This is a genomic window from Thermostichus sp. MS-CIW-38 (genome assembly GCF_054058415.1).
This window is the reverse complement of record NZ_JBSSAH010000010.1, coordinates 1-55,666: the sequence shown is the minus strand read 5'-3', so window position 1 is coordinate 55,666 and position 55,666 is coordinate 1. Positions and strand designations below refer to the sequence as shown.

Annotated in this window: 51 protein-coding genes and 1 tRNA gene (1 of these 52 cut by a window edge); 29 read left to right on the top strand and 23 right to left on the bottom strand. The window is 57.7% G+C overall.

Annotated elements, in window-relative coordinates; all coding sequences use genetic code 11:
* Nucleotides 1-1,153, top strand: partial view of an RNA-guided endonuclease InsQ/TnpB family protein gene (locus ACVWXZ_RS05690; RefSeq protein ID WP_457482270.1) — the 3' portion only. 65 nt of this gene lie to the left of the window's left edge; the window shows 1,153 of its 1,218 coding nt (coding positions 66-1,218); the start codon falls outside the window, past its left edge; it ends in the stop codon at nt 1,151-1,153.
* Nucleotides 1,154-1,494: 341 nt separating this feature from the next.
* Complete coding sequence (locus tag ACVWXZ_RS05685) at nt 1,495-2,214, top strand: response regulator transcription factor (RefSeq protein ID WP_011433617.1); 720 nt, start codon at nt 1,495-1,497, stop codon at nt 2,212-2,214.
* A 56-nt stretch (nt 2,215-2,270) separates the two neighbouring features.
* On the opposite strand, the gene ACVWXZ_RS05680 is transcribed toward ACVWXZ_RS05685, so the two are convergent.
* Nucleotides 2,271-3,107, bottom strand: a complete 837-nt coding sequence (locus tag ACVWXZ_RS05680; RefSeq protein WP_187147284.1) for an ABC transporter ATP-binding protein — start codon at nt 3,105-3,107, stop codon at nt 2,271-2,273.
* 455 nt (nt 3,108-3,562) lie between these two features.
* On the opposite strand from ACVWXZ_RS05680, the gene ACVWXZ_RS05675 reads away from it, so the two are divergent.
* The 3 genes from ACVWXZ_RS05675 (at nt 3,563) to ACVWXZ_RS05665 (ending at nt 5,891) form a co-directional block, all read left to right on the top strand.
* Entirely contained in the window at nt 3,563-3,841 is a 279-nt protein-coding gene (locus ACVWXZ_RS05675; protein WP_457482269.1) for a hypothetical protein, read from the top strand.
* 60 nt (nt 3,842-3,901) lie between these two features.
* Nucleotides 3,902-5,527 (top strand): TM0106 family RecB-like putative nuclease, encoded by a 1,626-nt coding sequence (locus tag ACVWXZ_RS05670; protein WP_457482268.1) that lies wholly within the window; start codon nt 3,902-3,904, stop codon nt 5,525-5,527.
* A 130-nt stretch (nt 5,528-5,657) separates the two neighbouring features.
* Nucleotides 5,658-5,891 (top strand): hypothetical protein, encoded by a 234-nt coding sequence (locus ACVWXZ_RS05665; RefSeq protein WP_457387631.1) that lies wholly within the window; start codon nt 5,658-5,660, stop codon nt 5,889-5,891.
* Nucleotides 5,892-5,909: 18 nt separating this feature from the next.
* On the opposite strand, the gene ACVWXZ_RS05660 is transcribed toward ACVWXZ_RS05665, so the two are convergent.
* The 4 genes from ACVWXZ_RS05660 to ACVWXZ_RS05645 all read right to left on the bottom strand — a co-directional run bounded on the left by ACVWXZ_RS05660 (nt 5,910) and on the right by ACVWXZ_RS05645 (nt 8,279).
* Nucleotides 5,910-7,103, bottom strand: a complete 1,194-nt coding sequence (locus ACVWXZ_RS05660; RefSeq protein ID WP_457482267.1) for an RNA-guided endonuclease InsQ/TnpB family protein — start codon at nt 7,101-7,103, stop codon at nt 5,910-5,912.
* A 247-nt stretch (nt 7,104-7,350) separates the two neighbouring features.
* Nucleotides 7,351-7,424 (bottom strand) — tRNA-Pro (locus tag ACVWXZ_RS05655).
* Nucleotides 7,425-7,522: 98 nt separating this feature from the next.
* Nucleotides 7,523-7,936, bottom strand: coding sequence for an NfeD family protein (locus ACVWXZ_RS05650; RefSeq protein ID WP_414346738.1), 414 nt, complete (start codon nt 7,934-7,936; stop codon nt 7,523-7,525).
* A gap of 103 nt (nt 7,937-8,039) precedes the next feature.
* Nucleotides 8,040-8,279: a hypothetical protein gene (locus tag ACVWXZ_RS05645; RefSeq protein ID WP_011433611.1), complete on the bottom strand. Its 240-nt coding sequence runs from the start codon at nt 8,277-8,279 to the stop codon at nt 8,040-8,042.
* A gap of 140 nt (nt 8,280-8,419) precedes the next feature.
* Between ACVWXZ_RS05645 and ACVWXZ_RS05640 the strand changes: the two genes are divergently transcribed.
* Entirely contained in the window at nt 8,420-8,614 is a 195-nt protein-coding gene (locus tag ACVWXZ_RS05640; RefSeq protein ID WP_457403921.1) for a hypothetical protein, read from the top strand.
* On the opposite strand, the gene ACVWXZ_RS05635 is transcribed toward ACVWXZ_RS05640, so the two are convergent.
* From ACVWXZ_RS05635 to ACVWXZ_RS05625, 3 genes are all read right to left on the bottom strand, one after another.
* Nucleotides 8,590-9,672, bottom strand: coding sequence for an SAM-dependent methyltransferase (locus ACVWXZ_RS05635; protein ID WP_457403922.1), 1,083 nt, complete (start codon nt 9,670-9,672; stop codon nt 8,590-8,592). The genes ACVWXZ_RS05640 and ACVWXZ_RS05635 overlap by 25 nt on opposite strands.
* Nucleotides 9,669-10,271: a 3-isopropylmalate dehydratase small subunit gene (gene leuD / locus ACVWXZ_RS05630; protein ID WP_457403924.1), complete on the bottom strand. Its 603-nt coding sequence runs from the start codon at nt 10,269-10,271 to the stop codon at nt 9,669-9,671. The genes ACVWXZ_RS05635 and leuD overlap by 4 nt, the downstream gene beginning before the upstream one ends.
* A 107-nt stretch (nt 10,272-10,378) precedes the next feature.
* Nucleotides 10,379-10,705, bottom strand: a complete 327-nt coding sequence (locus ACVWXZ_RS05625) for a phasin family protein (protein WP_011433607.1) — start codon at nt 10,703-10,705, stop codon at nt 10,379-10,381.
* A 42-nt stretch (nt 10,706-10,747) separates the two neighbouring features.
* Between ACVWXZ_RS05625 and ACVWXZ_RS05620 the strand changes: the two genes are divergently transcribed.
* Entirely contained in the window at nt 10,748-11,095 is a 348-nt protein-coding gene (locus ACVWXZ_RS05620) for a hypothetical protein (protein ID WP_457403925.1), read from the top strand.
* Nucleotides 11,092-11,568 carry an urease accessory protein UreE gene (locus ACVWXZ_RS05615; protein ID WP_457403927.1) on the top strand — a complete coding sequence of 159 codons (477 nt, stop codon included), beginning with the start codon at nt 11,092-11,094 and terminating at the stop codon, nt 11,566-11,568. The genes ACVWXZ_RS05620 and ACVWXZ_RS05615 overlap by 4 nt, the downstream gene beginning before the upstream one ends.
* 43 nt (nt 11,569-11,611) lie before the next feature.
* On the opposite strand, the gene ACVWXZ_RS05610 is transcribed toward ACVWXZ_RS05615, so the two are convergent.
* The gene (locus tag ACVWXZ_RS05610) at nt 11,612-12,316 is read right to left on the bottom strand and encodes a Uma2 family endonuclease (protein WP_041436634.1); all 705 of its coding nucleotides are present in this window, start codon (nt 12,314-12,316) and stop codon (nt 11,612-11,614) included.
* 177 nt (nt 12,317-12,493) lie between these two features.
* A complete protein-coding gene (locus ACVWXZ_RS05605) occupies nt 12,494-14,422 on the bottom strand; it encodes a S9 family peptidase (protein WP_457482266.1) in 1,929 nt (642 codons plus the stop codon).
* 383 nt (nt 14,423-14,805) lie between these two features.
* Between ACVWXZ_RS05605 and urtA the strand changes: the two genes are divergently transcribed.
* The 6 genes from urtA to mnmH all read left to right on the top strand — a co-directional run bounded on the left by urtA (nt 14,806) and on the right by mnmH (nt 21,584).
* On the top strand, nt 14,806-16,080 hold the full coding sequence (urtA, locus tag ACVWXZ_RS05600; protein WP_457403929.1) for an urea ABC transporter substrate-binding protein: 1,275 nt from the start codon (nt 14,806-14,808) through the stop codon (nt 16,078-16,080).
* A gap of 104 nt (nt 16,081-16,184) precedes the next feature.
* A complete protein-coding gene (gene urtB / locus ACVWXZ_RS05595) occupies nt 16,185-17,342 on the top strand; it encodes an urea ABC transporter permease subunit UrtB (protein ID WP_457403930.1) in 1,158 nt (385 codons plus the stop codon).
* A 3-nt stretch (nt 17,343-17,345) separates the two neighbouring features.
* Nucleotides 17,346-18,554, top strand: coding sequence for an urea ABC transporter permease subunit UrtC (gene urtC / locus ACVWXZ_RS05590; protein WP_457403931.1), 1,209 nt, complete (start codon nt 17,346-17,348; stop codon nt 18,552-18,554).
* 179 nt (nt 18,555-18,733) lie between these two features.
* On the top strand, nt 18,734-19,501 hold the full coding sequence (gene urtD / locus ACVWXZ_RS05585) for an urea ABC transporter ATP-binding protein UrtD (protein WP_457403932.1): 768 nt from the start codon (nt 18,734-18,736) through the stop codon (nt 19,499-19,501).
* 34 nt (nt 19,502-19,535) lie between these two features.
* On the top strand, nt 19,536-20,300 hold the full coding sequence (gene urtE / locus ACVWXZ_RS05580; RefSeq protein ID WP_011433598.1) for an urea ABC transporter ATP-binding subunit UrtE: 765 nt from the start codon (nt 19,536-19,538) through the stop codon (nt 20,298-20,300).
* Between the two features lie 219 nt (nt 20,301-20,519).
* Nucleotides 20,520-21,584 (top strand): tRNA 2-selenouridine(34) synthase MnmH, encoded by a 1,065-nt coding sequence (gene mnmH, locus ACVWXZ_RS05575; protein ID WP_099887403.1) that lies wholly within the window; start codon nt 20,520-20,522, stop codon nt 21,582-21,584.
* Here the strand turns inward: mnmH and ACVWXZ_RS05570 are convergent.
* The 3 genes from ACVWXZ_RS05570 to ACVWXZ_RS05560 all read right to left on the bottom strand — a co-directional run bounded on the left by ACVWXZ_RS05570 (nt 21,577) and on the right by ACVWXZ_RS05560 (nt 24,613).
* A complete protein-coding gene (locus tag ACVWXZ_RS05570; RefSeq protein ID WP_457482265.1) occupies nt 21,577-22,380 on the bottom strand; it encodes a M55 family metallopeptidase in 804 nt (267 codons plus the stop codon). The genes mnmH and ACVWXZ_RS05570 overlap by 8 nt on opposite strands.
* A gap of 192 nt (nt 22,381-22,572) precedes the next feature.
* Nucleotides 22,573-23,607, bottom strand: coding sequence for an adenosine deaminase (locus ACVWXZ_RS05565; RefSeq protein WP_457482264.1), 1,035 nt, complete (start codon nt 23,605-23,607; stop codon nt 22,573-22,575).
* Nucleotides 23,608-23,734: 127 nt separating this feature from the next.
* On the bottom strand, nt 23,735-24,613 hold the full coding sequence (locus ACVWXZ_RS05560; protein ID WP_414406558.1) for an isoaspartyl peptidase/L-asparaginase: 879 nt from the start codon (nt 24,611-24,613) through the stop codon (nt 23,735-23,737).
* 235 nt (nt 24,614-24,848) lie between these two features.
* On the opposite strand from ACVWXZ_RS05560, the gene ACVWXZ_RS05555 reads away from it, so the two are divergent.
* Nucleotides 24,849-26,453 (top strand): NAD(P)H-quinone oxidoreductase subunit 4, encoded by a 1,605-nt coding sequence (locus ACVWXZ_RS05555; protein ID WP_414357523.1) that lies wholly within the window; start codon nt 24,849-24,851, stop codon nt 26,451-26,453.
* 51 nt (nt 26,454-26,504) lie between these two features.
* On the opposite strand, the gene ACVWXZ_RS05550 is transcribed toward ACVWXZ_RS05555, so the two are convergent.
* Both ACVWXZ_RS05550 and ACVWXZ_RS05545 read right to left on the bottom strand, forming a co-directional pair.
* Nucleotides 26,505-27,101 (bottom strand): Uma2 family endonuclease, encoded by a 597-nt coding sequence (locus ACVWXZ_RS05550; protein ID WP_457482263.1) that lies wholly within the window; start codon nt 27,099-27,101, stop codon nt 26,505-26,507.
* Between the two features lie 65 nt (nt 27,102-27,166).
* Nucleotides 27,167-27,913, bottom strand: coding sequence for a rhomboid family intramembrane serine protease (locus ACVWXZ_RS05545; protein WP_414331644.1), 747 nt, complete (start codon nt 27,911-27,913; stop codon nt 27,167-27,169).
* Between the two features lie 193 nt (nt 27,914-28,106).
* On the opposite strand from ACVWXZ_RS05545, the gene ACVWXZ_RS05540 reads away from it, so the two are divergent.
* Both ACVWXZ_RS05540 and ACVWXZ_RS05535 read left to right on the top strand, forming a co-directional pair.
* Complete coding sequence (locus ACVWXZ_RS05540) at nt 28,107-28,781, top strand: response regulator transcription factor (RefSeq protein WP_011433588.1); 675 nt, start codon at nt 28,107-28,109, stop codon at nt 28,779-28,781.
* Between the two features lie 88 nt (nt 28,782-28,869).
* Entirely contained in the window at nt 28,870-29,814 is a 945-nt protein-coding gene (locus tag ACVWXZ_RS05535) for a hypothetical protein (RefSeq protein ID WP_457482262.1), read from the top strand.
* Between the two features lie 172 nt (nt 29,815-29,986).
* Here ACVWXZ_RS05535 and psb35 read toward each other — a convergent pair whose 3' ends face one another.
* Nucleotides 29,987-30,295, bottom strand: a complete 309-nt coding sequence (gene psb35, locus ACVWXZ_RS05530) for a photosystem II assembly protein Psb35 (RefSeq protein WP_414331646.1) — start codon at nt 30,293-30,295, stop codon at nt 29,987-29,989.
* A gap of 137 nt (nt 30,296-30,432) precedes the next feature.
* Nucleotides 30,433-30,651, bottom strand: a complete 219-nt coding sequence (locus ACVWXZ_RS05525) for a hypothetical protein (RefSeq protein ID WP_011433585.1) — start codon at nt 30,649-30,651, stop codon at nt 30,433-30,435.
* Nucleotides 30,652-30,835: 184 nt separating this feature from the next.
* On the opposite strand from ACVWXZ_RS05525, the gene ACVWXZ_RS05520 reads away from it, so the two are divergent.
* The 4 genes from ACVWXZ_RS05520 to radC are packed head-to-tail and all read left to right on the top strand — an operon-like array spanning nt 30,836 to nt 35,672.
* Nucleotides 30,836-32,113: a cysteine desulfurase gene (locus ACVWXZ_RS05520; RefSeq protein WP_457482261.1), complete on the top strand. Its 1,278-nt coding sequence runs from the start codon at nt 30,836-30,838 to the stop codon at nt 32,111-32,113.
* A gap of 38 nt (nt 32,114-32,151) precedes the next feature.
* Complete coding sequence (locus tag ACVWXZ_RS05515; protein WP_457482260.1) at nt 32,152-33,213, top strand: CIA30 family protein; 1,062 nt, start codon at nt 32,152-32,154, stop codon at nt 33,211-33,213.
* The gene (locus ACVWXZ_RS05510) at nt 33,206-34,933 is read left to right on the top strand and encodes an ArnT family glycosyltransferase (RefSeq protein ID WP_457403939.1); all 1,728 of its coding nucleotides are present in this window, start codon (nt 33,206-33,208) and stop codon (nt 34,931-34,933) included. The genes ACVWXZ_RS05515 and ACVWXZ_RS05510 overlap by 8 nt, the downstream gene beginning before the upstream one ends.
* Nucleotides 34,934-34,940: 7 nt before the next feature.
* Nucleotides 34,941-35,672, top strand: coding sequence for a RadC family protein (radC, locus tag ACVWXZ_RS05505; RefSeq protein ID WP_414355461.1), 732 nt, complete (start codon nt 34,941-34,943; stop codon nt 35,670-35,672).
* 102 nt (nt 35,673-35,774) lie between these two features.
* Here radC and fmt read toward each other — a convergent pair whose 3' ends face one another.
* Together fmt and ACVWXZ_RS05495 are read right to left on the bottom strand one after the other, a co-directional pair.
* Nucleotides 35,775-36,743 carry a methionyl-tRNA formyltransferase gene (gene fmt, locus ACVWXZ_RS05500; protein WP_457482259.1) on the bottom strand — a complete coding sequence of 323 codons (969 nt, stop codon included), beginning with the start codon at nt 36,741-36,743 and terminating at the stop codon, nt 35,775-35,777.
* An 80-nt stretch (nt 36,744-36,823) separates the two neighbouring features.
* Nucleotides 36,824-37,552 carry a hypothetical protein gene (locus ACVWXZ_RS05495; protein WP_457482258.1) on the bottom strand — a complete coding sequence of 243 codons (729 nt, stop codon included), beginning with the start codon at nt 37,550-37,552 and terminating at the stop codon, nt 36,824-36,826.
* A 176-nt stretch (nt 37,553-37,728) separates the two neighbouring features.
* Between ACVWXZ_RS05495 and ACVWXZ_RS05490 the strand changes: the two genes are divergently transcribed.
* On the top strand, nt 37,729-38,922 hold the full coding sequence (locus ACVWXZ_RS05490) for an RNA-guided endonuclease InsQ/TnpB family protein (RefSeq protein WP_457482257.1): 1,194 nt from the start codon (nt 37,729-37,731) through the stop codon (nt 38,920-38,922).
* Nucleotides 38,923-38,984: 62 nt separating this feature from the next.
* Here the strand turns inward: ACVWXZ_RS05490 and ACVWXZ_RS05485 are convergent, their stop codons facing one another.
* Nucleotides 38,985-40,709, bottom strand: coding sequence for an electron transfer flavoprotein (locus ACVWXZ_RS05485; RefSeq protein ID WP_457482256.1), 1,725 nt, complete (start codon nt 40,707-40,709; stop codon nt 38,985-38,987).
* A 110-nt stretch (nt 40,710-40,819) separates the two neighbouring features.
* On the opposite strand from ACVWXZ_RS05485, the gene ACVWXZ_RS05480 reads away from it, so the two are divergent.
* The 3 genes from ACVWXZ_RS05480 (at nt 40,820) to ACVWXZ_RS05470 (ending at nt 45,947) form a co-directional block, all read left to right on the top strand.
* Nucleotides 40,820-41,953, top strand: a complete 1,134-nt coding sequence (locus ACVWXZ_RS05480) for an anhydro-N-acetylmuramic acid kinase (protein WP_457482255.1) — start codon at nt 40,820-40,822, stop codon at nt 41,951-41,953.
* A 181-nt stretch (nt 41,954-42,134) separates the two neighbouring features.
* Entirely contained in the window at nt 42,135-43,583 is a 1,449-nt protein-coding gene (locus tag ACVWXZ_RS05475) for a DUF2079 domain-containing protein (RefSeq protein WP_457482254.1), read from the top strand.
* 315 nt (nt 43,584-43,898) lie between these two features.
* Nucleotides 43,899-45,947: a PhoX family protein gene (locus ACVWXZ_RS05470; protein WP_457403949.1), complete on the top strand. Its 2,049-nt coding sequence runs from the start codon at nt 43,899-43,901 to the stop codon at nt 45,945-45,947.
* Between the two features lie 114 nt (nt 45,948-46,061).
* On the opposite strand, the gene ilvD is transcribed toward ACVWXZ_RS05470, so the two are convergent.
* Nucleotides 46,062-47,759 (bottom strand): dihydroxy-acid dehydratase, encoded by a 1,698-nt coding sequence (ilvD, locus tag ACVWXZ_RS05465; protein ID WP_457482253.1) that lies wholly within the window; start codon nt 47,757-47,759, stop codon nt 46,062-46,064.
* Nucleotides 47,760-48,132: 373 nt separating this feature from the next.
* On the opposite strand from ilvD, the gene fbp reads away from it, so the two are divergent.
* The 3 genes from fbp to ACVWXZ_RS05450 all read left to right on the top strand — a co-directional run bounded on the left by fbp (nt 48,133) and on the right by ACVWXZ_RS05450 (nt 51,827).
* Nucleotides 48,133-49,131 carry a class 1 fructose-bisphosphatase gene (fbp, locus tag ACVWXZ_RS05460; protein ID WP_457482272.1) on the top strand — a complete coding sequence of 333 codons (999 nt, stop codon included), beginning with the start codon at nt 48,133-48,135 and terminating at the stop codon, nt 49,129-49,131.
* A 37-nt stretch (nt 49,132-49,168) separates the two neighbouring features.
* A complete protein-coding gene (gene zwf / locus ACVWXZ_RS05455) occupies nt 49,169-50,722 on the top strand; it encodes a glucose-6-phosphate dehydrogenase (RefSeq protein WP_414408986.1) in 1,554 nt (517 codons plus the stop codon).
* A gap of 193 nt (nt 50,723-50,915) precedes the next feature.
* A complete protein-coding gene (locus tag ACVWXZ_RS05450; RefSeq protein ID WP_041436622.1) occupies nt 50,916-51,827 on the top strand; it encodes a tetratricopeptide repeat protein in 912 nt (303 codons plus the stop codon).
* Between the two features lie 13 nt (nt 51,828-51,840).
* On the opposite strand, the gene dxs is transcribed toward ACVWXZ_RS05450, so the two are convergent.
* Nucleotides 51,841-53,787: a 1-deoxy-D-xylulose-5-phosphate synthase gene (gene dxs, locus ACVWXZ_RS05445; protein WP_011433570.1), complete on the bottom strand. Its 1,947-nt coding sequence runs from the start codon at nt 53,785-53,787 to the stop codon at nt 51,841-51,843.
* Nucleotides 53,788-54,030: 243 nt separating this feature from the next.
* On the opposite strand from dxs, the gene cysK reads away from it, so the two are divergent.
* Entirely contained in the window at nt 54,031-54,987 is a 957-nt protein-coding gene (gene cysK, locus ACVWXZ_RS05440; protein ID WP_011433569.1) for a cysteine synthase A, read from the top strand.
* Nucleotides 54,988-55,366: 379 nt separating this feature from the next.
* On the opposite strand, the gene ACVWXZ_RS05435 is transcribed toward cysK, so the two are convergent.
* Nucleotides 55,367-55,666: glycosyltransferase family 9 protein (locus tag ACVWXZ_RS05435; protein WP_457439513.1), on the bottom strand; the 300-nt coding region annotated here is incomplete at its 5' end.

Below are 55,666 nucleotides of genomic sequence, written 5' to 3'. Positions count from 1 at the left end.
TGCGACAATGGATGCCTTTGTGCAGGCGTTGAACTGGGTCAACCAAAACACACCAGAAAAAGTAGTCAACGCAGTCAAACTCCAGTCCCTTTGCTATTACCAGATTCGCGCTCGGTTTGGCTTGTCCAGTAACTTGGCAAGGACTACGTCCCGCTTACGCGACCAGCAGGTCTGCAGACGGCTGGCCGGTGCCCGTAGAGTTGCCCGACAGAAAAACCGTCCGGTCAAAGCGTTCAAGAGAGGCTTTGCGACCTACGATGCCCGTATCTTTTCGTTTCGCGAGAAAGACTGGACGGTGTCGCTGACCACCGTTGGGGGTCGAGAGCGCTTTGAGCTGGCGATTGGCCGCTACCAGAGAGAACGGCTGGCGGGCTCCAATCCCAAATCTGCCACTCTGGTCAAGCGCAAAGACGGTTCCTACTCTATTCAGATCTGTGTGGAAGCGGAGCCATCCCCACCGCAACGCACGGATAGAGTGCTGGGCGTGGATTTGGGAAGGACGGATATTGCTCATACGTCAGAAGGGGATAACTGGAATGGACAGCAGTTGAACCGAATCCGAGACCACTACTCCAAGCTGAGGGCGGTACTTCAACGCAAAGCCAGTAAGGGCACCCGCAGTTCGCGGCGCAGATGCAGAGAACTGTTGCAACGGCTGTCTGGCAAGGAGAGGCGCTTTCAGGCGTGGGTCAATCATCGCATCTCCAAAGCTATTGTCTCTAGGGCAAAGGCGACAAACAGCGCTCTTGCTCTGGAAGACTTGACAGGGATTCGGGAAAGGGTCAATCAACAGCCACGCAGCAAAGCTGAGCGCCGCAGAACCAATAACTGGGCGTTCTACCAGCTTAGGATGTTCGTGGTCTACAAGGCTGCCATTGCCGGAGTACCTGTGGTGCTGGTTCCGCCTGCCTACACGTCGCAGACCTGCCACCGGTGTTTGCACATCCATCCCGACCCTGCGCAATCCTACCGCAATGGGAAGCAGTTTAAGTGTGGGCACTGTGGATGGGAAGGGGATGCGGACTGGAATGGAGCCAACATGATTGCTAAACTTGGGGCTGCCGTAAACCAGCCTAGAGGTCCGTGGTTGGCTTGCCAACTGCAGGGCTACCGAAAGCCCGCCCTGTACTGCGAAGTAGTCAGGGTCGGGTAGTTTACTAAGATAATGCCCAAGATTCTCGGATAAGCCTCCGTTGATTTACGCACAGGAGGGCGGCCTCGGCAAGGATAAACTCCCCGCGCGACCCCACACGTAAAGACTTGAAATAAGATTTAGGTGTTCAATAACTCATGAATCACCTGCGTTTGTTGCCCTTTCCAGCCGAGGTTGGGGTCAAGCCTGCCCTGTTGATAAGGCTCTTTTTCCCCTCCCACCTGGCGAGCTGAGGGCCTATTGCCTCTATGTGATGGTTGCCTATGGACTGCCGAAGGGATCCCCACACCCCAACGCCCTGCAACCTTGTCTCCTGCTGACTTCGAGAGTGCCAAGCTGCCATGTCACGCATCCTCATCATCGATGATGATCCCAGCATTTGTGCTCTACTGCAGCGGTACTTGCAGCGCCAGGGGTATTCGGTTGAGGTGGCGATGACGGGGGCCGAGGGCTTACAGCAGTTGCGCGCTTTTCAGCCGGCCTTGGTGATTTTGGATCTGAACTTGCCGGATGTGAGCGGCTACGATCTCTGCCAGCAAATGCAAAAAGAGACCGGCGTGTACGTGTTGATGTTGACCAGCCGCGTCAGCCCTGCTGATAAGTTGCACGGATTCCAGTTGGGGGCAGATGACTACCTGACCAAGCCCTTCAGCCTGCCGGAGTTACAGGCGCGAGTGCAAGCCATTCTGCGGCGGCAACGCATGAAGACCGAAGTTGCCAGCGCACCGGTCTTGACCTTTGCCTCTTTGGTAATCGACCCGGAAACCCGAGCAGTCATCCGCGAGCAGCGCCTGATCAACTTAACAGCACTGGAGTTCGATTTGCTCTATGCTATGGCTCGACATCCGGGGCGGGTTTGGCGACGGGCTGAGCTGATTCAAGAGGTGTGGGATTTTAACCACGAGGGAGATGAACGGGTGGTCGATGTCCACATCGGCCAAATTCGCAAGAAACTAGAGACTGATACCAGCCAACCGGAGTTGATCCGCACCGTGCGTGGAGTTGGCTACAAGTTTGAGCCCCCCGCTCCGAAGGAGGGATGGGGAGAGGAAAAACCTTAACCCCCAAATAACTCTCCCCTCTTCACGTTGGGAGAGGGGCCAGGGGTGAGGGCCCGTTAATCCAAGCGGCGGCCTGTCAAACGCACAAAAATGTCTTCTAAGTTGGCCGGGCGCACCATGAGGCCGGTTTTGTCAGGTTCAGCTTCCAACTGCCGCTGAGCTTCCGCCAAGCTGGGGAAAAAGGTGTACTCCACCTCCCGGCCAGGACAGGATCGCACCAGCAGGGCCTCTCCATACTTGGCCCGCAGTTGCTCGGTGCTGCCCAACTCGATTAACCTTCCCCCATCCATGATGCCGATGCGGTCGCACAGCTCTTCTGCCTCCTCCATGTAGTGGGTGGTAATCAGCAAGGTCATGCCCTGCCGATTGAGATCCCGCAAGATCTCCCACAACAGCCGCCGCGCCTGGGGATCCAACCCGACGGTGGGCTCGTCCAAAAACAAAATCTGGGGGCGATGCAGTAACGCCCTGGCCACCTGCAAGCGTCGTTTCATTCCCCCTGAGAGGGTTTTCACTTTGTCTTGCCGGCGATCCGCCAGCCGCACATACTCCAGCCATTCATCGATGCGCCGTTGCCGCTCTGGGTTGGGGATGTGGTGCATACGCCCGTGGAACTCCAGGTTTTCCCAAACGGTCAGCTCTGCCTCTAGGGTGATAGGCTGCAGAACTACGCCAATTTGCTGCCGCACCGCCACCGGATCCCGCACCACGTCATACCCCCCCACCCGGATGGATCCCTGGCTGGGTCGGGTAAGGCTAGTAAGCATGCGGATGGTGGTGGATTTGCCGGCGCCGTTGGGCCCCAACAGGGCAAACACTTCCCCCTGGGGGATCTGCAGGCTCAAATCTTGAACGGCAACCTGCTGCCCAAAGCGCTTCCACACCCCCTGCATTTCCACTGCCGCCGTCTTGGTTTGGGGCAAGGTTGGGGCCGTCGAAAGAGCTGTCACAGTCCGCTCCGGTAAAGTGTAAAGAAATCTTTATTCTCCAGCATACGCCAGCCGTGTCAGCAAGCTGCAGGTCTTATCAGGGATCCCTGCCCTTGGCAGCAGTTTATGCTATCCCTTCAAGTCTTCCGTGGCTGTGATCTCGTTCCCTGTGGTTTTTCTCCAAGCTCTGCAAAATAGTATACATTGCGCCTGAAGGGTGAGTTACGTCCGCAGGGCAGGGCGTGATCGTACAGCAGATAGGGGAAGTCGCACTAAATAGCTAGTGCTGTATCTGTACGTATGGGTAACAATAAAGACACAAGCTTGAGCGGGCTGACTGTTCGGCTTGGGGCTTTTTCTTGGTGAAGTGACTTCCCTTCAGCGCCCACCGATAACCTCTACTAGCCAATGTAAGGAAAATGCAGAGCAAAGACCGATTCGACCAAATTGACTTCCGGCTGGATCGCCTGGTTGGGGCTGTGTTGACCCTGGCCGAGACCGTCAGCTTCGTCAAGGATGACCTAACCCATTTGAAAGCTGTTGTTCAACAACAGGTGCTGATATCCCAGGAGCAGAGCACTTGGCTGGGAGAGTTAAAGGCAATATGTCAACAGCAAGCCGATACAGCTCGTCGCCAATCTGAGACGATTGAGCGGATCATCGCCCATCTCCTGCCCGCTCAGGATCCCAAGTCTTGAAGGATCAGAGGGCAACCTGGGGGCGTGCCACAATGGCAGCAGAGCTGAGGTTTTCCACCGTTGGAGTGCCAGGTTGCAGCAGCAGGACAGGGTTCTGTTGAGGCTGAGGAGCTGCTTGCTTTCTTTCGTTGCCGACGCTTGCCTTACCTGGATCGCTTTGGCCCTCAAGAGGCCAAGCTGCCGCCGGACAACCTGCTGGAGCAATGGCGGCGGGATCGCCAAGCCCTGGCAGCCGCTGTGTTTGAGCGATTCCCCGGAGAACGGGTTGCGCCGGGCAATGAAGCTCTCTTGGCAGCCATGGCCGACGGGGCGGAGCGGATCTACGGCGGACGGATTGCCGCAGAGCTGTTTTGGCAACCGCAGGAAGATCTCAACTGTACTGCTGAGGCAGAGCTGTTGCAGCTTGCTTCTGAACCTGTCCCTCACTCCTCCTCTCCAAGGGATCCCATCCCTGCCCCAGAAGACTGCGAGATGGTGCCCGCTCTTGCGTTGCCGCCTGAAGCTGTTCCAGAGGGACGTTCAGTTTGGGTGAGCAGCTCCCTGGATCTGCTGATTCGGGATCCCGCTCTCGTTGGCAGAAGTCGCCACGCCGCCCGATCCTCTTACTTGCCGGTTCATATTCGTATCGGCAAACGCCCCAAACCGGAATACGAATTGTTGCTGGCTTTGCAGGCAGAGTTGCTCGGATCCCTGCAGGGAAACGTTCCCAAGCGGGGCATTTTGATCCTGAAAGATGGGAAGTGGCACCCCGTCCACCTGAGCCGCCGACGAGCACAGGTGCGGCAATTGCTGCAGGAGTATCTGCACTCCCTCAGCCAGCCGGAACCACCGCAGGTGTTCATGGCCCGCAGCCGCTGTCATCTTTGCCACTGGCGGGAGCATTGTCGGCAGTTGAACGCCACCGCCCAACCCCTCAGCCTGCTACCGGGCGTAACGGGATCCCGCTATCCCCTTTTGCAAGAGGCGGGGATCCACTCGATTGAAGCCCTGGCCAACGCTCAGTTGGATAGGTTGCAAGCCATTCCCAAGTTGGGATCCGGCGTGGCCCTGCAACTGCAGCTTCAAGCCCGCGCCACCCTCAGCCGGCAGCCCCTCTGGATTCAATCCCCCCCGCAAACCCTGCCCACCACACCTGTAGAGCTGTACTTCGATATCGAGGCGGATCCCCGCCACAACGTCGCCTATCTGCTGGGCCTGCTGGTGGTGGAGCAAGCCGAGGGGAAAAAGGTTGCGAGCTATCACAGTTGCCTGGCCGCCGAGCCGCGGGAAGAAAGGCAAGCTTGGGAGCAATTCTTGCAACTGGCACAACGCTATCCTGACGCTCCCATCTACCACTTTCACGGCTTTGAAGTGCAGACCTGCCGACGGCTGGGGGAGCAATACCGCACGGATCCCCGACAGCTGCGGCAGTTGTTGCAGCGCTTTGTGGATTTACAGGCCTGGGTGCAACGCTCGGTGGTGTTACCGATTGAGAGCTATTCCCTGAAAAACATCGCCCGCTGGTTGGGGTTTCAATGGCGTCTGCCGGATGCCAATGGCGCCCAGTCCATTTACTGGTATAGCCAATGGCTGGAAACTCGGGAGCGCAGATATTTGGAGCACTCGCTTATCTACAACGAGGATGACTGCCGGGCTACCCACCGCCTAAAAGACTGGCTGTCCCAAGGAGTCCTCCATGCCGAATGATGCGAATAAATTGACAAAGACGGCCTATCCCCAGCCGCAAATGCCGCAGCTTGCGCCGCCAGTCTTGTGGCCAGTTGCTGAGGTTTCGTTTAGAATCAGGCAGGACTGTTTAGTTTATCAGGGGAATCCCATGCTGTTGAAATCTCATGAATCTCCTCGCCATCAGGGCAGAAACCGTCGCGGTCGTGGGGGATCGGCACGCAAGCGCCAACTGGACAAACGGAACCGCGCCTTGATGCAACGATTACGACAACGAGAGCAAGCTCTCAACTCTCGATCTTCTCGGCGGGGGCAGGTTAACCCTGCCTTTTTTGTGCTTGCTTCTCCTTGGCCTGGCTACGGGGGATCCCGCTTGGCTGCGTAAACTACCCGGCTCCGACCGCTAAGCGGTACGGAGCGGGCTTTCAGTAGCCCTGAGCCTGCTCTGCTCTACCAGAGAACAAAACAGGCCCGAACCTCTAGGCTGGTTTACGGCAGCCCCCAAGAGCGCAATCACATTCGCACCATTCAAATCCGCATCCCCTTCCCATCCACAGTGCCCACACTTGAACGACTTACCACTGCGGTAGGATTGCGCAGGATCGGGATGGATGTGCAAACACCGGTGGCAGGTCTGCGACGTGTAGGCAGGCGGCACAAGAATCAGAGAAACCCCTGCAACCCTCGCCTTGTATTCCAGAAATTGACGTAGTTGGTAGAACGCCCAACTGTTGGCCCTGCGCCGCTCGGCTTTGCTGCGGGGTTGTTGATTGACTCTTTTCCGGATCCCTGTCAGGTCTTCCAGGGCGATAGCGCTGTTGGTAGCTTTTGCCCTAGAGACAATAGCTTTGGAGATGCGATGATTGACCCACGTTTGAAAGCGTCTCTCCTTGCCAGACAGCCGTTGCAGCAGTTGACGGCATCTGCGCCGCGAACTGCGTGTGCCCTTACTGGCTTTACGTTGGAGTGTCGCCCTCAGCTTGGAGTAGTGGTCTCGGATTCGGTTCAACTGCTGTCCATTCCAGTTATCACCCTCTGACGTATGGGCAATATCTGTCCTTCCCAAGTCCACCCCCAGCACTCTACCCGTGCGTTGCGGTGGGGATGGCTCCGCTTCCACACAGATCTGAATAGAGTAGGAGCCGTCTTTACGCTTGACCAGAGTGGCAGATTTGGGATTGGAGCCCGCCAGCCGTTCTCTCTGGTAGCGGCCAATCGCCAGCTCAAAGCGCTCCCGACCCTCCACCGTGGTCAGCGACACCGTCCAGTCTTTCTCGCGGAACGAAAAGATACGAGCGTCGTAGGTAGCGAAGTCTCCTTTGAACGCTTTGACGGGGCGGTTTTTCTGTTGGGCAACTTTACGGGCGCCGGCCAGCCGCCTGCAGACCTGCTGAGCCAAGTTACTGGACAAGCCGAACCGGGCACGGATTTCGCGGTAGCACAGAGACTGGAGCTTAACGGCGTTGGCGACTTTCTCCGGCGTGTTCTGGTTGACCCAATTCAAGGCTTGGCCAAAAGCCTCCAAAGTCGCGTCCAATTTGGCGGCCTGCGACGGGGACACCTTGAGCTTGCAGGATACGGTCAGGACTTGGGTCATGGTTCTATCATAACTTCCGCATTCCTCCCGGCACTGACCCTACGGGTACAGTGCGGGGCTCCTGCGATTTCTAGCTGATCCGCCCATTTCTTTCATGGCATCGAAGAATCGAAGAGTTTGCTTCTTGCGCCTTCAAGACAAAGACTGCACCCCTGCCGATAGATGCGGGTTTTGGCTGCGGGGCTCTGGATAGGTGGGAAACTCTCGGTCAATAGCGTAAACGGCTCAATTCCCGTCGCAGTCAGGATCGGGATGACAGGATTTGAACCTGCGGCCCTCTGCTCCCAAAGCAGATGCGCTACCAAGCTGCGCTACATCCCGGCTTAGCTTTTGTGATTATGCCAGATCCCCGCCTCTGATGCACACCCAAGCAGGGATCCCTCGCTCAAGGCAACAAGGGAAACAAACATTTGTCCAGGTCAGGACTTGAGCATCTTGGCCGGCATGACAATGAGGGTATTCCCCTGTCGCTCCACCACGTAGAGCTCCTGCCCGGCTTGGATTTCCAGGTTGGGAATGCTGCACTTGGCGTTCCAGGTGGAACCCAGATAAGAAACCCGCCCCCGTTCGCCTGGGGGAATGGGGGTGATTGCCCGCGCCTCGCGAGATTCCTCTACCTGAACCGATCCATGGGGCACCAGACGGCGGCTGAGGATAATCAACACCACCGATGCCCCAATCCAGCTGGCAAATTGTACCCAGATCGGCAGCCCCAAATAAGCCAAAAGCCCCGCCAAGAGCGCCGCCAGCCCCACCGAGCCGGCAACCAATTCTGGCAAAAACAATTCGGCAGAAATGAGGACTAACCCAATGATGATCCAAGGCCAAACCATAGAATCCAGGGATCCCACCTAACTCAGTATGGCTCAAAAGTATGGCTCAAAACCCCTGGATCCTCAGCAGGGATCCCTTGTCCTTAGGGAGACTGGTTGGGGCCTACCCGCCCAAGCGGTAGTTCTCCAAAAACTGCAGGGGATCCATCTCCTCCTGAGGGGAGCTTTTGGGCAGGTTCTTGGATTCGGCAATCCGCATCAAGGTCTCCCAGTCGGTGCTCATGACAAAGGCCACGGCTTGGCGAGCCGCCTCTCGGTGGGGGCAGTCCTCTCCCAAGACACAGCCATCTCGACAGAGGGTGGCGCAATCGTGCGCAGTGCTCCTGGGATCCGGGCCAGCCATGATGTCTTCCTCTCGGTGGGTTTCACGTTTTCTTTAGGATACCTGAAGAGAATCTTGCGCTTGCAGGAGATTTTGGGCAGCGCGGGTAGCTTAGATGAGGAAATGAGGCGACAAGACCTGTTCAAGCGCAGAGGAGCCTTATGGAGTTTTCGCAATTGCAAGCGCTGGTGGATCGAGCGCTGGAAGACAAAAAGCTCACCCGCACAGAGGTGGATCAAATCGTCAACGCCATCCGGGCCGACGGCAAAATCTCCCCCGAAGAGATAGGCTTGCTGGAGTCCATTCGCGAAATGGTGCTCCGTCGGGAGATTCAGGTGGTGGAAACGGCAGATTGAGGGGCAGGGATCCCCTGTTGCAAGTAGAGGGTGACTTCGCTGCGATTGTGAAACAGGTGGCGGGCTCTCACCAGGGGGAAGGCACTACCCAAAATCTCCAGACTTTGCCGCAGCACCCGCAGGCGGTGTTGGTGGGGTAGCTTCAGGGTCATCACAGCTCTCCCCTGTGGCTCCAGATGGGGAGCAAAAGCCACCATCAGGTGGGCGGAAGCCGGGCCATCCATGCGCATGTCGTTGAGGATCAGGTGAAACCGGCCTGGGCCACGGGCCAAGTAGGCTTGGGCGCTGAGGCGATGGTGGCAGATCCCCGGATCTTGGCTGAGGCGCTCGTCCAAGTCCGCCGGATCCACTGCCGTGACCTGCTGGCCATATAGGCGCAAAATGCGCGACCATCCCCCCGGTGCTGCCCCCAGATCCAGAGCCTGTCCCCCCGGCACCAAGGGAATCTGAAACACCTGGATGGCCTCCAGCAGCTTAAACTCGGAGCGGCTGATCTGCTCTGGATCCCGCCGAAAGCGATGGATCCCACCGGCCCAGTTGGAGAGGTTCTGGGCAGCCAAGGATAGGCCCAGCCAAGCGCGAATGCCCATCGGTTGAGCCAGGATCACCACCGAGATTACCTGCTGTGGGTCTTTGACCTCCAGGGGGGATCCCACCGCTGCCATCACCTGTTCGGCCAGGGTTTCATTGACCTGGAAGGGCTTGAGAGCCGGCTCTCCAAACAGGCGCGTCTGAACCGAAAAGCTGAGGGCGGGGTCAATGGCTGCCAACATTTCCCCATCAAGGCGCAATTCAACTAAGGATCCCTCGGCCAGCCGCCGTTCTTGGTGAATGGGGCAGATGTGGCGTAAAAAAATGGGCGGGTCAGCTTGCCAAGCCTCAGCCAGGTCAGCAAATGAGCGTTGGCTGCATACCCACACCAAGCCAGGTGCTTCCTTTAGCCGCTGCACGGCAGCCTCTGGATCCGCAGCTTCTATCTCCCGGATCGCCAAATCCAGAAAATCTGGGTCAGCACTGCCCAGCCATGTATGGGTATCAGGGGGGAGAGGATTGCTCAACGGGCTCGCTGCCAACGCAGGTAGGGTAAAGAAGCGGCTACTTGCTGAATCTGGGCTTGGGCGGCCAGCAGTTGTCCTGTGGCGTCCCAGGTGCCCTGCACCAGCATTTGCCAGGCTCCCTGGGGGATCTCCACAGCAGCGGTATTTGCCTCCCAGCGCACCTGTTTGTTGGGCAGATCCAGCGTCAACTGGAGCTGGGGATCCTCGGCCACCGCCTTCTGCAGAGCTTGAATCACAGCCGGGGGTGCCGTGACACAAGGGATCCCTAGGGCCAAGCAGTTGCCGAAGAAAATCTCGGCAAAGCTTTCACCGATGAGAGCGCGGATCCCCCATTTGGCCAGCGCTTGGGGGGCATGCTCCCGGCTGGAGCCACAGCCAAAATTGGCATTGACCACGAGGATCTGGGCTCCCTGGTACTGAGGCTGATCGAAGGGGTGTTGGCCGGGATCCTGGGCGCGGTCGTCGGCAAACACGTGCTGGCCCAAGCCGTCGAAGGTGACGCACTTCAAAAAGCGGGCCGGGATAATCCGATCGGTGTCGATGTCGTTGCCCAGCAGGGGGATCCCTCGGCCTGTGATGGTCAAAACTTCGCTTGGCATGGGAACTTGATGAATTCTCCCAGAGAGGACTTCAGGGTATCGCAACGTTCGGCAAAACCCTGCCCAACGGCAAAGGAAAGCCGGCAAAAGGGGAAGGCTCAGCTCGGCTACCGGCGGTAAACCTGATTCTCCAAATTGCGCACCTGCCGCTCCAGCCGATCCAGCCGCCCCCGCAGCTCGTCCATTTCCGATTGGCGGGGCACGCCCAGATCCTGCAGGACGTTGCGCACCTGCCGCTGAACGTAGGATTCAAAGTTACTCTGCTCGGCCTTCACCTGGTTGAGCAGGTTGTTGATGACATTGGATGCCTCTTCTGGGTTGAGCTGCCCCTTCTGCACCAAGTCGTCGGCAGCCTTTCTCAACTGTTCTGCCAGCAGAGTGGTTGTGCCCACGCCCATTAGCAAGAGCTGACGTAAGATACTGTTGTTGTCCAATGCTGCCCTCCAGAGGACACTTCGCGAACGGTACGGGCCTCCATGACTACCCATTTTCCTCAGTTTGCCCTCAACTTCGCAACCGGCTCGGCCAGTTTCTCCCTTTCGCCAGAGGTGGCACAACAATGGCACAAGGCCCTGCAAATCCTCTTGGAGCGGCTCAAGGTTCGCTCGGGCAGCTCCCGGCAGCAGCCTCAGGATCCGGTTGAGTTTCATCATTCTGCTGCCGACTTCTCTTTGGAGATGTTCTGCAACCCCAACATCTGGGCTGGCCCCCACGCAGCCAAGGTCTTGGTTACTGTGAAAACGGAAGGGCTGCGCTTTTCCACTGAGGTGGAGTTCTCTCGCCTTCAAGAAGACCTCAGCCAGTATCTGGAGTCCCTAACATGAGCGAAGATGCCCATGCTGCGGGAGAGGAGCCCGCGGCCATTACGGTGACGCAACTGCTGGACGAGCCGCCAGAGGGGATCCCCGGCCAATTGGAAGTGGTTGCCCTCACTTGGCACGACCGCCAGCGATCCCGGCAACGGCTGGTGAGCGATCGGGGCACCGAGATCCAGTTGATGCTGCCTCGGGGCACCCATCTTCACGATGGGGATCTGCTCTATGCGGATGCGCAGCGACACATTCGGGTCAGAGCCCAACCCGAACCGGTGCTCTTGATTCAACCTGAAAACCCCATCCAGATGGGCCAGGTGATTCATCAACTGGGCAATTGGCACCGCCCGGCCCACGTTTCCCTCCAAGGACAGATCCTGGCGCTGGCCGATGATCCCCTGCAGGACTGGCTGGCCCACATGGGGATCCCGTTTCGGTTGGAGATGGCTGTCTTCGAGCCCAACCTGTTGGCCCACAGCCATTAACCTGAGCCTTTGCGAGCGCAAACCCGTCCCTCCGACTCATGGCCTAGGCTCCAGCCTCTGCTTCTCGGGTTGCCAACCGCGCTGCAAACTCTCGGTGTTCCTCCGACTCAATTCCCCTTTGCAGCACACCCAACACCTGCTGCATGTTGCCCGTCAGCAGCGCGTCCACGGCTAACCACAACCCCGGAAACACCCGACTGTACAAAACGCCCAACTCATTGGGCTGTTGCTGCACGTACTCTCCATTCTGGAAGACATACCAGCGAAAGGCTTGCTCTTGGGTTAGCCAGACCAGATATTCCCGCACGCCGTTGCGCCGGTAGGCCCGCAGCTTATCATGCAGGTCGTAGGAAGCTGTGCTGGCGGCAATCTCCACAATCAGCTCCGGTGCACCCTCAATGTAGTCATCCTCGCTAATGCGGGACTGTCCCCCACAAGATTCGTGCATCCGCAATATGGCATCTGGCTGCGGCTCATTGTCCAAGTCCAGGCGAACGGTTGGATTGCCCGCCGACTCAACCCCCGGCGTTGCTGCTTCATAAACTCCCAGCCAGGCCATGATGTGGCTGTGTGGTCTGCCATGTCGGCGATATCTGAGGGGAGATGCCACGTAAACAATTCCCTCAATCAGCTCGGCTTTTTTGAGCTGAGGCATGGCTTGATAGCGCCGTTCAAACTCATCGCGGGTGAGACGATCGCCGCTTTCTAAGATGGGCAGTTCACGGAAGGAAGGGCTACTGACGCTCATGACCAGCTCTCTTACCAGCAGTCGCGACAGTGTTGCGGAGCAATATCGATGACTCCATCCGGGTTGGCTGGTAAGTCCATCATAGAGGGGCTGCTCTGTCGCGACAGCGTTGTGGAGCAACAATGGGCCATAGATGGGACGGGATCCCTTTCTATTCGACCCATTGAGCAGTCATCATCAGGTGTCCAAGTTCTCGATCCGAACCGGCTCAAGAGGTTCTGCCAGCGGAAACCCCAACACCTGGGCATAAAAGTAAAGCTCTGCCTCCAAAGCCCGTTTGATGTTGGCCGCCTGGCGAAAGCCGTGTTGCTCTCCCTCGAAGGGCACATAGGCCACTGGGATCCCTTTGGCCCGTAGGGCTGCCACCATCCTCTCCGCCTGATTGGGGGGCACGATGGCGTCTTCCAACCCTTGGAAGAAGATAACCGGACAATTGAGGCCCTCCAGGTGATGAATGGGGGAACGCTCCCGGTAGAGATCCCGTCGCTCTGGGTAGGGGCCAATAAGGCTGTCCAAGTAGCGAGACTCGAACTTGTGGGTCTCCTGGGCCAGGGCTTCCAGATCGCTCACCCCGTAGTAGCTGGCACCTGCTCGGAAGACCCTGTGGAAGGTCAAGGCCGCCAACGTGGTATAGCCGCCAGCGCTGCCCCCTTGAATGAGCAGCCGTTCCCCATCCACCTTGCCCTGTTCTGCCAAAAATTGAGCTCCGGCAATGCAATCTTCCACATCCACCAGGCCCCACCGGCCTTTGAGGGCATCCCGATAGGCCCGTCCGTAGCCGCTGCTGCCCCGGTAGTTCACATCCAAAACGGCAATCCCCCGACTGGTCCAGTATTGGATCCCTAGGTTGAGCACCGCTGCCGTCGCTCCGGTGGGCCCGCCGTGGCTTTTCACCAGCAGGGGTGGCTTTTCGCCAGCAGGGGCAACAAAGTCTCGGTTTTTGGGGGGATAGAAGAAGGCGTAGGCCACTTCCTTGCCGCCACCGGTGGGAAAAACAATGGGCTCTGGGATCGACAGATAGTCGGGATCCACCGCCACGCTGCTGGAACGGGCCACCACCTCCACTTGGCTGGAGGGTAAGTCTAGGCAGACCAAGGCAGTGGCTTCCGTCGGGGATCCGACCAGGAAAGCGGCTTTTTCCCCACTTACCTGCAGATTGTGGATCTCGGTGTAGGGCAAAGGGATCTCTTCCTGTTGCCCCGACTGGGGATCCAGGTAGGCCAAATGGCACAGACCCCCCTGTTGGTAGCAGGCCAGAATGCGCCCATCCCCAGCAAAGCCGTAGGTGCTCAGGCCAAACACCCACTGCGGCTCTCCAAACTCCGCTTCCATAGGGCAGAGGGGAATGGGGCCCTGGGGATCCCAGCGATAGAGGTTCCACCAGCCGCTGCAATCGGAAACAAAGTAGAGATCCCCCTCCGGTGACCACTGGGGCTGGAAGATCGACTCGGCAGGGCCACCGGCCAGCTTTTGAGGTTCTCCCAAGCTGCCGTCAGGGTTCACCTCAGACCGCCACAGCTCTGTGCCGTCCCAGGGCATTTGGGGGTGATCCCAGGTCAGCCATACCAAGGTCTGGCCGTCTGGACTGAGGCGCGGGCTGGCGTAGAAGTCGTGCCCAGAAGCCAAAATCTGCTGGGATCCGCTTTCCAAGTCAATCGAGACAAGGCTGTTTTCCGGCTCTCCCTGGCGGCTGTGATCTTCCCGCACACAGAGGATGCGTCCACGCGCCCGATCCACCACCCCGTCGGCGTAGCGATAGGGGCCTGCTTCCGTCAGGGGCTGGGGATCCGAACCCGGCAGCAGGCGGTAGAGCCGTTGGTCAGCGAAGTTGCAAAAATACACTACCCCTGCCGACACCCAATAAGCTCCACCCCCATACTCATGCACCCGTGTCCGCACATTGAAAGGTGCCGGTGTCAGCTCCACCAGGATCCCGTCGGCAGAGCGCCGCATCAACACATTGCGCCCTTTTTCTTGCGGGCGGCCCTCCGTCCAGTAGAGATCCCCCTGATCCCAAACCATCTGTCCCAAGCGCAGGGATCCCGTCACCACCAGGTCAGCGGTAATCGGGGATCGCCAAGATCCATAGCCGGCCTGTTGCACCATAAGCTATTAACTCTCAACTAATTCTCGACCCCAGAACCCCTATTATGCCGGCAGCAAGGGATCCCTGCCTCTGCCTACAGCCTGTGGGGAAAGGGCTCGGATTCTGGGAAAAGGTATCCCGCGATACAATTCTCTCCGGGCTGAATGGGTTTGATGGAACACGTTAAGGCAACAGGGATGCACAACGCTTTCTCGACTGCAGGATTAGCCTTTCCCCTGTTGACGTTGGGAAGGCATTCGGTGAAAGCCTCAGCCGACTGCAGTTGGGCAAATTTAACACATGGGCGAGGTGATGAGCTAGGTGCTTCCCCCCGTTGGCCGGGCTGCTGCAACAACTGGACTTCTTAATACCCTTTGCACTCACTTCGTTTCGGAGATCACCGATGGCTCTATCATTTAATCGTCGTCAAGTGCTGAAAATGGGCGCTCTGGCCGGAGCCGGGGCTGCCCTGGGGCCGCAGATCTGGGTGAAGCGGTCTGTGCCCGCCTACGCCCAGGGAGAGACCATTCGCGTTGGCATTTTGCACTCCCTCAGCGGCACCATGGCCATTTCGGAAACCAGCGTGGTGGATGCGGAAAAGCTGGCTATCAAAGAGATCAATGCCGCCGGTGGGGTTTTGGGCAAGCAGATCGAGCCGATTATCGAGGACGGGGCTTCCGATTGGCCAACCTTTGCCGAGAAAGCCACCAAATTGATCGATGTGGACAAGGTGGCAACGGTGTTTGGATGCTGGACTTCGGCCAGTCGCAAAGCCGTGTTGCCGGTGTTTGAATCCAAGCAGCACCTGCTCTGGTATCCCGTGCAGTACGAAGGACAAGAGTGCTCCAAAAACATCTTCTACACCGGCGCTGCCCCCAACCAGCAGATCGAGCCTTCCGTGGAATGGCTGCTCAACAATAAAGGTAAAGAGTTCTTCCTGGTGGGATCCGACTATGTGTTCCCCCGCACGGCCAACACCATCATCAAGGCCCAGTTGGAAGCCCTGGGGGGCAAAGTGGTGGGTGAAGACTATCTGCCTTTGGGCAACACAGAAGTTACCCCCATCATCAGCAAGATCCGGGCCGCTCTTCCCAATGGCGGTGTGATCTACAACAGCTTGAACGGCGACAGCAACGTGGCCTTTTTCAAACAACTGGAAGGGGCAGGGCTGGGGCCAGATCGTTATCCTTCCATGTCCGTCAGCATTGCCGAAGAAGAGGTGCAGGCCATTGGCCCCGAATTTTTGGAAGGGCACTTCGCCGCCTGGAACTACTTTATGACGGTGGATACGCCTGCCAACAAGAAGTTTGTGGAGGCTTTCAAGGCAGAATACGGCCAAAACCGCGTCACCAACGACCCGATGGAAGCCGCCTACATCATGGTTTACATCTGGAAGCAGGCAGTGGAAAAAGCGGGAACAGTGGAAATCGACGCCGTGCGGCAGGCAGCCTATGGCCAGACCTTTGATGCCCCAGAAGGCTTGGTAACCATGAACACCAATCACCACCTGACCAAGTATGTGCGGATCGGCCAGGTGCGCTCTGACGGTTTGTTTGATGTCATCTTTTCTACGGATGCCGTGGAGCCGCAGCCCTGGAACCAGTTTGTGGCAGAGACCAAGGGCTTTGCCTGCGATTGGTCAGATCCGGCCAAGGGCGGTCGCTACAAAGTCAGCTAGTCCTGGCCAGGGCTGGGATCCCTTGCCGTTTGGATAGGGTCGGGGATCCCGCCTAGATGCTCGGTTAGCCTCCCTAGTTTAGTTGGAAGGAGGATCCCCTGCCGATGACCTTGCTCTTGGATAGCTTGTTTAACGGCCTTAGCATCGGCACCGTCTTGCTGATAGCCGCTCTGGGCTTAGCCATTGTTTTCGGCCTCATGGGGGTCATCAACATGGCCCATGGGGAGCTGATGATGTTGGGGGCCTACACCACTTTTGTGGTTCAAAATGCCTTTCGTCCCCTAGGGGATCCCTGGCGGGATCTGTATATCTTCCCGGCTTTGGTGGCAGCCTTTGCCGTCACTGCTCTGGTAGGGCTGGCCTTGGAGCGGGGGGTGATCCGCTTTTTGTATGGCCGACCCTTGGAGACCCTTTTGGCCACCTGGGGCGTGAGCCTGATCCTGCAGCAGTTTGTGCGCAGCGTCAATTGGGTGCTGGCTTTCCGCTTGGGGGCCTTCGCGGTGCTCTTTTTTGGCGGCTGGTGGCTCTTGGCCAGGCGAACGGATTGGCCGCGCCTCAAAGGGTGGACACTGGCGCTGCTGTTGGTGCTCTCCACGGCCATTGCATCGGTGGGGGGGCGGGTGCTGGCGCAAACCTGTGCTTTGGCGGTTACCCAGCCTTGGTTCGGCGCCCAGAACAAAGACGTGACGGCTCCCCGGTGGCTGGGGGGTGGGATCCCGGTGGGCAGCCTGTTTTTGCCCAATACCCGCCTGTTTATCATCGCCCTCACTGTCTTCTGCATCCTAGGGCTGTACTTCTTCTTGCAGCGCACCCGCTGGGGGCTGCGCATCCGGGCGGTTACCCAGAATCGGGCCATGAGTGCCTGTGTAGGGATCCCCACGCAAAAGGTGGATGCCCTTACCTTTGCCATCGGTTCGGGTCTGGCGGGAGTAGCCGGCGTGGCGGTCAGCCTGCTGGGATCCGTGGGGCCGAACACCGGCCAGAACTACATCGTGGATACCTTTATGGTGGTCGTCGTGGGGGGTGTTGGTAAGCTCTTAGGCAGTATTGTGGCGGCGCTTGGGATCGGGATTGCCAACTTTGTCATCGGTTCCGGGACGCTGGCTTTGATTTTTCCCAACGTGCCCATCCTGACCGATACCCTCAACTTTTTTGCCACCACGAGCATGGCCAAGGTGATGGTCTTTGCTTTGATCGTGGCCTTTTTGCAGGTGCGACCTCGGGGCCTTTTCCCCGAAAAAGGTCGTATGGTGGATGCCTAGGGAATGATCTCGCTTGGCGAAAACTCTAGGACCAGACTCTCCATCTTCTACTCCCTCACAAAGCCCATGAAACTGGTTCATTCCCCCCGTGCTGATCATGAAGTGGCTGCTCCCGCCGCGGGTGGGGATCCCAATTCTTCTCGCAAGCTTCTGTGGGAGGCCGGGATCCTCATCGTTTTGGTGCTGGCCTTGATCTTTGTGGCCCCAACTGTGCTGTCTGGCTTTCGGCTCAACTTGTTGGGGCGGTTTCTGGCCCTCAGCATTGTAGCTTTGGGGATCGACCTCATCTGGGGCTATACCGGCATGCTCAGCCTGGGGCATGGGGTGTTCTTCGCCTTGGGGGGCTACGCTCTGGGGATGCACCTGAAATTGCAATTGCCGGAAGGTCAGATACCGGAGTTTTTCAGCCTCTATGGGGTAACGGAATTGCCCTGGTTTTGGTACCCCTTTTATTCGTTTCCGTTCACGGTTGTTGCTGTTGTCTTGATCCCGGCTTTGGTGGCAGCAGCCCTGGGATATTTGGTGGTGAGAAATCGCATTCGAGGGGTTTATTTCTCCATTCTAACTCAGGCCATCACGATTATTTTCTTTAACTTCTTCAACGGCCAACAGCGCTTAATTAATGGCACCAACGGCCTGACCAACTTCCAGACTTTGTTTGGCCTGGATGTCAACTCGTCCGAGATGCGCTTCGCTGTCTATGTCACTACAGTTCTGGCGGTGGTTTTGGCTTACCTTCTCTGTCGTTGGCTGACCAGCGGCCTATTCGGTCGGATCCTGGTAGCCATTCGAGATGACGAGCCGCGGGTTCGTTTTTCCGGCTACGATCCCACCGGCTTTAAAGTTCTGGTGTTTGCCGTGTCTGCTGCCCTGGCGGGTGTTGCCGGAGCTTTGTTTACCTTGCAAACTGGGATCATCTCTCCCAATGCGATGGCCGTTCCCTTTTCCATTGAGATGGTAATCTGGGTGGCGGTGGGCGGTCGGGCCAGTTTGGTGGGGGCGGTGCTGGGGGCTCTGTTGGTTAACTTTGCCAAGAGCTTGCTGAGCGAAAATTTTCCCGAAATTTGGTTGTTTTTCCAAGGGGGATTGTTCCTGCTGGTGGTGCTGGTGTTGCCGGATGGACTGGTGGGTTGGGTGCGCACCCAAGGCAGGCAGCTTTGGGTCACTGTCCAGCTTTGGCGCAGGCGCTTGGCAGATACTTCCCCAGCTTAAATCTGGCTTTCTGTCGATGTGCATCATACGCAAGGTGCAAGTTCAGAGTAAAAGGATCCCAGATCTGATGGGTAAGCCAGCGATGCCAAGTGTCCTCTCTTATTTATTTGATGGGTTGAGTTTGATGGGTTGAGAACCCTGTTCGCCCTCTGCCCTTTCCGTTCTTGGATGTGATCCCCATGCTTACTGCAGCTCCCACCGCCACCCGACAAATTTTACAAACCCAGGATCTCACCGTCAGCTTCGACGGCTTTAAGGCTTTAGATGGGTTGAACTTCTCTCTGGAGGAAGGGGAGCTGCGGGTGGTCATCGGTCCCAATGGGGCGGGTAAGACTACATTTCTCGATGTGCTGACGGGCAAGGTTAAGCCCACCCGAGGATGGGTGCTGTTCAAAGGAAAGGATCTGGCCAAGCTCAAGGAACACGAGATCTCGATTTTGGGTGTTGGGCGCAAGTTTCAGACGCCGCGGGTCTATCAAAACTTGAGCGTGCGAGAAAACTTGGAGCTATCCCTCAACCCTGACAAAAGGGTTTTTTCCACCCTATTGGGCAAAAAGCATCTGCGAGAAAAAACGGATGCTCTTTTGGAAACCATTGGCCTCAGCCGTAAGGATCGGGTTCCGGCAGGGCTGCTTTCCCACGGAGAAAAGCAATGGCTGGAGATCGGCATGGTGATTGCTCAAGATCCGGATTTGCTGCTGCTGGATGAATGCGTGGCCGGGATGACGGACAAAGAAACAGAAGCTACAGGAGAGTTAATTCAATCCTTAGCCCAAAGCCACACCATTTTGGTGATCGAACATGACATGGTGTTTGTACGACAAATTGCCCGCAAGGTTACCGTTTTACACCAAGGCTCGGTGCTGTGCGAAGGTACCTTTGAGGATGTGAAAAACGACCCGCGAGTGATTGAGGTCTATCTCGGATCCCACAAGGGGAAAAACTAAGCAAAGAGGCTATAGTTCTGTATCTAATCGACTCATGCGCAGGCCTATGAATACGGAAAACGCGACCGCAACACAAAACTTATCCCGAGATGGATCCGGGCCTCTCCTGGAGGTCTCCAACTTGAGGGTTTACTATGGTCAGAGTTTAATTGTGAAGGATCTCTCTTTTAAGATCTTTCCCGGCCAAGCGGTTTGCCTTCTGGGCCGCAATGGTATGGGCAAAACCACCACACTTAAAGCCCTGATGGGACTTCTGAAAGACTGCACAGGCAAAATTGCTTTTGAGGGCCGTCCTATCAACCATTACCCTCCCAATTGGCGAGCCCGCGCCGGTATTGGCTATGTACCCCAAGGTCGAGAGATATTTCCCCGCCTAACGGTTGAGGAAAACCTGCTGGTGGGGCTAGAAGCGGCACCGGACAGAGAACGGATCATACCTGAGTTTGTCTATGACCTATTCCCAATTCTGCGTTCTTTTCTTAAACGGCTGGGTGGGGATTTGAGCGGTGGGCAGCAGCAGCAACTGGCCATCGCCAGGGCTTTGGTGGCAGAGCCCAAACTTTTGCTCCTGGATGAGCCTACAGAAGGGATCCAACCCTCCATCATCATCGAGATTGAAGAAGCCATCACCCGTATTCAAAAGGAGCGGGGCGTTTCGGTGTTGCTGGTGGAGCAGTATTTTGAGTTTGCCCAAAGTCTGGCCGATTACTTTTATCTTATGGAAAATGGATCCCTTATCATGGAGGGGCCGACTGACCAAATGGACGAAGAAAAAGTCCGAGCTCACCTTTCTATCTGAGGTGGCACCTGGAGAGCCTGAAAACCTCTATAACTTTTTTGAGAGCGGCAAATGGCATCCTGCATGTTCCAGAGACCTTGCCTAAACTTTTGGAAAAGCGAGAAGTCCACCTGCGAGGGGATAGGCTAGGGTTAGCCCTGGGCTTCCTTGAGCAGCAGCGTTGGCTAAGCTAGAAACTGTTCAAGATTGCGCTAGCTTGCCATTTCCATCCACAGGTTTGTGTCTCCTCCGATTCACTTCACTGCAGAGCCCTGGCTGCACACCTACAGCGAAATTATCGATGTGCGCTCTCCGGCAGAGTTCGCAGAGGATCATTGGCCGGGAGCCATCAACTTGCCTGTACTCTACGATACAGAACGGGCGGAGGTGGGCACGCTCTACAAGCAGGTGGATCCCTTTACAGCCCGCAAACGAGGGGCAAGCTTGGTGGCCCAGAACATCAGTCGCCACTTGCAAACCCATTTTGCCGATAAAGATCGCGATTACCGGCCCCTAATCTACTGCTGGCGGGGAGGGCAGCGCTCTGCCAGCTTGGCATTGGTGTTGTCCCAGGTGGGCTGGCAGGTTACGGTTTTGCAAGGCGGCTACAAAACCTACCGGGCCTGGGTGCGCCGACAGCTGCAGATCTTGCCCCAGGAATTTACCTACCGAGTGCTCTGCGGACCAACAGGGAGCGGCAAAACCCAGTTGCTTCACCATCTGCGCCAACAGGGATCCCAAGTTCTCGATCTGGAAAAGCTGGCCTGTCACCGGGGATCCCTCCTGGGGGCCGAGTGGGGGGTGCCACAGCCCAGTCAGAAGAGCTTTGAAAGTCAACTGGTGCAGGTTTTTCTCCGGTGGGATCCCGCCAAGCCAGTCTGGGTGGAGGCTGAGAGTGCCAAAGTGGGCCAGCTCCATCTGCCGCCTGCCCTTTGGCAAGCCCTTACCCAAGCCGACTGTGTCGAAGTGCAGTTGCCTCTAGAGGAGCGGGTGAAGGGGTTAATCGCCCACTATCCCCACTGGATTGCTCACCCCCAAGCGCTAAAGGGGAAATTGCTGCCTCTGAAGTCCCGTCTTGGCCAGGCCCGCCTGCAGCGTTGGTTTGAGCTGATCGACGCCCAAGACTGGCCGCAGTTTGTGCAGGAGTTGCTGGAGCAGCACTACGACCCCACCTATCGACACGGGCTGCAGCAAAACTTCAATCGCCTTCGGGCCCGGATTGAGCTGTCTGACCTTTCCGAGACCAGCCTCAGGGAAGCTGCTGCTCGCCTCATCCAGATGCCGCTTGGATCCCTGGCTAGGTGAGCACGATAAACTCCAAAGCCCGCAACACCTCAAACCACTCGGAAACTTCCAGCCGAACCGTGGAATCGGCAATCCACCGGCAGCCGGGATAAAAAGACTTGCGGTAGGCCCGAGCGGGATCCTTGTAGTCCACTTCCAATTGAAAGTGATCCGGCAGTGGGCGAGGACGGTAGGCCGACAGCCGCCTCAGGGATCCCTCTACACCTTGGCGGATGGCCTGTAGAACCTGCTGCGGATGTGGCGTAATGACCGACTGGCCTATCCCTTTGTGGGTGACCACCGTCTCGATTTGGGCGTCATAAGCTTTTGCTTCAGCACACACCTCCGCATCTCCGGCTACAAACACAACTGGGACTCCCTCATAGGCAGCCGTGAGGCTGACCAGGTGAAACTCGGCGATGGCCTGGCCGTTCAGCCGGATTTGGCTAACTTCGGTGGTGTAGGTGTGGGCGAGGGGGTTGGCAGCAGATCCGGCGCGGGCATGATAGCCGATTAGGAGCAGGGCATCGTAACTGCGATCCAACTCTTGCACCATACAGTAGGGGTGGCCGCTCCAGCCGCGGATGAGTTGCACCGGCTCCGGCAACCGTTCGGGGATGAGGTTCCGCCCGGAGTCATGGGCATCTTTGACTGTGATCTGCGTGGCTCCGGCAGCCAGGGATCCCTCACAAGCCGCGATCACTGCTCGGGTCATCTGCTCTCGGAATGCCTCGTAACCCGGCTGGCCGATGGTGGCCTCATCCCAATGGCTGATGCCGGCGATCCCTTCAATATCGGCGCTGATATAAACCTTCATGTTTGGCTCAGTAGACTCAGCATTGGATTCTGTCGGGCTCTATCCACCCTCAGATGCCGCTCAACATCGCTCTGCACAAGGGATCCAAGCGGTCATTTCCCTTGCGAAAGCTGCCCCTGTCTCTGTTACGGATCCCTTCCCTGTTTTCGAGAAGTCGGGATGAAAAACAAGGACTCCATCCCGCTGAGGCGGTCAGAGAGCCACCAAAGAAGCAGATACCCCCTGCTGCAACTCCGACAACAATGAGGCCGGACGCCCCTTATAGGGCCAGGCAAAAGCGTGACGAAAAGCTGCTTCCTGGCAGTGTTTGAGCTGCTCGAAATCGATGATGTCGTGGGTCAGCAGGTTCTCGTACTCAAACGGCAGGCGTACATTGTGCAAGCCGGCGTTGTCGGTGCAGATGGCAATATCCACCCCCGCGTCAAAGCAGCGGTCAAAGACAATCTTGAGGGGCTCCAAACTGGGCAGAGTTCCCGTTTTTAGATAGGTGGTGGGACAAACTTCTAGGCATTGTCCTCGCCGCGCCAGCTCCGGCAGCAATTCTGGATAGTGGAGGGGGATCTGAATGCCGTGGCCGATCCGCGAGACATAGGGCAGCAACTGTGGGTAGCAGCCATCCAAAGTTTCGTACAGGTGGGCAGTGGTTTTCAGGCCGCGGGCCAGCGCATACTTGAACAGCTCAATCCACTCGTCCATCCGTTCGCCGTAGGGCTTGTCTCCCCCGGCCAGGTCGATGGCACACACATACTCCGACTCAGCGGCAGCTTCCACCATGGCCCGGTTGATGTGGCTGGGCAGGCGTGAATGCAAACAGACGATCTGGGTGGTGACGATGGGATACTCCCGCTGCTGGCTGGCCTGCCCCACCGTCTCGATTACCTGGCGCATCTGCTTGAGGCGCTCCGCCTCATCCAGGCTGGGATCCGTGCGCAGGTAGGGGGTGTAGCGAATCTCTAGGTAGGCCAGATCCTCAAAGATGTAGGCTCCCCGCAGCAGGCGGTAGATAAAATAGGGCAGGGTTTCCAGGGTCTGCACCTGTTCCACCAGCGTGTGCAGCTCCAGGTAATCCTCGAGGGTGTTGCGCGGGCGGGTGTAGAACTCCTCAAACTCGGCATAGGTGGGAAAGCGCTCCGCCACAGGGGATCCCTGGCGGTGAAAATAGCGCCACAGAATTCGGGGGACAACCGAACCGCCCAAATGACGGTGCAACTCCGCGTGAAGTGCCATAAACGCTCTACAGTGGCCCGCCAGGGGGCAGACTTGGTTTGTTTAAGTACTATTTCTACTCTTATCCTACTCTTATCCAACCGCCTCAGGCTTGTCCAGGTCTAATCCCGCAAGCCCGGCTAGAAGTTTAGATCGTCAAGCCGATCCCCTGCCCATCGTGATAGGCGGCCAGCAGTAGGTCGGTGGTGGTATCCCAAGCAATCTCGCCCGAGCGCGATAGAGCAATGGCCCCAAAGGAGCGGCGACGTTGGCGGGCCTCTTGAAAAGACTTGGCCATGGCAGCCTTCAGGCTGAGGCCATCTTCCACTCGAATCACAATCCGCACCGCCAAGCTCTCATCCAAAATATCTTCCCCGACACCAGTACAACTGACCCCCGCCGCCGCACTGGCATAGGTTCCCGCTGGAGTGGCCGAATCGCTTACTCGCCCCACCCGTTCAAACCCCCGCCCGCCGGTGGAGGTGCCGGCACAGATTTGCCCCTGTTGATCCAGGGCCACCGCCCCCACCGTGCCCATGGCCAGAGCAGTGAGAACCCTAGTTGGGGGATGGGTTTGGCGCAACTGCACCCACTCTTGAACCCGCTTGAGAGTGGCCGGGTCATAGACCGGCAACTGCAGCTCCCGCGCCAGCTCTGCTGCCCCTTGTTCGGCCACCACGCGATCCGGGCTTGATTGCAGAGCCTGGGCCATGAGGATGGGATGCTGAACTCGGCTGACGTTGATCACCCCGCTAAAAGACTGGGTGGCCCCGTTCATGAGAGCGGCGCTCATGCGGATTTGCCCATCCGATTGCAAGACCGACCCCGTCCCGGCATTGTAGAGCGGATCATCCTCCAGCAACTGGCAGGCATGCATCACCGCCGCCTCGGCACTCTGCCCAGCCAACAGCAGCTCGTAGGTGCTCTCCACCACCTGCTGCAGGGATCCCCTCACTTTTTCCAGGCTGCTTTCCCCTTCCAGGGCGCTGCCGGCTCCGCCGTGGATGATCAGTTTGGGCTGAGGCATGATGAGATCGGTTACCTTGTGAGAACAGTGGAAGACTATATTTTGATTTTCGGGTACAACATCCACCCATGCATCTGCTCCATCCCAGGGATCCCAACGCAAAGGGAGAGGGAGCCTTAAGATAATCCTGTAGATTTGCTAAGCATAGATACTCAAGGGCGATTCTGGTAAAGGGCTGTCGGATTGCAGCCGGCAGGGATCCCCCTGATGGTATGGCACAAGCGAGGTTACATCCATGGCGCTGCCCAGCTTGCACGAGTTTCCTTGGCTGACCACGGTCATCGCTTACCCTGTGTTGGCCGCCCTATTTATTCCCCTGATCCCAGCACCGGCTGGGGATCCCAGTACCCGCGCCTACGCACAAAAGTTGGCCGAGCGAATCCGCTGGTTTGCTTTGTTCATTGCGGTCACGGATCTGCTGATTCTGCTGGCCGGCTTCTATGTCGGCTACGATCCCGGCCAGACAGGTTTGCAACTGCTGGAGCGCTACACCTGGGTACCCCAAGTGGGCTTGAGTTGGTCGGTGGGGGCTGATGGCCTCTCCATGCCCCTGATCCTGCTCACGGCGTTTATCACTACCCTAGCCATCTTGGCCGCTTGGCCGGTCACCCTCAAACCTCGCCTCTTCTACTTTTTGATGCTGGCCATGTATGGCGGGCAGATCGGGGTGTTTGCCGTGCAGGACATGTTGCTGTTTTTCCTGATGTGGGAATTGGAGCTGATCCCGGTGTACTTGCTCCTCTCCATTTGGGGGGGATACAACCGCCTGTATGCGGCCACCAAGTTCATCCTCTACACGGCTCTCAGCTCCCTGTTTATCCTGGTGGCAGGTCTGGCTATGGCCTTCTACGGGGATCCCATCAGCTTTGACATGACGGATCTGGCCCACAAGACCTATCCGCTCACCTTCCAACTGCTGATGTACGGGGCCTTCCTCATTGCCTATGGGGTGAAGCTGCCCATTTTCCCCTTGCACACTTGGCTGCCCGATGCCCACGGCGAGGCCACTGCGCCGGTTCACATGTTGCTGGCCGGGATCCTGCTCAAGATGGGGGGCTATGCCCTGATGCGCATGAATGCGGGCATGCTGCCGGATGCTCATCTTTACTTTGCGCCGGTGCTGATCGTGTTGGGGGTGGTGAACATCATCTTTGCCGCCCTCACCTCTTTCGCGCAGCGCAACCTGAAACGGAAGATCGCCTACTCTTCCATCAGCCACATGGGCTTCGTGCTCATCGGTATCGGATCCCTGACGGAGATCGGCATGAGCGGCGCCATGCTGCAGATGATCTCCCACGGGCTGATCGGGGCCAGCCTGTTCTTTTTGGTGGGGGCCACCTACGACCGCACCCATACGCTGGAGCTGGAGGAAATGGGCGGCGTTGGCCTGAAGATGCCCAAGATCTTCTCCATGTTCACCGCCTGCTCCCTGGCTTCGCTAGCCCTACCCGGCATGAGCGGCTTTGTGGCCGAGATCATGGTGTTTATCGGCATGGCCACCACCGATGCCTACTCTCTCCCCTTCCGGTTGGTGGTGGTTTTCCTGGCAGCAGTTGGGGTGATCCTGACCCCCATCTACCTGCTGTCGATGTTGCGGCAGATTTTCTTTGGCCCGGAGAACAAAGAGCTCACCGAACACGAAGAATTGGTAGATGCTGAGCCACGCGAGGTGTTCATCATCGCCTGCCTGTTGATCCCCATCATTGGCATTGGGCTCTACCCCAAGCTGGTGACCAGCCTCTACGACCAATCCACTAACGCTTTGGTGGCGCTGCTGCGGCAGGAGCTGCCTCAAACTGGTGAGACGGTTGCCCAAGCTCCTGCCCTCTACAACAACTGAATGTTGAATTTGAATTGAGAATTGAGGGATGGAAGGAGATCCACTCTTTTTCTATCCCGCATTGGACTTGTGGCTCTCGCCAGCTTGAACTTGCATCCAGCCGAACAAAGTTGCGATTGTCAGTTGGATCCCTTGGGCAAACGCAGGAGTGGGGATCACCTCTTGGGGATCCTCATGTACTGTCGGCTGCTGCCCGGCAGGGTAGGCGAAAACAACCCTTTCTTCGGGAGCCACGATCCACCCCATTTGGCAGCCGTGATCCAGGCCGATCAAGATTTTTTTGACCAGCTTCATTGGATTTTGATCGGGAGAGAGAATCTCGATCATCCAATCAGGGCAAAAGGGGATGAGATTTTGAATGGTGCCATCTTCATCTACAGGGATCCGATCCCAGGCGATTACAGAAATATCCGGTACAATCGCATATCCGGCGAAGGTGCAGCGCAGCTCTGGAAATGCCATTCCCAGTTGAGAAGGCTCCAACATCTCGTTAATGAAGCTACCCAGTTTTAGTTGGAGACGGCTATGTTTTCCCTGTGGCATGGGCTTCTGGATAATTTCTCCTTTGATGAACTCGCTGGCGGGCTGAGTTTCCGGCTGTTGTAGAAAGTCTTCCAGAGTTAGAGGCTTGGCAGATAGACTGACCATGGCTTTCTCCCATCACGCTGCTATCCGATTAACAATAGACTGAGAAAGTATCAAAGCTGATCAAATCAAAACAGATCCCTGTCGCGTTGTTGCCATGTCATTTGGCGGTCATAAGGGCTTTTGCCGGAAAACAAACCCATTAGCGGCCCCAAAATGGCCCCAAACACAAAACCGCCTGCATGGGCCCAATAGGCAATCCCCCCACCCTGCATACCGATGTTGGTAGGCGTCTGTAGGCTGGCAATGCCGTAGAAGGCTTGCTGGATGAACCAAAAGCCTAGGAACACCCAAGCCGGAACGTAGAGGGTTGTGATGAAAATACCCAAGGGCACCAGGGTCAGAATCTCGGCCCGTGGAAAACGCAAAATATAGGCTCCCAATACGCCAGCAATAGCGCCGCTTGCCCCCAGTGAAGGAATGGGGGATCCCATATCGAAAAACCACTGCGTTAGCGCAGCCAAAGCTCCGCAAGCCAGGTAAAAGATGAGGTAGCGCACATGGCCCAAGCGATCCTCAACGTTGTTGCCGAAAACCCACAAAAAAAGCATGTTCCCGCCAATGTGGAGAAAGCCCCCATGCAGAAATTGTGAGGTGAATAGGGTTACCCATTCTGGACGCGACGAAGAGGTGATCTCCCCTCGAAAACTGGCCGTCAACTCTATCGGTACCACTGCCCACTCCCGGAAAAAAGCTGCCAGCTCTTGTGGCGACAGGGTTAGCTGGTACAGAAAAATTAAGATGTTAACGATCACCAGGGCATAAGTGACATAGGCTGTGCGGGTGGTTGGGTTGCGATCTTGCAGGGGTACCACAGTTCAGATCCGGTTGACGTCACCCTCTAGCCTAACCTGTCCTTTCCCACCCCCCCAGGCTCACCTCTAAGCCCCTACCTGAGGCTACACTAGGGTAACCTGCTGGGAGCTTTGCTGGTGAACCTATTTCAGTTTTCAGTCAAGCCCGCCCGGCAGAGGATAAACTGCAAGGCTGGACTAGAGGAGTGGATTGATGTCCGAGGTTGAAAGCCCCACTGCCCCGCTCAAGTTTTTGATCGTCGAAGATCATCCAGAGGTGGCTCAAAACAACTGTGAGTGGCTGCAACGCATTGCAGCAGATGCTCAATGTATTACGGTCACCAATCCCATGGACGCCATCCTGCGCCTGCAGCGGGAACAACCAGACTTGGTTGTAGCCGATCTGCTCTATGGTCAAACCAGCGGGGAGCAGTCTGCCGAGCCTGGCCTAGAGTTCCTGCGTCATATCTTTGAGAACTACCCCACCCTAAATGTGATGGCCTATTCCAGCGAGCCGCTGCTGCTAACTCCATTGGTGGGCCTGATCAGCAAACACCAGGGTGGGTTTGCCGCGGTCAACAAAATGGAACGGCGCACCGTGTTTCTGGAGGGGGCCAAAAGCGCCCTGAATGGAGAATTGCGCATGCCGCGGGAGTTGCGCGGTCTTACGAAGCTGACAGAACGAGAAATTGAGGTCTTGAACTTGCTCTGCAAAGAAGCCCTCACCGATCAGGCCATCGCAGATCGCATTCACACCAGCAAGAAGACCGTACAAAACTGTATCCAGAGGCTCAAAGAAAAGTTGGATATTTTCGGCTCTGAGGATGAGATCAATGCTCGCGTTGCCATGTGTATGACAGCCGTTCAGAAAAAGATTATCCAGTGGTGAAACAGAATAGATTATGAGTTTGTCTCTAAACACTACTTTGGCATAGATTGCCAATGGAGCTTATCCAAGAAGTGAGGGGGGATAAGTGATGTTATTAGAGGCCGAGACAAAGCTGGTACGGGATAAGTCACTGGGATACCTCGTAACAACAGAAGAAACGCCAATCGAGAAATGGAGCCCTTTTACTTTGCTGATGCGTGTTGTGTCGGTATCTTTATCTACATTGCTACTTATTGGACTTCCTATCTTCGCAGTTCTATCGGCAATACTTTCTGCCTTAGGGACATGGATCCCTAGCACTTTGGCCAGTGGCATACCTCCTATTGCTATGGCTTTTTCTGGATTGTTGGGTGGTTTATCGATGCTTCTTTGGTACTATTGGTACTCGAATCAACCCTATAAATCTAGGGTTGTTATTTTGAGCAATGGCTTCATTTATCATGACATCTATCGTGACATCCTAGGAAAGCAGAACAGACTTGCCTATAGGTATAACGAAATTGTCTCAGTGAACGTGGACTTCAGTAAGAAGAGTGTCGGTTTTGTCAAATCAGAATGCTACCCATACTACAGCTACTACATCAATTGCCAAGGAAATCCTGTCGTATCTATATCTTCCCCGTCTTTGCCTTTGATGAGGTATGTAGCCAGCTACATTTGCTCCACGCGCTGGAAAGGCATGAGAGAAGCAATTGAGCGTGGACAAGAGGTTTCATTTGGATGCGTTGCCATAAGTAGGGAGTACGTTAGAGTCGAGGATTTCGGTTCTTCAGAGCGATTGTTATTTAGGATCCAGGCTATCAAAGAGATTAAGCTGTGCATTGATAGTGAGGATGGTTACGTATTCCGCCTGGAGTTTATCTCAGGGTCTAGGTCAACAAAGAGCTCTGATTGTTACTTCCGCTGTGACAAGGTAGATAACTTCCATCTATTTTTCAAGACACTCAAGCTTGTGGGTATCCCTATGAACCTTTCTGAGCTTCCAGCACGTCTCACCTTTGAGAATCATATTAGACAGGCAACAGATGGCTAGACACCAACCGAATGGAGGAGGCACCGATCTTTGGGTACAGCCTTTCCAGGAGATAAGCGAGGTAGTACTGCACGGCAAAGACAAAGAGCACGCATGAGGAAAAAGCAGGCTTCCATAGCTTCCGCCTTTATTTCCTCGAGACGACTGGGCGCCGGACAGCTTTCAACTTGGATCAGTGGATCCCCAGTGCAGAGGCAAACACGCTGTGGCCCACTATGGCCTCTACCACAACACTGATGGCAAACCCCAACATGGCCAGCCGTCCGTTCCATCGCTCGGCCTTCTCCGTCCAGCCAATCTCCCACTCCGGCGGGGTATCGCCGTCTTGACCGTACTGCGGCACGTACCGCGGGCGACCGGCGCCTTCCCAGCCAGCAGGGCGCTTGGAGTTGAAGAAAGCCATCGAGCCAATCACAACAGCGGCCACCAGCCCGGCCACCATGACGGCAATGTAGGGGAGGAAGGGATTGTCAAGCATCATCGGACTGTCGAGATAGGGATTGAAGGGTGAAAAAGCTCCCAAAAAGGGTAGAGCTGTAACATCTCAAAGCCGAAGAGAAAGTCTGTGAGATGTCCAATGTGGCTCTACCGAAAAGTTCTTCGACAAATTATTGCAGGTTATTGCAGACCTAGCCACTGGGCGAGAGTGCTGGCAAAAACACTGTGGCCCAGCACCGCTTCTGTAGCAATGCTGATCACTAAGCCCAACATGGCCAAGCGTCCATTCCAACGCTCCGCTTGCTCTGTCCAGCCTGGGATCCAGTCGTTGGTGGTGTCGTAGTACTGGGCAACAGAAGCGGAGTCCAGACGAGAAGGGATCCTGGGAGAAGATTGCATTGTCAATACCTCATATCGATTGCTGTAACTAATCTTAACATCAGGTTACATTTTGTGACAAGTTTCGCTTTCAGGTCAGGGCAGAAGGGATCCCTGGATGCTGGAAGGGATTGGGCGGATGGGTTTGCCGAAGGCTGGCCGGAAGCGATGTCATACTGAGGGAAGCAGGCTTTTTGCGCAGACCATGGCGGTATCCCCCCTTTCTTCTCTCAAGCTTGACCATTCTTTCGATCTGGCTGCCCAGGTGCGGTCAGATTTTCCGATTTTGCAGCGCCAGGTCAACGGCCACCCGCTAATCTACTTTGACAATGCCGCCACTTCTCAAAAGCCACTGGCGGTTATGCAGGCGATGGATCATTACTATCGACACTGCAACGCCAACGTGCATCGTGGGGTCCATACGCTGAGCAACGAAGCCACAGATGCCTATGAGGGGGCGCGGGAAAAGATCGCTCGGTTTGTGAATGCGCCTTCTCCTCAGGAGATCATCTACACCCGCAATGCCAGCGAAGCCATCAATCTGGTGGCCTACAGTTGGGGCTTGAGCCATCTGGAGCGGGGGGATGAGATCGTCCTCTCGGTGATGGAGCACCACAGCAACCTAATCCCGTGGCAATGGGTGGCCCAGAAGACGGGAGCCCACCTCAAGTTCATCCAGATCACGCCAGAGGGAGAGTTGGATCTGGAGCACTACCAATCTTTGCTCAGCGACCGCACCCGCTTGGTGGCGGTAACCCAGGTCTCCAACATGCTGGGATCCATCAACCCCGTTCAGGAGATTACTGAACTGGCCCATCGTTACGGAGCCAAGGTTCTGCTGGATGCCTGCCAGAGCGTGCCCCACATGCCTGTGGATGTCCAGGCGCTGGATTGCGATTGGTTGGCCTTTTCGGGGCACAAGATGTGTGGCCCAACGGGGATTGGCGTCCTCTACGGCAGGCGGGAGCTGCTGCGAGCGATGCCCCCTTTTTTGGGTGGGGGAGAGATGATCGCCGATGTGTACTGGGATCACGCCACCTATGCGGATATCCCCCACAAATTTGAGGCTGGTACGCCGGCGATTGCCCAGGCGGTGGGGTTAGGGGCAGCCGTAGATTACTTGAGCCAGATCGGTCTGGAGCGGGTTCATGCCCACGAACAAAGGTTGATTGCCCACCTGTTGGACGGGATCCAGCACATAGCGGGTATTACGGTTTATGGCCCCAAGGATCCGGCGCGACGGGCAGGGCTGGTTAGCTTTTCGGTGGAGGCTGTCCATCCCCATGACCTGTCTACTTTGCTGGATGAGCAAGGCATTGCCGTTCGAGCGGGGCACCACTGCACTCAACCCCTCCATCGCTATTTGGGAGTACAATCCACTGCCCGAGCCAGTGTTTACCTGTACAACACGTTGGCGGAGGTGGATCGCTTTTTAGACGTGTTGGCAGAAGCGGTGGAGTTCTTCGGCGCTGCCCTAAGCTAGGGATCCGGGATAGACCTCTGAAGAGATGAGGTAGACTCATGCCTTGGGATCTGGGGCGGTTCTGGAACACGCTCACCTACTATGAGGCCCTGCCTTGGGCTGAGGTGTGGCGTCGGGTTCAAAATGGGTTCCAGGCCGTGGAGGATGATTTTGTGCCACCTTCTCTTTCCGAGCCGGTCGCTATCCAGATAGGGGTGGTGGGGGAAGGTTTGCCTGACGGGTTGGCGGAGGCCCTGCGGCAGCAGGGCGTGGAGGTGAGCCATACGCCAGATTGGGCGACAGCAACCGTGATCCTAGGTTTGGAGGATCCACCAACGGCCAAGGCTTATCTGGAGCAATTGCGCAGCAGTGGGCAAACGGAGCGGATGCTGTTCGACTTTCGCCGGCCCAACCCAGATCTGAACCGGTTTTGGGGCATTTTGGACGATGTGGTCATGGGAGGGGTGAGCCAAAGCCAGTTGCAGTGGGGGGAGGGGCAGCTTCTGTTTACAGGGCAAGTTTCCACGGCCAACTTTGGGGGGTTTGTTTCCACGCGCACCCGCAATTGGCAGCCGCCGCTGGACTTGTCGGGGTTTGCCGGTCTGGAGCTGCGCCTGCGAGGGGATGGGCAGCGGTATAAGGTCTTACTGCGGGATCAAGGCGGCTGGGACAGCCCCGCCTACGGCTATGCGTTCGACACTGCGCCGGGAGAAGAGCAGACCGTTCAGATCCCTTTTGCGGAGATGGTTGCCACGTTCCGCGCCCGCCGGGTTTCTGCTCCCCCTCTCAATAGTCGCCAGATCTACTCGCTGCAACTGATGCTAAGCAAGTTCGAGGCCGATGGCCGCTTGAACCCCCGTTTCCGACCGGGGCCTTTTCAACTGGGCTTGCGCTGGATTGGGCTGTATCGTCGGGAGCCTCTGCCGCAATTGATCGGGGTGGCGCGGGGATCCCTTGCCCCGGAGTGGATAGCTGCCCTGCAGGGTAGCTCCAGCCGTTGGTGTGGGGTGGAGATTCCGGTAGAGACAGAGGGATCCGCTCTGGCAGCCCAGTTGCTCCGCCTCCTGCGCTCGCCTCAGAGCGTGGGCCGGGTGGTGTCTTCAGAAGCTTTCCATGCCTAGCTTTCTGGGCCGCCTCAAGGGATCCCTGGGGATGGGGCTTTTGGCCGGCCTGTGGCTGTGGGTAGGTCAGGGGATCCCCTATCTGTTCGACTGGGATGAGCTGATCTACGCCAGCTTGGCGCGGCAGATGCTGGCCAGCGGGGATCCGCTCTCGTTGGCGATCAACGGGGAGCCCTTTTTTGAAAAGCCGCCCCTGTTTTTTTGGCTGCAGGCCCTGTCCATGGCTGTTTTGGGGATGAACGAATGGGCGGCGCGGTTGCCCAATGCCTGGGTGGGCGGGATCACAGTGGCGCTGCTGGTGGGGTGGGGATCCTGTCTGGGCGGGATGGGGTTCGGCTGCCTATGGGGGATCTTGCTGCTGACGGGCTACCTGCCCTTGTTTTTTTACAAAACCGGTCTCATCGACCCGCTACTCAACCTGGGCATGGGTGTGGGGCTGGGATCCCTTTGGGCCGCCGAGGAGGCCTGGCGGGCCGGGTACTCTGGACGCAGGTGGAGAGCGGTGGGGGCGCTGGCCCTGGGCTTGGCAGTGTTGGCCAAAGGGCCGGTGGGGCTGGTGTTGCCCCTGGCTATCTGGATCCTCTACAAGCTCTGGCAACGGGATCCTCCCCTTCGATGGGGGGAGAGCCTGGTTTTCCTCAGCCTAGCTGTGGCTGTTCCCCTCACTTGGCTGGCGTTGGAGGGGGTGCAACGGGGGCCAGAATGGGTGGAAGAGTTTGGGCGCTACCAATGGCGCATCCTCACCAGCTCAGATGGGCATCCCGGCCCGGTTTATTTTCATCTGTTGGCCTTTGCCCTAGGGTGCTTTCCCTGGGGTTCTTTGGCTTTGGCCGAGATCCTGCAGCCCATCCCCAGGAGCGTGGGCTCGGTGGATTTGACTCGGCGGGCAGAATCTCTGCTGTTGGTGGCTTTTGGGGTGGTGCTGGCCCTGTTTTCGCTGCTGGTGCAAACCAAGCTGGTTCACTACACCTCGCTGCTGTACCCCATTGGGGCCTACTTTGCTGCCCTGCGCTTGCAGCGCCTGGTTGCTGAGAAAAGAGGGCCCAGTTTTTGGGAAAGTGCCTGGATCCTGCTCAGTGGCTTGTTTTGGCTGGCCCTGTGGCTGTTGCTGCCCTGGCTGGGATCCCAGGACCCCGCTGGGCTAGTCCAAGCATGGGTCTTTGCCGGCATCCCTGACGACTTTTCCAGCAGCTTGGTGCTGGGATACCTGCAGGCTGAGGTGGAGTGGCCGGTGTTGACCTACGTCCCCGCCGCGATCCTGCTGCTGGGAATTCTCCTTTGGAGTCGAGGACGGCGGCGGGCTTGGGGCTGGACAGTTTTGCTCTTGGCCACGGGACTGAGCGCCCAACTGGCCTGGTGCTGGGTCTTCCCCCGCCTGCTGCAACACACCCAGGGAGGAGCCGTCCACTTTTTCCGGCAGTTTGCCACTTCCGAAAACAACGCCCAGCCGGCTCTCTCTGGAACGGTGGGCCTGTACGGCTTTCGCTCTTTTGTACCCTATTTTTATGGCCCGCTGCAGGTTCCCTACGCCGCCAGCCCAGAAGAGCTGGCCGACTGGCAAGCCCAGGGGCAGGCGCCCGACTACCTGGTTACCTGGGATCCCTTTGTAGCTGAACTTACAGCTCCCGAGGGCGAACAGGCAGCCATTCTGGGATCTTGGCGGGTCGTCGAGCGCCGCAGTCCCTTTTGGCTGTTGAAAAAAACCTCTTCTCCTCCCTAGGCCCCAGATGAGCCAGTACGTGCTGCGCATCAGCGATATTCCTGCCCAAGATCGTCCCCGCGAGCGGCTGCTCAGCCAAGGGGCAAGGCACCTCTCCCACGCCGAGCTGCTGGCCATCTTGCTCAACACCGGCCAGGGGCCAGGCAAGCTCTCGGCAGTCGGCCTCGCCCAGTTGCTCCTGAAAAAATTGGAAGCCCAAGGGGATCCCTTGGCCCAGTTGCGCCAGGTGGAAGCCGGAGAGCTGATCCAGATCGAAGGCATTGGCCCGGCCAAGGCAGCCACAGTGTTGGCCGCCATCGAGCTGGGACGACGGGTGTTTTTGAGTCGTCCGCCAGACCGGACAGCCATTGAGTCGCCAGAACAAGCGGCTATGGCTCTGAGTGGTGACTTGATGTGGGAATCTCAAGAGCACTTTGCCGTCTTGCACTTGGATGTCAAGCACCGTCTGCTCAGCCAGCAGATTGTAACCCGGGGCACCGCCACCGAAACCCTGTCTCATCCGCGGGAGACTTTCCGCAGCGCCATCAAACAGGGGGCCAGTCGCATCCTGGTGGCCCACAACCACCCTTCCGGCAGCTTGGATCCCAGCCCAGAAGATCTTGCCCTTACCCGGCAACTCTTGCAGGCGGGGCAGCTGCTGCAGATCCCGGTCTTGGATCACCTTATCCTCGGCGGCGGACAGTTCCTCAGCTTGCGCCAACGCACCAACCTTTGGCAGGAGTTTCCCCAGCCGGAGTAGTCTTCACCCCCAGCCTTTCTCCCAGAGAGAGAGTAGAATCAAGGCAACGGACAGGTTCGCCGTCTTTGGGTTGGCCGCGCCCAAGGGATCCCTGTATGGCTCTCAAGCATCCGGGAGTGGCTCAAAACGCATCCCCACCTTGAGCTGGCCGCCATTGACCAGGTCCCAAGCGGACTGTTCTTTTTTGCCAGGCAGCTGCGCCCGCCGGATCAACAGGGATCCCTCTCCGGTGGCTACATAGACTCCTTCTCCCCTGGCCAATCCCACCACCTCGCCAGGGCTGCCTTGGGGGAGATCGCCAGGGGGTGGGTGCAACTGAGGAGAGGCAGAGCGGACAATTTTGATCCGCTGCCCCCTCAAACTGGTGAAACAGTCGGGAGAAAAGGCGCGGATTTGGTTGTGCAAGGCCTGGGCAGGGCGCTGCCAGTCGAGGTGAAAGTCTTGTTTTTTGAGCAAAGGGGCGTAGGTTGCCTGGGATCCGTCCTGAGGGATGGGGGTGAGTTCCCCTTTCTCCAATTTCAGGAGCGTTTCCACCAAGAGTTCTGCCCCCAGTTGAGCCAGTTGGGGTGCCAATTCTAGGCTGGTTTGCTCTGGCCCAATGGGTAGCTTGGCCTGGAGCAGGATGGCCCCCGTATCCATTCCCTCATCCATGAGCATCGTGGTTACGCCGGTCTCGGTTTCGCCGTTGGCAATAGCCCACTGGATGGGGGCAGCGCCACGATAGGCGGGCAGGAGGGATCCATGCACATTCACACAGCCCAGCTTGGGCATCTGCAACACCGTCAGGGGCAAGATCTGGCCGTAGGCCACCACCACAAACACATCGGCGGCCAGGGCCTGCAAAGCTGCCAGCACCTCTGCATCCCGCCGCAAGCGGACAGGCTGCCACACAGGGATCCCGTGGGCCTGGGCGAGAACCTTGGTAGGGGGGGGAAGCACCTTTTGTCCCCGTCCCTGGGGCCGATCCGGCTGGCAGACCAATCCCACCACTTCAAAGGGGGACTGCGGCTGCAACAGGATCTGCAGCGAAGGCAGGGCAAACTCTGGCGTGCCGAAAAAAACAACCCGCATGGCCAACCCCAACGAGCACTGTCCTTCAGAATACGCTCAGCCAGCGGCTGCAAACGCTCGGCTACTTACTATCTCCTCCGTCAACTGACACCCGGAGATTCAGTCTGGGAGGCAGGAGAAGGGGGTGGCGGCTTATCCAGCGGAGAGATTTCTCTCTCTGAGATGGGGGATCGCCCGGTCAAGGGCACCTGCGGGGCCTGCCAAAAGGCGGGCTGTTTGAGATCGAACTCCTGGCTCCAGGCCGGGAAAAAGGAGCCCAGTTTTTGCCCGGAAAGCCGCAGCCGTTGCAAAAAAGTCCATTCCAGACGGGTCAAGGCTCGCCGCAGAAAATCCTTAGCCCAAGCCGGATCCGGAGCTTCTGCCGCCTGCAAGTTCACCTGCAAGAGGCCCAGCTTGGGATGGAAATGAACCCGTGCTTGGATCCCTTCTGGACGCAACAGGTAATTCAGTACCTGCTGGATGGCTACCCCATCCCCCCGCTGAGCGCGATACAGAGGGCTGTTGGGGTTGGGCTGGGGCTGGTAGCGCCACTCGCAGTGCCATTCCGGGATCCCTTCATTGGCCAGAAAGCCAAACAGCTCCACCTGACGCTGCCTGTGGGTCAGCGCCATTTGCTCCAAGGCCGGCGAGAGGCTCTCCAGCAAAGCATTCGGCTCAGGCAAGGGATCCCCCTCTAGGCGCAGCAACAGGCGGTGGCCGGAAAGCCGCGCTTGTACCTGGAGATGGCCCAACCCCAAGGATCCCAGGGCTTTTTGCAGATCGGCCAAGATAGCGGGCAGAGGAGCCTGGACATCCAAAGAATCGCTCACCGACAAAAGATCTCCAACAAGCCCTAACCCAACCTAGCCAATTTCCTAGGTTGCTTGGATCCCTGGGATCGCCGGCCAAGATGGCCAGATCCATTCACCTCAGCTAGAAATCGCAGGAGCCCCGCACTGTACCCGTAGGGTCAGTGCCGGGAGGAATGCGAGGTTACAATAGAACCATGACCCAAGTCCTGACCGTCTCCTGCAAGCTCAAGGTAGCCCAGTCGCAAGCCGCCAAATTGGACGCGACTTTGGAGGCTTTTGGCCAAGCCTTGAATTGGGTCAACCAGAACACGCCGGAGAAGATCGTCAACGCGGTCAAGCTGCAATCCCTTTGCTACTACGAGATTCGAGCCCGGTTTGGCTTGTCCAGTAACTTGGCTCAACAGGTGTGCAGACGGGTAGCGGGTTCCCGCAAAGTGGCTAAGCAGAAAAAGCGTCCCGTCAAGGAGTTTAAGAGCGGCTTTGTTACCTACGACGCACGTATCTTTTCATTCCGCGAGAAAGACTGGACGGTGTCGCTGACCACGGTGGAAGGGAGAGAACGCTTTGAGCTAGCCATTGGTAACTACCAGAGGGGAATGCTGGCTGGCTCTAACCCCAAATCGGCCACCCTAGTCCAGCGGAAGGATGGCTCCTACTACATCCAGATTTGCGTAGAGAAAAAACCACCCAAGCAGCAAGATGCCGACAAGGTGATCGGGGTGGACTTGGGAAGGACAGATATTGCCCATACGTCAGAGGGGGACAACTGGAATGGACAGCAGTTGAACAGAGTCCGAGACCACTACTCCCGGTTGAGGGCGGTACTCCAACGCAAAGCCAGTAAGGGCACACGCAGTTCGCGGCGCAGATGCAGAGAACTGTTGCAACGGCTGTCTGGCAAGGAGAGACGCTTTCAAGCGTGGGTCAATCATCGCATCTCCAAAGCTATTGTCTCTAGGGCAAAGGTCACAAACAGCGCTATTGCTCTGGAAGACTTGACAGGGATACGGGAGCGTATCAACCAACAACCCCGCAGCAAAGCCGAGCGGCGCAGGGCCAACAGTTGGGCGTTCTACCAGCTGAGGCAGTTTCTGGGATACAAGACTCTGCGTGCAGGAGTTGCTTTGATTCTGGTGCCGCCTGCCTACACGTCGCAGACCTGTCACAAGTGTTTGCACATCCATCCCGACCCTGCGCAATCCTATCGCAGTGGCAAGTCGTTCAAGTGTGGGCACTGTGGATGGGAAGGGGATGCGGACTGGAATGGGGCCAACATGATTGCCAAACTTGGGGCTGTCGTAAACCAGCCTAGAGGTCCGTGGTTGGCTTGCCAACTGCAGGGCTACCGAAAGCCCGCCCCGTACTGCGAAGCAGTCAGGGTCGGGTAGTTTACTTGCTAGACCCCCAGGATCAGGCGAGCTGCAGCGAACTGAGTTAACCTCAGCAACGGCTACAGCCCATAGAAATCCGGCCCGGATCCCTCGTAGCTGGGGTTGACCCGCAAGTTTAAGTGGGGACAGATGATCTCGCAGGTGCGGCACTGGATGCAGTTTTCCAAAGACATGGCATGGGAGCGGATGCCATTTTGGTCGCGGATGTGGTGTACCTCGGCTGTGCAGTCGGCCACGCAGGGGGTGGGGCGATTCAGCTTGTCGTAGGTGGCGATGCACCGGCGGCAGGTTTCGGCGTCGAACTCCAGGATGTGACGGTTACCCTCGGGGTAGCGGGGATCCGCGAAAAAAACCGCATCGGGCCGCGAGAAATAGCCCGGTCGAGAGGCCAATTCCTGGGGAGCCAAGGTTGTGGGGGCCACAAAATCCGCTTGAATGGCAGCGTGGGGGGCCACATAGCCTCGCGGGGGTGGCTCGCTGGGGCTGACCCGCCCGGTGAGCAGGGTGTAGGCGCGCAGAGTTTCTCGTCCGCGGCGAACGGGATCCTGTAAACCCCAGCGCAGGGATCCCAGCCAGGGATGGCCGGCATCGACGCTGCGGCACACCTGAGGTAAGTATTCTTCCAGCAAGCGGGAGTTCTCCAGAAAAGCCTCGCGGAAGTAGCGACTGCGGTAGAGGTTTTGCCCCACCGCACTTTCCATCACCGCCCTTTGGTAGTCGGCCTGGATGCGCAGATCCCCTTTCAAGAAGCCATCGTGAATGAGGCCCGCCGCCAGATAGCCGGTTTCCATGGCATTATCCACCCCGGCCAAGCTGCCCACATCCAACACCCCCAGCGCATCCCCCAACAGCAGGGCTCCCTCAACGCCAAACCGGGTGGGCAGGCTGTGGTAGCCCCCTTCGGGAATCACGGCAGCCCCGTACTTGAGCAACTTGCCGCCGGCAATCAGGGACTGGATCCAGGGGTGAGCTTTGAACTCCTGCAGACGCTGCTGGGGGTTAAGGTTGGGGTTCTTGCTGTCTAGGCCGATGATCAGACCTAAGGCCAGGCGATTGTCTTTGAGGCCATAGACAAAGCCCCCGCTGAAGCTGCCATCCAAAACCGGGTAGCCCAAGGTATGCCACACCTGCCCCTGCAGGGACTGGGGGATCTGCCACACCTCTTTGACCCCCACCGACCACAATTGCGGGTTGGGGCGCAGTTGAAACTTCTCGATGAGATCTTTGGAAATGAAGCCTTTGTCGCCAAAGCAGGTGAGTTCGGCAAAGATACAGTCTTCGTACACTTGGCCGGAATCGCTTGCCCGTACCCCGATCACCCGCTCCCCCTCGTAGAGGATTTCATGGGCGGCAAAGCCGGGGAACACATCGAGGGTAACATTTGGGATCCCTTTGGCTTTTTCCTGCAGGGTTTCGGCCAGCCAACGGATGACGTGGCTGAGGGTGAGAATGAACTGCCCCTGCTTGCGAAATCCCGGCGGGATCACCGCTTCCGGCAGATCCCAGCGCTGTTGGGATCCCAGCACGCTCAAGTGATTGGCTTCCACCCGGCCTTCGTGGGGAAATCCTTGGCTTTCAAAATCGGGGAAGAGCTTGGCGATCACTTGGAGGTTGCAGATGGCGCCACTGACGATGTGACCGCCGAATTGGCGGGCTTTTTCCAAAATGGCGATGGAGATTCTTAGCCCGGATAGCTTGGCCAAATCCAAAAGGCGATGGGCCAAGATCAAGTTGGAGGAACTCCCCCCCACCAACAGAAGGTCGTAGCGGATGGCTTCACTCATCCTCTCCACGCGGTAGCTCCGGATACGCTGCCTGTATCTTAAAAAGGGGAGGGGAGAAAGAGGGCAAAACTTTAGACCTTCTCAAGCCTCTGGTGCGAGCCCCCAGCAAGATGATCGTCGTCGGCCTAATGTCGGGCACTTCGGTAGACGGGATCGATGTAGCCATCGTCCACCTGGAGGGTGACGATCCCCTACAGTGGGAGTTAATGCATTTCCAGACGATCCCCTATTCCCCAACGCTGCGGGCAGAGATTTTGCGGGCTGCGGATCCCAAAACCGGCACGGTAGATCACATCTGCACCTTGAACTTTCGCTTGGGTCGAGCTTTTGCGGCAGCGGCCTTGCAAGGGATCCAGGCGGCCCATCTTACCCCCCAACAGATCGATCTCATCGGCAGCCATGGCCAAACCCTTTGGCATAACCCCAGTGGGCCAGAAGCTTCGACTTTGCAAATCGGTGAAGCTGCGGTGATTGCCGAGCTGACCGGGATCCCGGTGGTGAGCAATTTTCGGGCGCGGGACATGGCAGCAGGAGGCCAAGGCGCACCTTTGGTAGCTTTTGTGGACTGGCTTCTGTTGAGGCATCCCCACCTTCATCGTGTGGCCCAGAACATCGGCGGTATTGCCAACCTTACCTATCTCCCCAGCCTCTACAGTGGGGGATCCCCCTTGGCTTTCGACACCGGCCCCGGCAATGTTTTGATTGATTTGGCGGTGATGCGGGCCAGTCAGGGACATCAAGCCTTTGATCGCGACGGAAAATGGGCTGCCCAAGGCCAAGTCCACTGGGAAAAAGTTGCAGAATGGATGCGGGATCCCTATTTTCAAAAGGCACCGCCCAAAACCACTGGTCGGGAGTATTTTGGATCCCTTTATTTGGAGCAAATTTGGACCCAATTTATATCTGCTCACGACTGTATTGCCACCCTCACGGGGTTCACAGCCTGCTCCATTGCCCAAGCCTATAGGGACTTTTTGCCCGCGACCCCAGATCAAGTTATTCTCAGCGGTGGCGGCACCCAAAACCCTGTTCTCATGCAACTGCTGCAGGAACAACTGCCGACCACAACCCTGTTGACTTCCGACCAAGTGGGGATCCCTTCTAAGGCCAAAGAGGCCCTTGCCTTCGCGGTATTGGCCTATAAAACCTGGCAAGGTAAGACCAACAATTTACCGGAAGCAACTGGGGCAAGACATGCTGCCATCTTGGGCCAAATCACACCCTCTTGTCGTAACCAGTCCTAACTCATCTGTATCGTTATCTCCAACAAGCTTGAGCCATTCCTCATACTCCCGAGGAAAGAGAAATGTCCGGAATTGCGGCGGAGCCTCTGCCGAATCCAGATCTCGCTAGGATGTCACGCAAGGCTGAGAAAAGCGATAAAGTTACCTTGCCAAGATCTATAAATCAAAAGCCCTAGTTCTTATGAAGGATCGTCCTCTGCCTCCACTTCTGCTGGCAATCATGATTTTTAATTTCTTCATTCTCTTTGGCTGTAGTGTTGTCCGGCATCACCTGTTTCAGTCTGGAGGATATGATCTTGGCATCTTCGACCAATCCATCTATCTAATCAGTCGGGGAGAGGTTCCGTTTTCGACCATTCGAGGGATCCACATCTTGGGAGACCACGCAGCCTTTATTCTCTATCCCATCAGCTTTTTGTACCGCATTGTCCCCTCGGTCTATTGGCTGTTTGGGCTCCAATCCCTGGCGTTAACCTTGGGAGCATTGGCTATTTATCACCTTGCACTTCAGGCCAAGGTCGATCCCAGCCAAGTGATGGTGATTGCCACAGCCTATCTTCTCTATCCGGCCATTTTTAACGCCAACCTTTTTGATTTTCATCCAGAGGTTTTGGCCGTTCCCCTTTTCTTGGCGTCTGTGCTCTGCATTCGCTCTGGAAAATTGTGGGGGTTCCTTCTCTGTTTGAGCGGCATCCTCGGCTGTAAAGCAGTGTTGTCTCTCAATGTTGTCGCCCTGGGAGCCTGGCTGTTGCTTTGGGAAAGAGGACGAATTCAAGAACGCTGGCAATGGCGCTGCCAAGTGGGCGGCTGGACGGCAATTGCGGCAGGATCGGCTTGGTTTGGGATAGCCACTTTTGGGATCATCCCTTACTTCAGCGGCAGCGAGCCGGCAGCCGTTTCTCATTACGACTATCTAGGGAATTCTGTTGCGGAAATTGTTCAAGGTTTAATCTTGAGACCGATGCCGGTTTTGAGCAAAGTCTTCTCTCTGGACACCCTGTTTTATGGATTTTTATTGGTTGCGCCTTTGGCTTGGGGTCTCTCTTGGCGGCATTGGGATCCCTGGATCCCTGCCCTGCCTACCCTGGGTTTGAATATACTCTCCAGCAACCCCGCCTATCGAGATCTGGTGCATCAGTACGCTTTGCCTATCGTTCCTTTCTTGTTCTTAGCTGTCATCGAGAATGTGAAAAATCACCTCTTCCAGAGCCATTTTATAAAAGATGGAAAACTGCCCCTGATCTGGTCTTCGCTGGCCTTTTTGGCCTTGGGGAAATACACCTTTTTCGGCTCGATTTATCTCAGCTCCCTGGACACTTGGCAGGCAACCCGACAGGCTCTTGCCCAGATCACCACCCAAGGGGGCGTCCTCACCACCCACGAGATCAGCCCTCACCTCACCCAGCGACCTGTAATCTACTTTACAGACGAGGGCCGCTTCAATGGATCCCCGCCCTCTCAGTGGGATCCCTTTGATTATGTGTTGCTCAACACCCGTCATCCGGGGTGGCGCAGCACTCCAGAGTTCTCCCGCATCCTGATCGAAGCTTTACAGAAGGAAACCCAGTTTCAGCTTCTGTACCATCAAGATGGGGTGTATTTGTTCTCTAGGTTACGAAAAGACCTCTAAGAATCGCATAAGAATCGCAATTCTAAGGACTGCAGACTACTTTATTGGCACTTGATCTAATTGACTTAATCTAATTGACTTAAACCAAGTCTTCTTCTCGTTGCAACAAATGATTAAGAAACTGCTGCTTCAATCTAAAGAAATTGTTTACACTTGCAAGGCTTAATCTGAGCTTAGTCTTCTCTTAACTTCAAGCCACTAACTTTGTAGTGCCTATCCTCATGCGCGAATAGAGTAGCGCAGGGGTTAGGTGCTGTTTTATAAGACTCGTCAAGTTTCTGAACAAAACTTGTCAAGACAAGAGGAGAAGTCAACATGAGTATCCATTCGCATGGCCCTAAGCTTCGTCCTGGGGACGAGCCTATGTGTAACCACTCTCCCAACCCCACTTTCAGCAGCATCCTGGAGAGCCGTTTGCAGCGGCGTCAAGTGTTGCAGGGGGGAATTGCTGCGGCGGTGGCCACCTTTTTTGGCTTGCCTGCGCTGAACAGTGCTTCCAAATCGGCAAAAGCCGCCAGTGGCAGTGCTTTGCTGGGCTTCAAGGCAATTCCTGTGAGCGCGGAAGACAAACTGGTGGTGCCCGAAGGCTACACTGCCCGACCGCTGCTGGCTTGGGGTACTCCCATCACCGGCACCTATCCACAGTTCAAGCTGGAAAACACCGGTGCCGAGCAGGGAATGCAGGTGGGCAGCCACCACGATGGCATGCACTTCTTCCCCATCGAAGGGAAGGATCCCTGGCAGGGCAGCTCCACCGAGGGTTTGCTGGTGTTTAACCACGAGTACGTTGAGCCTCGGTTTATGCATGCTGCGGCTGTGGGCCAGAAGCTGGATTCCGACCTGTATCCCACCAATCCTGACGGCACCCGCGATCCCGATCAGGTGCTGAAAGAGCTGAATGGCCACGGGGTGAGCATTGTCCACATCAAGCAGCAGGGAGATGGCAGTTGGGAAGTGGTGCGGGATCGCCTCAACCGCCGCATCACCGGTCTTACCCTCATGGAGATCCACGGCCCGGTGCGGGGATCCGACTTCGTGAAAACCAAGTTCAGCCCTGAAGGCACAATGACCCGGGGTACTTTGAACAACTGCGCCCACGGCGTCACTCCCTGGAATACCTACCTTACTTGTGAGGAGAACTGGGCGGGCTACTTCAGCAACACCAGCAAAGGCCCCGACCAAAAGCCCAACCTGCCCCGGGAGCACAAGCGCTACGGCGTAAGCACCGAGACTTCCCGCTACGGCTGGGAGCTGGCCAGCAACAAGGCAGACGAGTTCATCCGCTTCAATGCCACCCCCACCGCTGCGGATGCCACTCAAGACTACCGCAATGAGCCCAACACTTTTGGCTGGGTGGTGGAGATCGATCCCTTTGATCCCAGCAGCACTCCCAAGAAGCGCACCGCTCTGGGCCGCTTCGCCCACGAAGGCGTGGTGTTTCAGCCGCCGGTGGAAGGCCAGCCGATTGTGGCCTACATGGGGGATGATGCCCGCTTTGAGTACATCTACAAGTACGTCTCTGCCGAGCCCTACCGCAAGGAAACGGCGGGTGGACATCTGTTGGACAATGGCACCTTGTATGTGGCCAAGTTCAACGAAGATGGCACAGGGGAGTGGCTGCCGCTGGTGTTTGGGAAAAACGGTCTAACCCCGGAAAACGGCTTCACCAGCCAAGCAGATGTGTTGGTGAACACCCGCACGGCGGCAGATTTTGTCGGTGCTACTAAAATGGACCGGCCTGAGTGGGGAGCGGTGGATCCGCAAACCCGCATGGTCTACTTCACCCTGACCAACAACAGCCGTCGGGAACAAGACCAGGTGAACGCTGCCAACCCCCGTCCCAAAAACAAGTGGGGTCACATCATCCGTTGGAAGGAAGCCAACGACCGGCCTCAAGCCACCCGTTTCGAGTGGGATCTCTTTGTCTTGGCCGGGCCGCCGGAAGATAGCCGCAAGCTATCGGGCCAGCCCCTCAATGAAGACAACATCTTCAACTCTCCCGATGGGCTGTGGTTCGATGCCAGCCGTCGCCTCTGGATCCAGACCGACACCAGCGAAAGCAATCTCAACAAAGAGGAGTTTGCGCCTTTTGGCAACAACCAAATGTTGGCTGCCGATCCGGATACAGGGGAAATTCGCCGCTTTTTAACCGGGCCGATTGGGCAGGAGATCACCGGTGTGGTCACCACTCCCGATCAGCGCACCATGTTCATCAACGTGCAGCACCCAGGCGCCAGCACCAGCGAGGACGACTTTGCTGCCGGCAAGGTCGATTCCCGCTGGCCAGACTACGACCCCAATCTCTACCCCCGCTCGGCGGTGGTGGTGATCACCAAAAATGACGGCGGGATCATCGGTACCTAGTTGTCTCTGAGGCCGTCAGCCCATAAAACCCAGCGGCAGGGATCCCTTCTCTCTGCCGCTTTCTCGCACTCATAGTCGCTTCAGGTTAGGTTGAGACGCCAGGGCTACGAGGAATTAATCCCACAGGTTTAAATCCGTCACTGCCCCCAGGCTGCTGCTGGAGACCAGCTTGGCGTACTTGGCTAGGGTGCCCCGTTTGTAGCGAGGCTCAGGAGGAGACCAGCGGGCGCGGCGGCGGGCCAGCTCTTCTTCGCTCACATGCAAGTGCAACTGGCGAGCCGGGGCATCAATGGTGATGAGATCCCCTTCCTCCACCAGGGCAATCGTGCCCCCCACATAGGCTTCGGGAGCCACATGGCCCACTACCATGCCGTAGGTGCCGCCGGAGAAGCGGCCATCGGTGATCAGGCCAACGCTATCCCCCAAGCCGGCGCCGATGATGGCCGAAGTGGGCGAGAGCATCTCCCGCATGCCGGGGCCACCTTTGGGGCCTTCGTAGCGGATCACCACCACATCCCCTGCTCGGATCTGGCCGGAGAGGATGGCCTGCAGGCAGGACTCCTCTGAATCGAAGACCCGCGCCGGCCCGGTAATTTTCGGGTTCTTGACGCCGGTAATCTTGGCTACTGCTCCTTCGGGAGCCAGATTCCCCTTGAGGATGGCCAGATGCCCTTGGGGATACAGGGGGCTGTGCCAAGGGCGGATCACCTCCTGATCCGGGCTAGGCTCGTCCGGCACATCCCGCAGGACTTCGACGATGGTCTGGCCGGAGATGGTGAGGCAGTCCCCGTGCAGCAGGCCGTGGTTGAGCAGCATTTTCATCACCTGGGGGATCCCGCCGGCCCGGTGCAGGTCGGTGGCCACAAACCGCCCTGAAGGCTTGAGATCGCAGAGGACAGGCACGCGAGCACGAATGGTCTCGAAATCATCTAGCGTCAGGGGCACTTCTGCCGCATGGGCAATGGCCAGAAAGTGGAGCACGGCGTTGGTGGATCCCCCTACGGCCATGATCACCGAGATGGCATTTTCAATGCTTTTACGGGTGATGATGTCGCGGGGGCGGAGGTTGGCTTTGATGGCCTCTGCCAAGACCTTGGCCGATTGGGCGGCACTTTCGGCTTTCTCTTCGTCTTCTGCAGCCATGGTGGAGGAGTAGGGCAGACTCATCCCCATAGCCTCAAACGCGCTGGACATGGTGTTGGCCGTGTACATGCCGCCGCAGGATCCGGCACCGGGACAGGCATGGCGCTCCACCGCCAGCAGCTCTTCCTCGGAGATGCGCCCGGCGCTGAACTCCCCTACGGCTTCAAAGGCGCTGACGATGGTGAGGTCGCGGCCATTGTAGTGACCCGGCTTGATGGTGCCGCCGTAGACGAAGATGGAGGGCACATTGAGGCGGGCCATGGCGATCATCGCCCCCGGCATATTCTTGTCGCAGCCGCCGATGGCCAAGAGGCCATCCATGCTCTGGCCGTTGACCACCGTCTCGATGGAATCGGCAATTACTTCCCGCGACACCAGCGAGTATTTCATCCCCTCCGTGCCCATGGAAATGCCATCGCTGATGGTGATGGTGCCGAACACCTGGGGCATACAGCCCGCTGCCTTCAGAGCCGCCTCCGCCCGCTCCGCCAGAGTTTGGATCCCCATGTTGCAGGGGGTGATGGTGCTGTGGGCGTTGGCAATGCCGACAATGGGCTTGCCGAAGTCTTCGTCGCGAAAGCCTACGGCCCTGAGCATGGCGCGGTTGGGGGAGCGCTGTACTCCCTGGGTAACCACTTGGCTGCGCAGCGGGAAAGGGGAATTGGCCATCATTGCAAGAGGGAATCGAGAGGAAGTGGGCAAGGAAGAAAACGGCTAGAACTCATCCTACCGCCTCTCTTCGGGGGAACACTAGCTCTGCCGGCAAGAGGGATCCAAACCAAATCTGAAGCAACTCTGTAAGTTGTCTGCACCTGCGCCAGGAATCGGCCAGCCTACCTAGTAGAAGGGATCCCAGGTTCCAATCGCCCTGGCAAGACCGAGTCCTTGCACTCCGGGTCAAGACGCAGGGGTCGGGGATCCCTTGTATGGGTGTTTTTCTTTCGTGTTGGCGAAGCCTCGTATGGTTCTCAGCTCTCCTCTCCCCTCGCCTGCAGTGCCCAGCAGTGCCGACCGCGTTAGCGGGACGGAGTCCTCACGGGAGATGTTGCGGGATGTGCTCACCCTCTCCCGTCATGTTTTACAGCAGTTTGGCAGTTTTACGGCAGAGGCCCAAGACTTCAGCGCCCTGATGAACCGCATTGCCCTGGCCGGCAAGATGATCGCCCGGCGGCTGAGTCAGGCAGGACTGATCGAAGGGGCGCTGGGGGTTACCGGCAGCCTCAATGTCCAAGGGGAAGAACAGCAACAGATGGATGACTATGCCAACCGGGCCTTCATTCGCGCTTTGGAGCAAACGGGCCTGGTGTGTCGGCTGGTCTCGGAAGAGATGAAAACCCCGGCTCGCCTGCCGGAAAACTGCTCCCTCAGCCGCTTGGCCCTGATGATCGATCCCCTGGATGGATCCTCCAACATTGACGCCAACCTCAGCGTCGGCTCTATCTTCTCCGTCCTTCACCCTCTTGAGGATCGCCCGGAAGCGGACAACCAAGACCTGCTGCAACCGGGCCGTCGCCAACTGGCTGCAGGATATATTCTCTACGGCCCCAGCACCCAATTGGTCTATTCCGTCGGCAAGGGGGTACACGGTTTTACGTTGGATCCCAGCTTGGGGGAATTTATCCTCTCCCGCAGCGACATCCGCATTCCTGAACGCGGCTCCGTCTACAGCCTCAACGAGGGCTATTTTTGCCGGTGGAGCGAAGGGATCCAGAACTATGTCCGGTATGTTCACCGCCGCGATGGCTACATCTCCCGTTACAGCGGCGCTCTGGTGGCGGATTTTCACCGCATTCTCCTGCAGGGCGGAGTTTACCTCTATCCCGGCACCCAGAAAAAACCGGAGGGCAAGCTGCGCCTGATGTACGAGGCCAACCCCCTGGCTTTTCTGGCCGAGCAGGCGGGCGGGGCGGCCACCACTGGCACCGAGGCCATCCTAGACATCGTCCCCCAATCTCTCCACCAACGGGTGCCCCTTATCATCGGCAGCCGCGAGAACGTGGAAGAAGTGCTGCGCTGCCTAGAGGGTTCTCTGGTGCCCTAGGTTCTTCCCAATCCTTCTCTTTGAGCCAAGCTGGCCTATGGTAACCCTGGCAGAAAACCCCCTTCGCGTTGGTCTCAACCAAGAACGCACCCCGGATCCCTGCATTGTGGTGCAGTTTGGCGCTTCTGGGGATCTGGCGGCCCGCAAGCTGCTCCCGGCCTACTACCGGCTGTTTGGGCAGCGGCGGCTGCCGCCGGAGTTTACTTTGGTGGGGGTGGCCCGCCGCGATTGGACTCACGAGGTTTATCGGGAAAAGATGCGGGCTGCCGTGCAGGAGTTTGCCCCCCAGGACTTGGGGCCGGAGGCCCTCTGGCAGGACTTCGCCAGCCGCCTGTTCTATTGCCGCCTCGATATCGGAGATGCTGAGAGCTATCTGCGCCTAAAGCAGCTGCTCAGCCAGCTGGACGAAGAGCGGGGCACCCGCGGCAACCGAGTGTTCTATCTGGCGGTGGCGCCGGACTTCTATGCCCAGGCCATCCAACAGCTGGGGGCAGCCGGTATGGTGGCCGATCCGACCAAAACGCGGGTGGTGATCGAAAAGCCCTTTGGCCACGACCTCACCTCGGCCCAGGAACTCAACCGCCTTGTGCAGCGAATTTGCCAGGAAGAGCAGATCTACCGCATTGATCACTACTTGGGCAAAGAGACGGTGCAAAACCTGCTGGTCTTCCGCTTTGCCAACGCCATTTTCGAGCCTCTCTGGAACCGCAACTACATCGACCATGTGCAGATCACCGTGGCGGAGACGGTGGGGGTGGAGGATCGGGCCGGCTACTACGACACTGCCGGCGCCCTGCGAGACATGGTGCAAAACCACCTAATGCAGATCTATTGCCTGACGGCCATGGAGCCACCTGTCTCACTGCGCAGCGATGGGGTGCGCAACGAAAAGACCAAGGTGCTGCAGGCCACCCGCCTAGCGGATCCCCGCAATGTGGCAGCCGCAGCGGTGCGGGCGCAGTACGGCCCTGGCTGGATTGCCGGCAAGCCGGTGCTGGGCTATCGGCAGGAGCCCAATGTCAATCCCCAGTCCAAAACCCCCACCTACGTAGCCCTGAAACTGGAATGTGACACCTGGCGGTGGAAGGGAGTGCCCTTTTACCTGCGCACTGGGAAACGCCTGCCCAAGAAGGTTTCGGAGGTGGCCATTCACTTTAAGCAGGTGCCCCTTTCCCTGTTCCAATCGGCGGCTCGGGAGGTGAGCCCCAATATCCTGGTGCTGCGTATCCAACCCAATGAGGGTATCTCGTTGCGCTTTGAGGCCAAGATGCCGGGGCCAGAGATCCGCACTCGCTCGGTGGATATGGATTTCCGCTATGGGACGGCTTTTGGAGCGAGTACACCGGATGCTTATGATCGCCTGCTCCTGGATTGTCTGTTGGGAGATCCAACGCTGTTTACCCGTGCCGATGAGGTTGAAGCGGCCTGGCGGGTGGTGACGCCGGTGTTATCGGCCTGGGAGTCTGAGCCCGGCAGCGGCAATGGCGGCAGTGCTGCACCGCCTCTGTTCACCTATGAGGCCGGCACTTGGGGGCCAAAGGCTGCCGAAGATCTGCTCACCCAATCGGGGCGGCGGTGGCGGCGCCTCTGATTTGGCTGCTCTCGGCTGGTAAACCATGGTCTATCCACCTCTGTGTAAGCCGGGGCACCCTCAGCAACAGGCAGAAGAGCATGAGCAGCTCAAGAGCCCTTTCAAATGGCCGCTGCAGAAGAGAACACCAAGACGTAGGGATCCCCGGCTGTTGCAGCTAACATGGGCATGGCCTGTTTATTGCGTGGGTATCATGCCGCCACTGTTGTTCCGGTTATCCGTCCGGCCCTGGCGAGCCTTGTCGGTGGGCCTGGCAGTTGTGTTGGGGATGGGAGGGTGGAGCTCTGCCCAGGCCCAGGTGTTGCTGCACGTCCCTCTGCCCAATGGGGGCTTGATGCAGGCCCAAGCGCTACAACTGGCCACCGACTCGCTGCGGCTGGCCCAGTTTGGTCAAACGGAAGAAGCGCTGCGCCGCCTGCAACTGGCCGTGGCCATGGTGCCCAACTCCTCAGAGCTGCTCTATGTTTTGGGCAACGTCCACCTAGAACTGGGGGACTTGGAGCAGGCGATTGCCTCGTTGCAGAAGGCCCGCGCCCTGTCTCCTCAAGATGGGGCTGTTCTCTACTCGCTGGGATCGGCTTATTTGCGGCAGGGCAGCTACTTTGCCGCTGCTGAAACCCTGGAACGAGCTGTGGCCCTGCAACCGGATAACCCCAACGCTCGCTTCCAACTGGGCAATGCCTACCTCATGCTGGATCGGTGGGATGCGGCCCGGCAGGAATATGAGAAGACCTTGCAGTTGGATCCCGCCTACTGGCCGGCCATGAACAACATGGGCTTGGTGGACTATGAGCAGGGGGATCTCGACGCCGCCATCGATCGCTGGGAACGCACGATAGAGATGAACAATGCCGTAGCAGAGCCCTATTTGGCCCTGGCGACTGCCCTCTACATTCGGGGAGAAACCGAACGGGCTGAGGAACTGGGGGCAAAGGCCATGCGCTTGGATCCCAACTATGCCCGCCTGCAGGTGTTGCGGGAGAACCTGTGGCGAGAAAACCTGCTGCGAGATGTGCAGATCCTCCTGCGCACCCGCCCTGTTGCAGAAGCTCTGCAGCAAGCCGCCATCGAGCAGTTCAACCGGCGGATGGGCCTCTCAGAATAGATTCAGGATAGATTTAGGAATTGACAGTGGGAAGTTCTGCAGGGGATCCCTTGAGAACTCGTGCCTGAAACTTGGCCCGAATCCGCTCGGCAATCCCGGCACTGTTCAAGCCTAGTTCTGCCAAGGATTCCTCGGGGGTGGCGTGCTCCACCCACACATCCGGCACCCCCAAGCGCAACAAGGGCACTGCCAGGTCGGCGTCGAGCAGGGCTTCGGCCACTGCCGAGCCAAACCCACCCATGAGGCAACCTTCTTCCACCGTCACCACCAAGCGGCTCTGTTCGGCCAAAGGCAGGATCAGCTCAGTATCCAAAGGCTTGGCGAAGCGGGCATTGACCACCGTGGCTGAGATGCCGTGTTCTTTCAAGATCTCCGCCGCCTGCAGGCTGGGATGCACCATCGACCCATAGGCCAGGATCAGCACCTCACCGCCGCTGCGCAACACCTCGGCTTTGCCGATGGGCAGGGGTTCCCATCCCTCTTCTGCCAGAGGCACCCCCACGCCAGATCCGCGCGGGTAACGCATGGCGATGGGGCCCTGGGTGTACTGGATCCCGGTCACCACCATGCGCTGTAGCTCCGCTTCATCTTTGGGAGCCATTAGCACCATTTCCGGAATGCAGCGCAGATAGGCGATGTCGTACATGCCTTGGTGGGTGGGGCCATCGGCTCCCACAACTCCCGCCCGATCCAAGCAAAAGAAGACCGGCAACTTTTGGATACAGACATCGTGGATGATCTGGTCGTAGGCCCGCTGCAAGAAGGTGGAATAAATGGCCACCACTGGCCGCATTCCCTCACAGGCCATGCCAGCCGCCAACGTTACAGCGTGCTGCTCGGCGATCCCCACATCCACAAACTGATCCGGCAGCTTTTCCTTGAGCTTATCCAGGCCAGTGCCCGTATCCATAGCGGCGGTGATGCCGATGATGCGGGGATCCCGCTCGGCCAGCTTGCAGAGGGCATGGCCAAAGACCTTGCTGTAGCTGGGGGGCTTGGGCTTGGTGGGCGGGTAGGGCTTGCCGGTGGCCAGGTCGAAGCGGGATTGGGCATGATACCCCACCTGTTCCGCTTCGGCAGGCGGGTAGCCCTTGCCTTTGACGGTAGCTACATGCACCAGTACCGGGCCGGAGATGCCGTGGGCCAACTCAAAGGCATCCAACAACTCCGCCAGGTTGTGCCCGTCCACCGGCCCCACGTAGGTAAAGCCCAGCTCCTCAAAGATAATGCCGGCTTTGTTGTTTTGCACAGCGGTAACCAGCTTCACCGTTTCCTTGAGGCGGTCAATTTCTGGGCTGAGGCTGGATCCCAGCAGGGGGAGATTCTTCAGTTGCTCTTCCAGGCTATCGGCCAAAAACTGCACCGGCGGGCTGAGGCGCAGGCGGTTTAAATAGCGAGGGATCGCTCCCACGTTGGGGGAAATGGACATGCCGTTGTCGTTGAGCACCACCATCAGGTTGGTCTTGGGCAGGTGCCCGGCGTGGTTGATGGCTTCGTAGGCCATGCCTCCGGTTAGGGCACCATCCCCAATGATGGCCACCACCTTGAAGTTGTCTCCCCGCCGATCCCGAGCGATGGCCATGCCCAAAGCTGCCGAGATGCTGGTGGAAGCGTGCCCCGCCCCAAAGTGATCGAAGCGGCTCTCGCTGCGCTTCAGGTAGCCGGAAATCCCCCCCTTCTGGCGCAATGTGTGGAAATTGTGGTACCTGCCGGTGAGCATTTTGTGGGCATAAGCCTGGTGCCCCACATCCCAGATCACCTTGTCTCGATCCAGATCGAGGGTCTTGTAGAGGGCCAAGGTCAGCTCCACCACCCCCAGCCCTGGCCCCAGATGACAGCCGACCGGGGAATTGGCAGCCGTCTGCAGATGTTTGTCGCGAATCTGGCGGGCTAGGCTGCGCAACTGGCTCAGGTTCAGGTTTCGGAGCTGGTTGGGATGAGTGATGTCACTCAGGTGCATAATGGACTCGTCCTTCCGGTGTGATCTCACTCTAATTCATTTTCAGGAGGGGTTTTGTAACCCTCCCTCTCAAAACTTCAAGGAATGCAGGGATCCCCTCAATGCTGGGCCAAGGGCAGTGAGATCTTGAAAGGGGCACGCCAAGGAGCTTATTCAAGGGTTAGCCTCGCGTAAGGCCCTCGGTTGCTCCGGAGTTAAGGGCTAGGGCCCACTGCCGCGATGGTTTCTTCCTTTTTGTTAGCCATGAAAATCGCCGCCAACATCACCCAGCTCATCGGTCGCACCCCGCTGGTGCGGTTGAATCGGATCCCGCAATCGGAGGGGTGCCTGGCCGAGATCGTGGTGAAATTGGAGAGCTTTAACCCTGCCGCTTCGGTGAAAGACCGCATTGCCGTCAGCATGATCGAGGCTGCCGAACAGGCCGGTTTGATCACCCCCGGCAAGACCATCTTGGTGGAGCCCACCTCTGGCAATACCGGCATTGGCCTGGCCATGGCCGCTGCTGCCAAGGGTTACCGGCTCATCATCGTCATGCCTGAGAGCATGAGCCTGGAGCGGCGACTGCTGTTGAAAGCCTACGGAGCAGAGGTGCACCTGGCCAGTAGCGCCGGCGGCATGGGGGAAGCCATCTGGAAGGCTGAAGAGATCGTCCGCCGCACTCCCAACGCTTACATGTTGGGCCAGTTCACCAATCCCGCCAACCCCCGGATCCATGCCAGAACCACCGGCCCGGAAATTTGGGAAGATACCGATGGTCAAGTGGATATCCTGGTGGCAGGGGTAGGTACCGGCGGCACCATCACGGGGGCGGGCGAGTTTTTGAAGGGGAAAAACCCAGCCATTCGACTGGTGGCCGTTGAACCCAAGGCCAGTGCCGTCTTGAGTGGTGGACGGCCCGGCTTTCATCGCATTGAAGGGATCGGAGCGGGATTCGTGCCTGATGTGCTGCGGCGCGACCTGCTGGATGAGGTGATCCCAGTGGAAGATGAAGAGAGCATGGTCTACAGCCGGCGCCTGGCCAAAGAAGAAGGGATCCTCTCCGGCATTTCCACTGGGGCTGCCTTGGCGGGAGCCATCCAGGTGGGGCGGCGACCGGAAAACGCTGGCAAGCGGATTGTAATGATCCAGCCTAGTTTTGGGGAACGCTACCTGAGCACACCTCTTTTTCGCGACTTGGAGCGGGATTCCGATTCGAGATGACGATGATGCTGAGACTGCTGCCCTACAGGTCGCCCTGGCCCAGAGGGCGAGCTAGCATGGGTGAGAGTGACGTGGCGGAACGGCAGACGCGCTAGACTTAGGATCTAGTGCCGCAAGGCGTAAGGGTTCAAGTCCCTTCGTCCGCATGAGAATCCCCTACTTCCCCAGCCCTTTTCCCCCAAGAGGGCAGAAGTTCCCCCGGTCAACAGCAATGCTGACTGCCTTACGGTCGCTCGCCAGCAAGCCTAGGAGAGCCAAGGTGACAAAGCAAGCTCTCCCGCCGGCTAAAAGCAGACAGGGACACATCTCCCAGGCTAGAAGGCTTCTCGGTCCGCCTGCAGAGAAACGGGACTGGGTTGCTGCCACGAAAACCTTGGCTCTAGGCCGGAAAGATCACCTGCAGAATTTGCTCGGGGGCAATCGACTCCACCTTCCCATCGGCCCCCTTGACCGCCCGAAACGGCCCCTCTGAAGGCAGCAGCCGCAGCGGGTCGGTGGGCCCAAACAACGCCACCAGCGGCGTCTGCACCGCCACCGCCAAATGCATGGGAGCGCTATCGGCGCACAACAGCAGCGTTGCCCCACCAATCAAGGCCGCCAGCTGCCCCAGCCGGACAGGACGGCTCACCGGCAGCTCCGGCAGTTGCGCCAGAAAGCCCTCCGCCAGCTGCTCATCCTC

Bases quoted from the DNA above. Each gene is read 5' to 3' on its own strand.
- ACVWXZ_RS05610 (WP_041436634.1), bottom strand. From the start codon at position 12,316: ATGAGCGTCAGTAGCCCTTCCTTCCGTGAACTGCCCATCTTAGAAAGC.
- ACVWXZ_RS05480 (WP_457482255.1), top strand. From the start codon at position 40,820: ATGATCGTCGTCGGCCTAATGTCGGGCACTTCGGTAGACGGGATCGAT.
- ACVWXZ_RS05660 (WP_457482267.1), bottom strand. From the start codon at position 7,103: ATGACCCAAGTCCTGACCGTATCCTGCAAGCTCAAGGTGTCCCCGTCG.
- ACVWXZ_RS05485 (WP_457482256.1), bottom strand. From the start codon at position 40,709: ATGAGTGAAGCCATCCGCTACGACCTTCTGTTGGTGGGGGGGAGTTCC.
- urtD (WP_457403932.1), top strand. From the start codon at position 18,734: ATGCTTACTGCAGCTCCCACCGCCACCCGACAAATTTTACAAACCCAG.
- ACVWXZ_RS05675 (WP_457482269.1), top strand. From the start codon at position 3,563: ATGCAGAGCAAAGACCGATTCGACCAAATTGACTTCCGGCTGGATCGC.
- ilvD (WP_457482253.1), bottom strand. From the start codon at position 47,759: ATGGCCAATTCCCCTTTCCCGCTGCGCAGCCAAGTGGTTACCCAGGGA.
- ACVWXZ_RS05640 (WP_457403921.1), top strand. From the start codon at position 8,420: ATGGAGTTTTCGCAATTGCAAGCGCTGGTGGATCGAGCGCTGGAAGAC.
- ACVWXZ_RS05650 (WP_414346738.1), bottom strand. From the start codon at position 7,936: ATGGTTTGGCCTTGGATCATCATTGGGTTAGTCCTCATTTCTGCCGAA.
- fbp (WP_457482272.1), top strand. From the start codon at position 48,133: ATGTTGCGGGATGTGCTCACCCTCTCCCGTCATGTTTTACAGCAGTTT.
- ACVWXZ_RS05520 (WP_457482261.1), top strand. From the start codon at position 30,836: ATGGCGGTATCCCCCCTTTCTTCTCTCAAGCTTGACCATTCTTTCGAT.
- ACVWXZ_RS05570 (WP_457482265.1), bottom strand. From the start codon at position 22,380: ATGAAGGTTTATATCAGCGCCGATATTGAAGGGATCGCCGGCATCAGC.
- ACVWXZ_RS05470 (WP_457403949.1), top strand. From the start codon at position 43,899: ATGAGTATCCATTCGCATGGCCCTAAGCTTCGTCCTGGGGACGAGCCT.
- ACVWXZ_RS05540 (WP_011433588.1), top strand. From the start codon at position 28,107: ATGTCCGAGGTTGAAAGCCCCACTGCCCCGCTCAAGTTTTTGATCGTC.
- ACVWXZ_RS05510 (WP_457403939.1), top strand. From the start codon at position 33,206: ATGCCTAGCTTTCTGGGCCGCCTCAAGGGATCCCTGGGGATGGGGCTT.
- urtB (WP_457403930.1), top strand. From the start codon at position 16,185: ATGACCTTGCTCTTGGATAGCTTGTTTAACGGCCTTAGCATCGGCACC.
- ACVWXZ_RS05525 (WP_011433585.1), bottom strand. From the start codon at position 30,651: ATGCAATCTTCTCCCAGGATCCCTTCTCGTCTGGACTCCGCTTCTGTT.
- fmt (WP_457482259.1), bottom strand. From the start codon at position 36,743: ATGCGGGTTGTTTTTTTCGGCACGCCAGAGTTTGCCCTGCCTTCGCTG.
- ACVWXZ_RS05605 (WP_457482266.1), bottom strand. From the start codon at position 14,422: ATGGTGCAACAGGCCGGCTATGGATCTTGGCGATCCCCGATTACCGCT.
- ACVWXZ_RS05685 (WP_011433617.1), top strand. From the start codon at position 1,495: ATGTCACGCATCCTCATCATCGATGATGATCCCAGCATTTGTGCTCTA.
- urtC (WP_457403931.1), top strand. From the start codon at position 17,346: ATGATCTCGCTTGGCGAAAACTCTAGGACCAGACTCTCCATCTTCTAC.
- ACVWXZ_RS05665 (WP_457387631.1), top strand. From the start codon at position 5,658: ATGCTGTTGAAATCTCATGAATCTCCTCGCCATCAGGGCAGAAACCGT.
- ACVWXZ_RS05620 (WP_457403925.1), top strand. From the start codon at position 10,748: ATGACTACCCATTTTCCTCAGTTTGCCCTCAACTTCGCAACCGGCTCG.
- leuD (WP_457403924.1), bottom strand. From the start codon at position 10,271: ATGCCAAGCGAAGTTTTGACCATCACAGGCCGAGGGATCCCCCTGCTG.
- ACVWXZ_RS05565 (WP_457482264.1), bottom strand. From the start codon at position 23,607: ATGGCACTTCACGCGGAGTTGCACCGTCATTTGGGCGGTTCGGTTGTC.
- ACVWXZ_RS05550 (WP_457482263.1), bottom strand. From the start codon at position 27,101: ATGGTCAGTCTATCTGCCAAGCCTCTAACTCTGGAAGACTTTCTACAA.
- urtA (WP_457403929.1), top strand. From the start codon at position 14,806: ATGGCTCTATCATTTAATCGTCGTCAAGTGCTGAAAATGGGCGCTCTG.
- ACVWXZ_RS05560 (WP_414406558.1), bottom strand. From the start codon at position 24,613: ATGCCTCAGCCCAAACTGATCATCCACGGCGGAGCCGGCAGCGCCCTG.
- ACVWXZ_RS05450 (WP_041436622.1), top strand. From the start codon at position 50,916: ATGCCGCCACTGTTGTTCCGGTTATCCGTCCGGCCCTGGCGAGCCTTG.
- ACVWXZ_RS05680 (WP_187147284.1), bottom strand. From the start codon at position 3,107: ATGCAGGGGGTGTGGAAGCGCTTTGGGCAGCAGGTTGCCGTTCAAGAT.
- ACVWXZ_RS05515 (WP_457482260.1), top strand. From the start codon at position 32,152: ATGCCTTGGGATCTGGGGCGGTTCTGGAACACGCTCACCTACTATGAG.
- ACVWXZ_RS05490 (WP_457482257.1), top strand. From the start codon at position 37,729: ATGACCCAAGTCCTGACCGTCTCCTGCAAGCTCAAGGTAGCCCAGTCG.
- zwf (WP_414408986.1), top strand. From the start codon at position 49,169: ATGGTAACCCTGGCAGAAAACCCCCTTCGCGTTGGTCTCAACCAAGAA.
- ACVWXZ_RS05475 (WP_457482254.1), top strand. From the start codon at position 42,135: ATGAAGGATCGTCCTCTGCCTCCACTTCTGCTGGCAATCATGATTTTT.
- urtE (WP_011433598.1), top strand. From the start codon at position 19,536: ATGCGCAGGCCTATGAATACGGAAAACGCGACCGCAACACAAAACTTA.
- dxs (WP_011433570.1), bottom strand. From the start codon at position 53,787: ATGCACCTGAGTGACATCACTCATCCCAACCAGCTCCGAAACCTGAAC.
- psb35 (WP_414331646.1), bottom strand. From the start codon at position 30,295: ATGATGCTTGACAATCCCTTCCTCCCCTACATTGCCGTCATGGTGGCC.
- ACVWXZ_RS05615 (WP_457403927.1), top strand. From the start codon at position 11,092: ATGAGCGAAGATGCCCATGCTGCGGGAGAGGAGCCCGCGGCCATTACG.
- ACVWXZ_RS05645 (WP_011433611.1), bottom strand. From the start codon at position 8,279: ATGGCTGGCCCGGATCCCAGGAGCACTGCGCACGATTGCGCCACCCTC.
- cysK (WP_011433569.1), top strand. From the start codon at position 54,031: ATGAAAATCGCCGCCAACATCACCCAGCTCATCGGTCGCACCCCGCTG.
- ACVWXZ_RS05555 (WP_414357523.1), top strand. From the start codon at position 24,849: ATGGCGCTGCCCAGCTTGCACGAGTTTCCTTGGCTGACCACGGTCATC.
- radC (WP_414355461.1), top strand. From the start codon at position 34,941: ATGAGCCAGTACGTGCTGCGCATCAGCGATATTCCTGCCCAAGATCGT.
- ACVWXZ_RS05535 (WP_457482262.1), top strand. From the start codon at position 28,870: ATGTTATTAGAGGCCGAGACAAAGCTGGTACGGGATAAGTCACTGGGA.